The organism is Paenimyroides ceti (genome assembly GCF_030409925.1).
In genome coordinates this window covers 1-57,671 of the sequence record NZ_JAUFQU010000001.1, presented here as the reverse complement: position 1 = coordinate 57,671, position 57,671 = coordinate 1, and the positions used below count along the sequence as shown (strand labels likewise).

Below are 57,671 nucleotides of genomic sequence, written 5' to 3'. Positions count from 1 at the left end.
ATTGATGCCCTTGCCATTTTAAAGGAAGCTGTCAATAATCCGAATCTTGATCCTGCTTCTGATCAGGCAAAAGCCGTTTATGTATTTCAAACCTATCTTGATACCATTACCCGTAACAAATTAGGAATTGACCCGATAAAACCTTACTTAGAAAAAATCAATAAGGTCAAAAATGTTCAGGATGTAACAGCTCTGATTAATGAATTGTTACCGGAAGGCGGTATTGGTTTCTTTGGAATGTACATCTATGCAGATGCTATGGATTCCAATAAAAATGTAATCAACCTGAGTCCGGGTAGTATCGGACTTCCTGACAGAGATTACTATGTTTCTGATGATGCAGACTCCAAAGAGAAAAAACAAAAATATGAAGTACATGTAGCCAGAATGCTACAACTGATTGGTGAAACACCGGAACAGGCAAAAAAAGATGCTGCCAAAGTAGTAAGCATTGAAACAGCCATGGCAACCCCACGCTTAGATCGTGTAGAACGCAGAGACCGTAGAAAAACCTACAATCCGATGACTGTTTCTGAACTGCAAAAACTGACACCATTAGTAAACTGGAATGCCTATTTTAAAAGCGCCGGTTTAGAAAATGTAGATCAGGTAGTTGTTTCTATGCCTAAATATATGGAAGCATTAAATACCATATTAAAAACAACTCCTATAGAGGACATCAAGGCTTATATGAGATGGACTTTAATCAATAAGTCTACCGGAGTATTGACAACAGAAATTGATGAAGCAAACTGGGATTTCTATAGCAAAACGTTAACAGGTGCTGTAAAACAACGTCCTATTGAAGAACGTGCTTTACAGGTTGTAAACGGCACAGTTGGAGAAGCTCTAGGTAAATTATATGTGGAGAAAAAATTCCCTGCTGAAGCGAAAGAAAAAGCAAAAGAAATGATTGATTATGTGTTTTTGGCTTTTGAAAACCGTATCAATAATCTTCCATGGATGACGCCAGCTACTAAAAAAGGAGCGATTGAAAAATTAAAGAAATCTACTGTTAAAATAGGATATCCTGATAAATGGAAAGATTATTCTGGTCTGACCATCAAATCACAAAAAGATGGAGGTACTTATTTTGAAAACATGAAAAACGTATCCCGTTGGGGATTCAATGAAAATATTGAGGAGTATGGAAAACCGGTAGACAAAACCAAATGGGGAATGTCTCCGCAAACCGTAAATGCTTATTTCAACCCTACCAACAATGAAATTGTTTTCCCTGCAGCGATACTTCAGCCACCTTTCTATGATTATAAAGCTGATGAAGCAGTAAACTTTGGTGGAATCGGAGCTGTAATTGGTCATGAAATTTCTCACGGATTTGATGATTCCGGTTCACGTTATAATGCCGATGGTAATTTAGTAAACTGGTGGACAGATGATGATTTGAAACAATTCACCGGTCTGGGTGGTGCATTGGCAGATCAATACTCAGCTTTAGAACCACTACCAAACACTTTTGTTGACGGAAAATTTACTTTGGGTGAAAATATAGGTGATTTAGGGGGTGTAAATGCAGCTTATGACGGGTTACAATTGTATATGAAAGACAAAGGACGCCCTGACTTGATTGACGGATTCACACCGGAACAACGTTTCTTTATCTCATGGGGAACCATTTGGAGAACGAAATCCCGTGATGAAGCTATCAGAAATCAGGTAAAAACAGATCCGCATGCTCCGGGCATGTACCGTGCGTACGTTCCGTTACAGAATGTTGACACATGGTATCAGGCTTTTGACATCAAAAAAGGAGATAAATTATATCTGGCTCCTGAAAAACGAGTAAAAATCTGGTAAAATTTTAAAGCCTTAACGGAAAAAGTTAAGGCTTTTTCATTTCCCTACCCAAAACATTTCTACATTTGTACAATAGTAAAACTATCAGAAATATGAATAGAAAAATAACTGCGATGGTTCTGGCAACTGCCTTGTTGGGATTATCATCTTGCGACAAAAAAGAAAAGGCAGATACTGAAAAGCACGGACTACACTTAGAACATATGGATACTACAGTAAAACCAGGTGATGATTTCTTTCGTTATGTCAACGGACTGTGGTATGATAAAACCGAAATTCCAGCAGATAAATCTACCTGGGGGAGTTTTGATGAACTTGCTCAAAATACGGATCTTGATGTACTGAACATCCTAAAAGAAGCAGCGAAGAGCAATAAATATGGTGATCTGACAGATGAAGGAAAAGCCATTAATGTTTTCAAAACGTATCTTGATACGGTAACCCGTAATAAATTGGGAATTGATCCTATCAAACCGTTTATTGAAAAAAATAATGCTGTAAATGATCTTACGACGCTAAACCAATGGATTCAGGAATCTATTTTTAACGGTGGTATCGGATTATTCGGTATGTATGTAATGGCAGATGCGATGGACTCTAATAAAAACGTTGTGTACATTGATGCCGGGACAACAGGATTACCGGACAGAGATTATTATCTGGCAAAAGATACAGACTCTAAAGAGAAACTGGAACTTTACAGAAAACATATCGCACGGATGCTGAAGTTTATCGGGCAGGACGAAGCAACGGCAAAAGCATCTGCTGACAAAATTATTGCTTTTGAAACTAAAATGGCTGAAGCGGAATTGGACCGTGTAGCATTAAGAGACGAAAGAAATACCTACAACCCAATGTCGGTTGCAGATCTTCAGAAATTGACGCCTTCAATTCAGTGGAAAGAATACTTTAAAAAAGCAGGTCTTTCTGATTTAGACAATGTAATTGTAAGTCAGCCAAAGTATATGAAAACGTTGGATGTTTTATTAAAAACAACTTCTTTTGACGACCTTAAATTATATCTTAACTGGACGCTTTTAAATGGTTCTGCAAGTCAGTTAAGTACTGAAATCGATAAAGCAAACTGGGATTTCTATGGCAAAACGCTTTCAGGTGCTACTCAACAGCGACCTATTGAAGAACGCGCTTTACAGGTTGTAAATGGTACAGTTGGTGAAGCTTTAGGAAAATTGTATGTAGAAAAACGTTTCCCTAAAGAAGCGAAACAACAGGCAAAGGAAATGATTGACAACATCATTCAGGCTTATGAAAACCGCATTAAAAAATTACCATGGATGGCACCGGCTACAAGACAGGGAGCTATTGACAAGTTGCATAAACTTACCATTAAAATTGGCTACCCTGATAAATGGGAAGATTTTTCAAAGCTCAACATTATCAGCAAAGAAAAAGGAGGTAACTACTTTAACAATATGATGGGTATTAACCGTTGGCAGATAACTAAAAACATTGAAGAATTTGGAAAACCGGTAGATAAAACCAAATGGGGCATGCCACCACAAATGGTAAACGCCTATTACAATCCAATGTATAATGAAATTGTATTCCCGGCCGCTATTCTACAACCTCCGTTTTATGACTATAAAGCAGATCAGGCAGTAAACTATGGTGGAATCGGAGCCGTAATCGGACATGAAATTTCTCATGGTTTTGATGATTCCGGAGCGCGTTTTAATGCTGAAGGAAATCTGGTAGACTGGTGGACAAAAACCGATCTGGAACAATTTACTACACTCGGAAAATCACTTTCAAAACAATACAGTGCTTTACAGCCATTTGAGGGTATCTATGTTGACGGAGACTTTACATTAGGGGAAAATATCGGAGATCTTGGTGGTATTACCGCAGCTTATGACGGATTGCAATTATATCTGGCAAAACATCCGACTACAGAAAAAATTGACGGATTTACACCGGAACAACGTTTCTTTATTTCATGGGCAACCATCTGGAGAACAAAATCGCGTGACGAATACGTAAAAAAACAGGTAAAAACAGATCCGCATGCTCCTGCGATTTACAGATCATACGTTCCTTTACAGAATCTGGATGCATGGTATGAAGCATTCAATATCAAAGAAGGAGACAAATTATTTATAAAACCGGAACAACGCGTAAAAATCTGGTAATCATAAAAAAATCCCGAACTATTGATTCGGGATTTTTTATAATATATACATTACAAATCATTAAAAAAGCTGTTAGTTTTCTAACAGCTTTTTTAATGATTTATTTCTTTAAATTTTCAAGCATTTCTTTTGTCATAGACTCCAGATCAAAATCATGTTTCCATCCCCAATCTTCTCTTGCCTTTTGATCATCAATGCTCGCTGGCCATGAGTCAGCAATTGACTGCCTGAAATCAGGAACATAATCAATCGTAAAGCCCGGTTGTACCTTTTCAATAGATGCTGCAATTTCTCTTGGTGTAAAACTCATTGCAGACAAATTGTAAGACGATCGTATTTTTATCTGCTCTTCAGGTGCCTGCATGATACCAATTGTTGCTTTAATCGCATCATCCATATACATCATCGGCAGAGCCGTATTTTCTGACAGAAAACAGGTATATTTATTTTCTTCTACGGCTTTATAATAAATATCTACCGCATAATCTGTAGTACCTCCACCTGGTAATGTTTTCCATGAAATTAATCCCGGATATCGGATACTTCTTACATCAACTCCATATTTATTGAAATAATATTCGCACCAGCGTTCGCCTGTCTGCTTCGAAATTCCGTATACAGTTGATGGCTCCATAACGGTATATTGCGGGGTATTGTCTCTTGGAGTAGTAGGTCCGAAAACGGCAATACTTGAAGGCCAGAACACTTTTTTGATTTTATTTTCTTTAGCTAAATTCAACACATGAAATAAAGAATTCATATTCAAATCCCACGCAAAAGCAGGATTTTTTTCCGCTGTTGCCGATAACAAAGCAGCCATAAGGTATACTTCTTCTATTTCGTATTTTTCAACTACAGCAGCAACAGCATCAAAATTCATAGCATCTAAAACTTCAAATGGTCCGCTTTTAAAAACATCCTGATCTCCTTTTCGAATATCAGAAGCAACTACATTATCCGTTCCGTAAATTTCCCGAAGTTTTGCGGTAAGCTCAGAACCAATCTGCCCGCAAGCTCCTATAATTAAAATTCTCGTATGCATTTGTTTGTTTTTTTGAACTACAAATATACTTAATTAGAAAAGTATTAAAAATTTAGTTTATAAATTAATTTCATCCGATTTACTTTCGTTTTAATTAGGATAAAATAGAAATAACATTTGTAAATTTGTATCCTCAATTTAGTATTCTATGAAAGCCGTCTATTTATTTCTAACGTTTTGTTTTTTAATAGTTTCTTGTGAAAAAAAGACTGCTGACCCTTCAGCTTCACAGACCGTAAACAGTAAAAAAAACGACTCTGTTTTTAAATCGATTGATAAAAAATGGCTGTTTACTAAAACAGAAATAACTCCTGAAACGGCAAAAATTTTGACGGACTGGGAAGAATGGAATGACTTTGAAAGAGAAATTATTTCTAAACCCGTCACTTCGCTTAATGCTTTCAGAAAGAAGGCAGCCCAACTGGCAATGACAGGAATCACCTTATCTAACAATATTCCAGAAACATTTAAAACACCAGCTGTTGAAAGCCGTATTGCCCTGCTACAAACCAATTTAAACTCATTGGATATGTATATGGAACTCGATGTGATTCAACAAAAAAAGGTAGAAGAATTATTAGCAGAAATCAATAAAAATTATCTGTCAATTGGAAATCAGTTTGACGAGATCTTACTTAGAAAAGCAATTCCAAAAGAACAGGGTGAAGATCAGCTGATCCAATCCTTTGATACCGTAAAAAGAGCTTCCAGAAACGCAATTCCTACAGAATAACCCGAATGAAATCATCTATTAAATCACTATACGAAAAAGGATCTGCAACAAAAAGAATTCAGGATTCAATTAATACCAAAGGAACTAAAATTGCCGTTCGCGGTTTTATCGGGTCTTCTCTATCTTTCCAGTTATCAGCTTTGTTCAAACAAAATGACGTTCCTTTTTTACTCATCTTCAATGATAAAGAAGAAGCGGCTTATTATTTAAATGATCTTGAAAACATCATAAGTAAGGAAGATGTCCTTTTCTATCCCGGCTCTTATCGCAGACCTTATCAGATTGAGGAAACAGATAACGCCAATGTATTACTTAGGGCAGAGGTGCTTAACAGAATAAATTCAAGAAAAAAACCCGCTGTTATTGTCTCTTATACAGATGCCTTATTCGAAAAAGTGGTTACCCGAAAAGAACTGGATAAAAACACTCTTAAAATCAACTTAGGTGACCAGATGACCATTGACTTTGTAAATGAGGTTTTATTTGAGTATAATTTTAAAAGAGTAGATTTTGTTTCTGAACCCGGTGAATTTTCAGTCAGAGGAGGTATCATTGACGTATTTTCATTCTCGAATGACAATCCGTACCGCATTGAATTTTTTGGAAATGAAATTGACAGCATCCGCACATTTGACGTAGAAACACAGCTTTCTATTGAAACCAATAAAAAGATAACCATCATACCTAATGTAGAAAACAAATTTTTACAGGAAAGCCGAGAATCTTTTCTGAATTACATTTCAGAGAATACCCTATTGATAATTCAGAATCCCACTTACTTAAAGGAAAAATTAGACCGTCTTTTTGTCAAAGCGGAAGAAGCTTTTAACCAATTGGGAGAGAATGTGCGTCATGCAAGTCCTGAACAGATGTTTGTAAATGGAAAAAGCTTTTTTGATGCTCTGGAAAAATTCAGCTGCATCGGTTTAAGCAATTCTCAGGATATTTCTTACAGCAAAAACCTTGAGGTTCATGTAAGGCCACAACCTTCTTTCAATAAACAATTTGACTTATTGATCGAAAATCTCAACGAAAATACTCAAAACGGTATTTCTAATTACCTGTATTGTTCCAACGATACTCAGGCGAAACGTTTTCACGAAATATTTGAAAGTTTTAAAGATGATAACACTCAAAAAGTAGCACAATACGAAACCATTGTCATGCCTTTGTTTCAGGGGTTTGTCGATGAAGAACTTCAGATTGCCTGTTATACTGATCACCAGATTTTTGAACGTTATCACAAATTCAACATTAAAAACGGCTATACCAAAAAGCAGTCTATTACTCTCAAAGAATTAACCACTCTTTCTGTAGGAGATTATGTAACCCATATAGATCACGGAATTGGCAAATTTGGCGGTTTACAGAAGATACAGGTAGAAGGTAAAACACAGGAAGCCATCAAACTCGTGTATGCAGATAATGATATTGTATATGTAAGTATCCATTCTTTACATAAAATATCTAAATACAACGGGAAAGACGGAACTCCTCCTAAAATATACAAACTGGGTTCTAATGCATGGAAAGCATTAAAACAAAAAACCAAAGCCCGTGTAAAACACATTGCCTTTAATCTGATACAACTTTATGCAAAACGCCGTCTGGAAAAAGGTTTCGCATCAGCTCCGGACAGCTATTTACAGGCTGAGCTTGAAAGCAGCTTTATCTATGAAGACACTCCTGATCAGATGAAAGCAACTATTGATGTAAAAGCAGACATGGAAAGCGATCGTCCTATGGATCGTTTGGTATGTGGAGATGTCGGTTTCGGTAAAACAGAAGTGGCCATCAGAGCAGCTTTTAAAGCTGTAGATAACGGAAAACAGGTGGCTGTACTGGTACCAACAACCATTCTTGCGTTTCAGCATTACCGTACATTTTCTGAAAGGCTCAAAGAAATGCCAGTGAAAGTAAGCTATCTGAACCGTTTCAAAACTGCCAAGCAAAAGTCCGAAACACTCAAAGAACTTCAAGAAGGTAAAGTAGATATCATCATCGGAACCCATCAGCTGGTAAGTAAAAATGTAGTTTTTAAAGATCTGGGGTTATTGGTCATTGATGAAGAGCAAAAATTTGGTGTCGCAGTTAAAGACAAGCTTAAAACCATTTCCCAAAATGTAGATACACTTACGCTTACCGCTACTCCTATACCGAGAACATTACAGTTTTCATTAATGGCTGCAAGAGATTTATCCGTAATTACAACTCCACCGCCCAACAGGTATCCCATTGAAACTAACGTGGTTGGCTTTAATGAAGAAGTCATAAGAGATGCTATTTCTTATGAAATTGAAAGAGGCGGACAGGTGTATTTCATACACAACAGAATTGAAAATATTAAGGAGGTTGCCGGGATGATCCAACGCCTTGTTCCGAATGCAAAAGTTGGAGTCGGACACGGACAACTTGATGGTAAAAAACTGGAAGATCTGTTGCTCTCCTTTATGGAAGGTGATTTTGATGTACTTGTAGCAACAACTATTATTGAGAGTGGTCTTGACGTGCCAAACGCCAACACTATTTTCATTAATAATGCCAATAACTTTGGTTTATCCGATTTACATCAGATGAGAGGTCGCGTAGGACGAAGCAATAAAAAAGCTTTTTGTTATTTCATCTGTCCACCGTACTCAGCAATGACAGAAGACGCCCGCAAACGGATTCAGGCACTGGAACAATTCAGCGATCTGGGCAGCGGATTCAATATTGCTATGAAAGACCTTGAAATCAGAGGTGCCGGTGATTTGTTAGGCGGAGAGCAAAGTGGCTTTATCAATGAGATCGGTTTTGAAACGTATCAAAAAATCATGAATGAAGCTATTGATGAACTTAAAGAAAATGAATTTAAGGACTTATATGAAGAAGACAATCATATAGAAAATAAGGTCTATGTAAAAGATATTGTCATTGAATCTGATTTTGAAATTCTTTTTCCGGACGAATATATTAACAATGTTTCTGAACGTTTAACGTTATATAATGAACTGAGCACGCTGAAAAACGAAAGCGATCTCAAACAATATGAACAGAAACTCATTGACCGATTCGGGGCATTGCCAAAGCAGGCAAAAAATCTTTTAGACAGCGTTCGTATTAAATGGATTGCCAGCTCTATCGGAATTGAAAAGCTATTGCTTAAACAGGGAAAAATGATTGGTTACTTTATTTCTGACCAGCAATCTGATTTTTATCAGTCCAACCGATTTAAAAAAGTATTGTTATTTATACAGGCGTATGCGAATCTGGCAACGTTAAAGGAAAAAGAAACGAAAAACGGACTGCGTCTGCTCCTAACATTTGATCAGGTAAAAAGTATTTCTAAAGCTTTGGATTTATTAACTAAATTAGACGAACTATAATGAAAAAAACGATACTTACAGCTCTGTTTTATTTGATTTTCTCTCATGCTTTCTGTCAAACAGATTCTTTGCAACAAAAAGAAAACACATTGTTCCGGGTTGATTTAGAAAAGATAAAAGAAAATCTTTCAGAAAATGAAGATGTCATCTCGGAAGCAAGCTATAAAGGCGGAATGAATAATTTTTATAATTATTTTACCAAAAACTTCAATTTCAACAATGTTACTTTAGAAGATATTCCAAAGGCAGAGCAAAAATCCACTACTTATATGCTCTATCTGATGTTTACAATTGATAAGGAGGGTAAACCGGTTGATTTCAAACCTGTAAATACAACGGTCGAAAACAGTTTCTATAAAGAAAGTGTTCGTGTGATTACTTCCTCAAGGTGGATACCTGCAAAAACGCTCTCAGGACCCGTAAAAAGAATTTTCACGATACCTGTCAGAGTCTATATTGAAGATTTAAAATAAAAAAAGACCTTTTTACAAGGTCTTTTTTCTATATTTCAAATAGTTCTCTAATAAAAATGTAGTAGAACAATCATGGCCTTTTATATGTTTATTTTGAATTTCTTCCCTAATTGATTCTGCCAGTTTTTTACCATACTCTACTCCAAACTGATCAAAACTATAAATATTCCATAAATACCCCTGAACAAATGTTTTGTGTTCATAAATTGCCAGAAGCTTTCCTAAGCTTTCTGGTGTAAGCTTTTCTATCAAAAAGGTATTGGAAGGCCTATTTCCTAAAAAGCCTTTATATACAGCGTTTACATCATCTTCCTGAGGTTGTTCTGCATAGTTCCCTACTTTTCCATTCAGTAGAGCTTCGCTTTGAGCAAAAAAGTTAGCCATAAGCAAGTCATGCATATCTGATTCATTAAATGGATTGATAAAGCCGATAAAATCAACAGGAATTATTTTGGTTCCCTGATGAAAAAGCTGAAAAAAGGCATGTTGGGAATTTGTACCTATTTCCCCCCATACAATAGTTCCTGTCTGATAGTTTACGGGATTTTGAGCTCTGTCAATATTCTTTCCATTGCTTTCCATCGTCACCTGTTGCAGGTAAGCCGGAAAATCTGTCAGTTTATTTGCATATGGAATAACAACTTCCGTTTCAAAACCAAAAAAATTATTATACCAAATACTCAGTAAGGCCAGTACAACTGGTATATTCTTATCAAAAGATTCCTGTTTAAAATGTTCATCCATTGATTCAGCTCCTTTAAGTAAGTCCTCAAAATGAGCATAACCTACTGATAAAGCAATACTGATACCTACCGCACTCCACAACGAAAAACGGCCGCCAACAAAATCCCACATAGGAAAAATGTTCTGCTCCTGAATGCCAAAAGCCTGCGCTTCATTGTTATTGGTAGAAACGGCAATAATATGTTTAGAGACATCCTGTTTATGTGCGATAAGCCAGTTTTTAAAAAGAATCGCATTCTCAATAGTTTCTTTTGTTGTAAATGATTTAGAAACGACAATAACAAGAGTTGTTTCAGGATTGAGCTTTTTTAACAATTCATCGATCGCATCAAAATCAATATTAGAAACAAAATGAGTTTTGAGATGATTGCGGTAATTGCCCAGGGCTTCTACCACCATTTTCGGCCCCAGATCTGAGCCTCCGATACCAACATTTACAATATCTGTAAAAGGTTTGTCTGAAGTAGATCTGTATTCGCCTTTGATCACTTTATCAGAAAACATTTTGATTCTGAAAAGAGTTTCCTTTATTTCTTCGGTAACAGCTGACTTATTTTTTGTATCTCTTAAAGCAGTATGTAATACACTTCTTTTCTCTGTTTCGTTAATCAGTTCGCCATTGAAAAGAGCTTCAATACCTTGTGAGAGCTTCATTTCATTGGCAAAATCCACTAATAACCGAAGAGTAGTATCGTTTATCCTGTTTTTAGAAAAATCAACGATAAAATCTTTCCAACGAATGTGGAACTTTTTAATGCGATCTTTGTCTTCATTGAACAATTCCTGCATTTTCACGTACTGCATCTCAAAGAAATGATTTCTCAAATGCTCCCAGGAAACAGTTCCTGACGGATTATCTTTTACGAACATAATTAATGTTGGAATTTTTCACTTAATTCGGCATCCATCGCCTCTTTTATTGGTTTTATTTTTGCCAGATAAGCAGGCAACTGGGCTTTGCTCATTGACTGTGACGTTGGAAGGTTTTGTCTTAACGGATCTACCTGTACTCCGTTTTTCCAAAAGCGATAACATACATGTGGTCCCGTAGCTAATCCGGTACTTCCTACCTTACCGATTGTCTGACCTTGTGTGACGCGTTGTCCACGCTTTACCAATATCTTGCTCATATGCAAATATTGTGTTGTATAGGTACCATCATGTTTTACTTTTACATAATTTCCGTTTCCGGATGAATACCCTGTCTCTATCACTGTTCCTGCTGCAGTAGTCATAATCGGTGTTCCGTGAGGTGCCGCATAATCAGTTCCGTTATGTGCTTTCCATCTTTTCTGAACCGGATGAAAACGACTGTTCGTAAATTTAGAGGTAATGTGAAAATACTTCAAAGGAGCTTTTAAAAACATTGTTTTCATCTGCTTACCATTCTCATCGAAAAACTCCACATTTTTTTGATTTTCTGATCCGTATGGAAACCCATACACATCTTTATCTTTGTATTCAAAATAAGCCCCTAATATTTCTTCGGTTCCAATATAAATCGAGTCATTGATGTATTTTTCCCTTACTGATAAGGCAAATTTATCTCCTTTTTTGAATTTAAAAAAGTCAATCGACCAAGCAAAGTATTTTGATAGCTTGGAAGTCAGCCCAGCATCCAATCCTTCTCTGGCGAGAGAACTGGATAAAGATCCGTCAATTGAGCCGGCAACAGTTTTTACTTTGTAAGTTATCGGGTAGTTTACGGTATACGCTCTTGTTGAATCTCTGAAATCGATAACATTAAATCCCATTTTATTGGGTTCATAAATCAACACTTCCAGTTTAGGGGGGTCTGTTTTACTCTTTAATAATGTTAATGTATTACCAGCTCTGATATTACGTATATCAAACGAATCCCGCACTTTTTCAACAATCTGACTTATTTCGGTAGCATCAAAATTGTGACGCGCTAAAATTAAACTAATATTATCTCCTCTTTTTATAGTATCCCGTTCAACTCTGTATTCATTTAACTGAAAGCCAAAAGCAACTTCTGTATTGATTTCAGTACTGTCATTTTCGATTACAAACTCTTCTTCATTATCCCCTTTCTTTCCTGAACAGGAAATGATGGTAACTACCAAAAGCAGAAAGCATATATATTTTAATTGCTGCATATTATAAAGCTCCTTTACCCCAATTTTTCAACTCTTCTTCACTCCATAATTCAGGAAAGAATATTCTTCGCTGGTATTCCGGCAACATATATTTTTTCCAATCACTTCCTCCGGTTGCTTCCTGCGGTCCGTGTTCGCTTTCTATATATTTTTTAGCTGCTTTAAAATGACCGATAACCCATGTAATATTTACTGTCTTATCGTAGTGACGCATCGCATCAATTAATTCTTTATTCTGTCGATCTTCTATAGGTAACTCCTTGAATTTCTGCCATAGATTAATTTCATTATACTCTTGCATGAAATCAATAAATTCCTTTTTATACTTCTTTTCAAACTCATTGATCAGATACGATTTTTTTCCCGTTTTATAATCTTTTCCGGCTGCCTGCCAATATAAATGCTCAAAAGCATGTTCAAAAGACGTATTTCTGTCAATCGTTTCTCTATAACGCGCATCAATAAGATTGATAAGGTCTGTAGAAGCAAATTCGATCAAACGGTACTGGGCACTCTGAAAACCACTCGCAGGAGTGAGCGTATTTCTAAATTTCAAATACTGCTCAGGTTCCATTCCGTCTCTCATAATATCAAACGAGGTCGTAAGCATATTAAAATAGCGGCTGATACGGTTGAGTCGTTCAGTAAAAAATATAGTTGTAAGTTTTGGCGCATGACACACCTGATTCATCTCCCACAAGATCATTTTAAACAATAACTCGTTTACCTGATGGTACATGATAAACACCATTTCATCTGGCAATACAGAACGCTGAATCTGTAAACCAAGCAAAGCATCTGTCTGTATATAATCCCAATAGGTAATAGGCTTCTGCCACAACAGACCTTCCAGATGGGTATCTAATTTCTGATCAATATTTTTGAATTTCTGATCTAAGGCTTCTAATTTATTTTTCTGTTGTCCTGTTATCTTCATTTAGTTCCTAACTTTTGCTTCAGGCCACTGTATTTAACCAACTCTGCTTTAAGAGAACCTACCGCTAAACTCGCCTGAACTTTCAGAGGAATTTTGTTTGCATCGTCTGAAATCCATACAGTTAAACTCTCTTGTTCTTTAAAAACACGTCCTGATTGTACTAATGGTCTAAATTTTAATGTATTTATTTTACCAAAATTAGTTTTAATTTCTTCTTTACCAATAAATTTTAGTTTAAATTTATATATTTCATCATCAAAAAACATGTCTATTTCGATTGATTCTCCATTTTTGAGTTTGTCTATTTTTGGATGATTTCTCAAATAGTAGAAAGAAGAAACAATGTCCTGTACATTGGTAGTAACATTGAAAGTGTTGTTTATTTTTCCTTTATAATCTTTTACCAATACCGTTTTTGAAGAATGATCAAAAAATCCCTCCTGATTTTTTGTATAGCCTCCTTCATCTATCTTCCGTATATAACGATAGGGAACACCCGTTTTTTTATCAAAATAACTTTGATAATCATCATATACTTTAAAAAATGTTTTTGTAATACCGGTTGTATAACCGACTCCTTTAGCATGATAAACCGATTTTCCGTTATAAGTAGTACTTTTCAAATCTAAAGTGGCAACTCCGGCATTGATTATACCATAAGAAATCTTAAATTTAAAATGTTCACCTTCCTTATATGCTGTTTGTGAAAACACATTTAGTGTTATAAAAAACAGCACTATTTGCAGATACTTTTTCATATTTATTTTTTTGTGTTAAGATAAAAAAAGCAATAATTATTCCAAAGAAAAAAGAAAACAAAAAGCCCAGTTAAACAAATAACTGAGCTTTTATGCTATTAACCAACCAAAAAACTATAAATTATGAAAAATTTATTTTACAAAATACGGATTACGACGCCCTGTATTTTGTGGGTGCAAATATAGTGATTATTAAACACTAAATAACACCACTAATTACATTAACACAACTTTAACTTTTAATTGGTTTATTCACTATTTACAATGTACCTCTTTTCTCTTGTTCTCTTTCAATCGATTCAAAAAGCGCTTTAAAGTTACCAGCTCCAAAACCTCTTGCTCCCATACGTTGAATAATCTCGAAAAATACGGTTGGACGATCTTCAACCGGCTTGGTAAAAATCTGCAACAGATAACCTTCTTCATCTGCATCAATCATAATTCCAAGTTTTTGAAGTTCGTTAATATCCTCTTTAAACTTTGACATATGATCTTTTAAACGCTCAGGAATAGCATCATAGTAAGCTTGTGGTGGCGTACTTAAAAACTCTACTCCTCTTGCTTTCATTTGTGACACTGTTGAAAGAATATCATCTGTAGCTACAGCAATATGCTGAATTCCTTCGCCTTCATAGAAGTCTAAATATTCTTCAATCTGAGAACGTTTTTTACCTTCTGCAGGCTCATTGATAGGGAATTTAATACGACCGTTTCCATTAGACATTACTTTAGACATCAAAGCCGAATATTCTGTATTGATCTGTTTATCATCAAACGAAAGGAAATTTACGAATCCCATTACTTCTTCGTACCATTTTACCCAGTTATTCATCTGATTCCAACCAACATTACCTACCATGTGGTCAATATACTTCAAGCCAACAGGTTCTGGTTTATAGTCCGATTCCCATACCTTATATCCCGGTAAAAATACACCGTTGTAATTTTTGCGTTCTACAAACATATGTACTGTTTCACCATAAGTGTAAATTCCGGCACGGACAACTTCACCAAACTCGTCTTTTTCAACAGTTGGCTCCATAAAAGACTTTGCTCCTCTTTTAATCGTCTCTTCATAGGCAGAGCGTGCATCTTCAACCCAAAGCGCTGCTACTTTTACTCCATCTCCATGTTTTTTCACATGCTCACCAATAGGAGATTCACTATTTAAGGCTGTAGTCAATACAATTCGGATTTTGTCCTGTTTCAATACATAAGACGCTCTGTCTCTGATACCGGTTTCCAATCCTGCATACGCCAATGACTGAAAACCGAATGCAGTTTTGTAAAAGTGCGCTGCCTGTTTTGCATTTCCTACATAAAACTCAACATAATCTGTACCCAATAAAGGCAAGAAATCCTGAGCTCCTTCAAATATTTTCTCTAATCCGAATTCTACTGATTTTAAATTATTGTCCATTTTAATTTTTTTAAATTTTGTTGTTTTGTTGTACTATGATGAGCAGCTTAATCCAGCCATGACTGATAATACTTCTCATCAGCAATTTTCATTGCTTCTTCTGTAACCATTAAAGGCTTAAAGGTGTCCACCATTACAGCTAATTCTTGTGTGTCTTTAGCCCCAATACTTCTCTCTACAGCTCCCGGGTGTGGTCCGTGCGGAATACCAGCCGGATGCAGTGATATATGTCCTGGTCCTATATCATTTCTACTCATAAAATCACCGTCTACATAGTAAAGTACCTCATCTGAGTCAATATTACTGTGATTGTAGGGAGCCGGGATAGATTCCGGATGATAATCATATAGTCGCGGAACAAATGAACAGACAACAAAGGCATCTGTTTCAAAAGTTTGATGTACTGGTGGCGGTTGATGGATTCTTCCTGTAATCGGTTCGAAATCATGAATTGAAAAAGCATACGGATAGTTATAACCATCATAACCAATCACATCAAAAGGATGTGTTGCATATACCATATCAAAGATTTCATCCTGTTTTTTAACTTTTATTAAAAACTCACCTTTTTCATCATACGTTTCCAGTTTTTCCGGACGGCGGATGTCTCTCTCACAAAACGGAGAATGCTCTAACAATTGTCCGAACCAGTTTCTGTAACGTTTAGGGGTATAAATAGGTCTTCTCGATTCCACAATAAACAAACGATTATCTTCCGAATCAAAGTCTATCTTATAGATAATACCTCTTGGTATGAGAATATAATCACCGTATTTGAAATCAAGATTTCCTAACATTGTACGAACGACTCCTGTACCTCTGTGGATGAAGATCAATTCGTCAGCGTCGGTATTTTTATAAAAATATTCCTGTGTCTTACCGCTTGGAGCAGCCAAAACAATAGTACAATCACTATTGGTCAGTACCGCTTTTCTGCTTTCAAGATAATCAGCAACCGGATCTACCTGAAATCCGCGAAAACGGTATGACTGAATGTTATTTGCTTTTGCAATTTTAGGAGCTACACTATAAGAACCCTTGATTTCCTTTACCTGTGTAGGACGATGTTCATGATACATGTTAGTAGACATTCCATCAAATCCTATAGTTCCGAACAATTGTTCGTAATAGAGATCTCCGTTTGGTTTACGAAATATAGTATGTCTTTTCGGAGGGATATTTCCCAATTTATGATACATTGGCATAACGCTATTCTTTTAGTTTGTTTATAAAATACCTAATAAGCAGGTGCTTCTCATTCAGGATTTCTCTTGATGAGATATTTAAGATGTGATAAAAGTCCGTTCCAATTTTTCATATCTAACAAAAATATCTATTTTTTTTTCGACTAACAATAGATACCTGTTAATTTTAGAAGTTTTTGGGAATTAAAACCAAAAACCAACACTAAACCATGTGTAATGGTTTCTGGTATCGGGAGACCAGCTATGCTTAATTTCTATAGGTCCGATAATTGCCTGATATCCGTAACCGATGGCATAACCATTGAATTTTGGTTTTGAAATCCAGTCAGAGTATTGAAAAATATTGTTGCCTATCTGTGCATAATTAGCCGCTATGTTGAGATGATGTTTATTAAAAACCTCATAGTCCACTCTAAAAAGCACTTTTACATAGGAATCATCAAATACACTCAAAAAATCATATCCATAAAATTGTTTAACATTATAAACGGACTGAAAACCATATCCTCCAAAAAAGTACTGTAGAAAACTGGAAGATTCACTACCGATAGTAGCACCAATTTCTGCTTTTGCTTCAACACTAACTTTATCAAAAAAAGTTCTCACAGTTCCTAATTCTGCATTGATCTGTGAGAAATTCTTAAAATTTCCTGTATAATCTGATGAATGAAAGTAGTTTTTATATTCTGCATTAAATATTACACCTTTACGCGGAAAATATTTGTTATCATACGTGTCAAATACAATATTTCCGTAAGCAGATAAATAATGGCTTTTATCTATCCACGGCATATCAAAAATCAGATTTTTAATATCGACCTGATTGAATTTATGCTCCAATCCTACCGCGACAAGAAACTGATCTCTGTAAAATGTTTGAAAATAAAGACGGTTAGTAACATCTACAAGATCTAAACTCAGACTGTTAGGCAAAGTAGGCAGTTCTATAAAGTTGCTTGTGATCGGACGATTGATATTACGCGAAATCTTGTTGAGCTTAGACTGAAAACCAACGCTCCATCGATAACCATTATCTACATAATAATTTAAATTATAACGAAACTGATCACCAACTCCCAAATCAAGCGAAATAACATCATTTTTAAACAAGAGCTTTTTTTGAGTAACATTGACTAAAGCAGCACTTTTATAGAGGTTATCAAAGTGTAACCCAAATTTAAGATAGCGCTGGGTTTTTGCTTCTTTCAGGTTTAATTTCAAGACATCTCCGCCGTCTTCTTCAGCAAAACTGTATACAATACTGCTAAAGTTCTGGGTACCATTCATATTATTAATTCCTGTAGAGAAGTTATCAAATGTTAAGGTCGTATTTGGTGTAAACTTTAGCTTTCCATATACATAACTCGAAGTAAAGTTTTCCATTTCATTAATTTCTACCCTTGATATACACAGATCCCCTTTGTATTTTTCTCTGAAACTCGGAGGGTTGTTGATGTATTCCGGACTTCCCATTTTTTTGAACTCCTCAGTAAACGGAGCTGCTGCTTCGATTCCTTTTTTTATAATATCACTTCCTTCTCTAAAGGAAATCACAGAATATCCTTTGATATCGGGTTTTATGTATATATCTGTTTCCCGAATTTTACGACTCATATCCTGAACCATTGAAAAGTTCGAGATCTGCAATAAAATATCTGATGCTCCTCTGATATCTTCTCTGTTTTTTAGCCCATCCTGAACATCAACTCCAATAACAATCTCTGCTCCCATTTTGCGCAGTTCATCTATCGGATAGTTATTGGCCACCCCACCATCAATAAGCAATTTACCGTCTATTTCTACCGGGGAGTACAAGGAAGGAAATGCACCACTTGCCAATATACTTTGAGGTAGTATACCCTTATCCAGAATAACCTGCTTACCGGATTCTATATCTGTAGCAATACATAAAAACGGAATAGCCAGTTTATTGAAATCTCTTTCATGCCTTACATGCAGTAACAGCCCTGAAAGTAAATTATAATTATACATTCCTTTTGATAACGCAGCAGGCATTCCTATTTTAAAATCATCAAAAGGAAGCTGAAGCGCATATATTTCATCATTTCTTTTTTCATAAAATGATTTCGATATTCTCGGAATATAATCCTGCAATAAGGCTTCAGTATCTACATTTTTAAAGATTGAATCAAGTTCACTGGCGGTATATCCTGAGGCGTATAAGCCTCCAATGATGGCCCCCATACTTGTACCCGCTATATAATCTACTTTTACGCCGTTTTCTTCAAGTACTTTTAAAACTCCAATGTGCGCCAGCCCTTTCGCACCTCCGCCACTTAACACTACCCCTACTTTTTTTCGCTGATTTTCCTGTGCTTTTGCTACACTAAAACTCATTATCACGCATAAAAGAAAGGTAAGTGTTTTCATGTTTATTTATTTTTAAAGTATTCTACTACTTTTAATGTTTTCGATTTACCGATTACTTTTTCTATTTCTGTTTGCGGAGCCAGCTGTAATCTTTTTACAGATTTGAACTCAGCCAGTAATTTTTCCATTGTTTTATCACCTATTCCGGGAATCTGAGTAATGGTAGACTGGATGGCATTTTTACTGCGCTTATCTCTGTGAAAGGTAATACCAAATCTATGAGCCTCATTTCGCAGGTGTTGGATTATTTTTAATGTTTCTGATTTTTTATCAAGATATAACGGAACGGAATCACCCGGATAAAACAATTCTTCCAGACGTTTGGCAATACCTATTATGGCAATTTTACCCCTTAATCCTAAATCATCTAAACTTTTTAACGCAGAAGATAACTGTCCTTTACCCCCATCAATAATAATCAATTGTGGCAATGGCTGCTCTTCATCCAACAGCCTTTTATATCTTCTGTACACCACTTCTTCCATAGAAGCAAAATCATTTGGACCTTCTACCGTTTTTATATTAAAATGACGATAATCCTTTTTACTCGGCTTTCCGTCTTTAAATACAACACAGGCTGCTACCGGGTTTGTTCCCTGAATATTGGAATTATCAAAACATTCAATATGTCTGGGTTCAACTGACAAACGCAAATCCTTTTTCATTTGTGCCATAATCCGGTTCGTATGTCTGTCCGGATCTACAATTTTAATCTGTTTCAGCTGATCCAGTCGGTAATATTTTGCGTTTCTTTCTGATAAATCAAGCAATTGCTTTTTATCGCCCAACTTAGGAACTGTAATTGTAAATTCCGTTCCTAAATCTACCTCAAAAGGTACAATAATTTCCTTAGATAATAAATTAAATCTTTCCCGAAGTTCCACTATTGCCAATTGCAACAGATCGACATCTGCTTCATCTAACTTTTTCTTTAATTCAAGTGTATGAGAGCGAATGATCGCTCCGTGAGCAATCTGAAGAAAATTGACATACGCCATGCTTTCATCAGAAACAATAGAAAAGACATCTATATTCGTAATGCGCGGATTGACAACAGTTGATTTGGACTGATAGTTTTCAAGAATATCTATCTTCTCTTTAACTTTCTGAGCTTCCTCAAATTTCATATCCTGAGCAAAATGTGTCATTAATGCTTTAAACTCTTTAACATTTTCTTTAAAGTTCCCCCTTAAAATATTTTTTATTGCCTTGATCTTATTTTCATAAGAAGGAAGGAGTTCCAATTCTTCACACGGTCCTTCACAATTGCCAATATGATATTCCAGACATACCTTATATTTTCCTTTTCGTATATTTTCAAGGCTAAGATCATACGTACATGTTCGCAACGGATATAGTTCCTTTATTAGGTCTAATAGAATATGTGCTGTTTTTACACTCGTATAAGGACCGAAATAATCTGATCCGTCCTTAATCATACGCCGCGTTAAAAATACTCTGGGAAAAGGCTCGTTTTTAACACAAATCCAGGGATAGGTTTTGTCATCTTTGAGCAAAACATTGTACCTCGGCTGCAATCTTTTTATAAGGTTATTCTCTAATAGAAGCGCCTCGCTTTCGTTTGGCACTACAATGTGCTTTATCGCAACAATTTTACGAACCAGCACATTGGTTTTCCCATAATCATGTACCTTATTAAAATATGAATTGACTCTTTTCCGAAGATTTTTTGCTTTTCCAACATACAGGATTTTGCCGTCTTTATCAAAAAACTGATAAACACCGGGTTGGTCAGGCAAGGTCTTTATTTGTAACTCTATCTGCGAAAATTGCGTCATTTTTTGTTCTTTAATACAACAAAGTTAGTTTTTATATAGCAATAAAAGATATCCGTTTCTTTGTTTTGATGAATATTTTATAAATTTAAAAACTCAATTAAAAAAGATGTTTGAATTTAAAGATTTTACTTTACTCAATAAAACAGTAATTCCGGGTGAAACCAAAATCATCGAATTACAAATCGCAACTTTACACACGATGACGGAATTAAAAATCCCTGTTATCGTTTCGCGTTCTATTCATCCTGGACCAACGGTATTATTCAGCGCTGGACTGCATGGAGACGAACTGATCGGAGTAGAAATTGTAAGACAGCTGATTACTAAGAAAATCAATGAACCCAATATAGGTACTATTATCTGCATTCCGCTGATCAATGTTTTTGGTTTTGTAAACCAATCGCGGGAATTTCCTGACGGTCGGGATCTGAACCGGGTATTTCCGGGTAGTGCTAACGGTTCTCTCGCCAGTCGGTTTGCATATCGCCTGATCAAAGACATATTACCATTGGTAGATTATGTCATTGACTTTCATGCCGGTGGAAAAGCGCGTTTCAATGCTCCGCAGATTCGCATCGAATTTGAAAATGAAGCACTTGAAAAAATGGCCAAAGCATTTGACCCACCGTTTGTATTGTATTCGAAGAATATTGAAGGTTCTTTTAGAAATGCCTGTGATGAACTGGGCATTCAATACATTCTTTTTGAAGGAGGAAAATCACTGGATATCAATGCTGAAGTCGTACAAGAAGGTATTGAAGGATCGATGCGTTTTCTCTCCAGCCTAAACATGCTGAACAAAAAGTTTGAAGTTCCGTTATCGAATCACAATACGATTTTTATAGAAAGCTCTTCGTGGATCAGAGCACAGTATTCCGGATTGTTTCGCAGCGATGTAAGGTATGGGGATTATGTCATAGAAGGACAAATTTTAGGAAAAATCACAGATCCATACGGTGCTGTTGAAGAAAAAGTTATTGCTCCGAATTCCGGCTATATCATCAATGAAAATCAGGGACCAATTGTTTTTCAGGGAGATGCTATCTACCACATTTCAACACAATTAATCAGTAAAAATGAATAAAGCCGATTTACGAAAAAAATACAGAGAACTGCGTCTGCAATTGCCTCAAGAAACAATTGAAGAAGAAAGCTTACTCATCGCCAATAATAGTCTCAGACTACCCGTTTGGGACAAAACAAATTACCACATTTTTCTACCCATTACAGAAAACAAGGAAATCAACACAGAATATCTAATGCATATCTTACAGGGGAAAGATAAAAATATTATAATTTCTTCTACAGATTTTGAAACCCGCAGTATGCATCACTTCTTACTTACGGACAATACCGTAATCAAAAAAAATGCATGGAACATTCCGGAACCGGTTGGTGGTATTTCGGTTTTACCTGATGCCATTGAAGTTGTTTTTATCCCGTTACTGGCATTTGATGAAAAAGGAAACCGAATCGGTTATGGAAAAGGATTTTACGATCAGTTTTTATCGGAATGTCCCAAAGAAGTCATTAAAATAGGTCTTTCCTTATTTGAAGCAGTTTCTCATATAAATGATGTTTTTGAGACAGATATTCCTTTAGATTACTGTATCACACCAAAGCAAACGTATACCTTTTGATTTATTAACGTAGATTAAGACACCGCTTTTAGAATTGTTGTATTTTTGAAAAAAATTTGATTATGCAATTATTAGAAGCACTAAACTGGAGATACGCAACAAAGAAAATGGATGATTCTTATGTTGTTCCGCAAGAATTAGTAAATGAAATCATAGAAGCTGCTTATCTGGCACCTACTTCATCTGGCTTACAGCCCTTTCAGGTTTTTTCAATCAGTAACAAAGAATTGAGAGAAAAAATACAACCTATTGCATACGGTCAGTCTCAGATTACAGATGGTTCTCATGTACTTGTGTTTGCAGCATGGGATAAATATACAGATGAACGAATTGATGCCATTTTTGATCATATGAATACAGAAAGAGGACTTCCTCTGGAAACTACTGATGAATATAAAGCAGGGCTAAAAGCTCAACTATATGCCATGAGTGAAGAACAGCAAGCTGCACATGCTGCAAAACAGGCATATATCGGATTTGGTATAGCGATTACTGCTGCTGCAATGCTAAAGGTAGATGCGACTCCTATGGAAGGCTTCGTTAATGCAGACTTAGACAAATTATTAGGATTAGAGGAAAAAGGCCTAAAGTCTACAACAATTCTTACGTTAGGAAAAAGAGACGCAGAAGGAGACTGGCTTGTGAATATGAAAAAAGTAAGACATCCTAAGAATACATTTCTTACGGAGATTAAATAATTCTGGCTTGATATTTGAATATTATTCGTAAAATTCTATTTGTCATGAAGAAAATATGTATGCTATTATTTACAGCTGCTTTGCTGTACAGCTGCGGAAGTTTTAATCAAAAAAACAGCAACAAACCCGGAGGCAGAGAGAATCCTGCACAGAACAATAACAATAGAGACCGAAATAACGGAACACGTGAAAGTTCTTCAAGATCGGTAAACAAATCTGACAGTAGTAACAACTCTGGAAACAGATCGAGTGATACGAATCAAAGAAACAATTCGAACAAAAGATAAAAAGCAGCTCATAAGAGCTGCTTTTTATCTTTTACTGTTCTTTGAGATAGGCTTTCTGAACAGCCACGCTAAACTCTTCATTTAATTTCTGATAGGCTTTCGAAAATTCTTCTCCTTTGACAATTTCCGGAAGGCTGATCTCGTTTGTTTCTTCAAAATGTTTAATGGTAGATTTAAAATCATCATGGGTATAGTATTGTGCAAATAATGCCGCTGATTTTTCTTTAAACGTTGTAAAAGCAGTATCAAATTCTTCAGAGAAACGCTTTTTTCCCTCATCAGATAAACTTTCAAGAACACCCGTTTTTACAGCTTCTATTTTAGCTGTAAAGCCCGTAATTTCATTAAACCTAACAATGTCTTTTTTAAAAGCAGCATCCTGTGCAAAACCGATATATCCGTATAACGAAAGTATAAAAACCATTATTATATTTTTCATCCTATTCTGAATTTAAACATTATGACGAGGTTAAAGATACTAATCTCTGATGAACAGAAATCTGATTTATGATAAATTTTACTTTTTGACAATACCATTATTTACCATTTCTTTCACCCTATAATGGAGTACATGGAGATTAAAAAAATACTTTGTAACAAAAAAGCCCGGAAACCTAATATAGGGTTCCGGGCTTCATAAAAAACTATTTTATTAATATCCGAAGATTTCTTTAAGCGTCAGGGTTTTTACCTCTCCTATTTTTTTCAGGTCTTCCGGTTTTATGGCATCTGTTTTTGCCAGAACACAATAAACATAAGGTTTGTTTTTCATTTCCTTATCATGGAATACTTTCAAGTCAGGATAGTTTAAAGTAGGCACTTTGTCATATACTTCTTTTCTGATGTCTGTTTTATTTCCTAATTTTTCAGCAGACAAATAGCTCATCAATATTGATGCATTCGTGATGCGCTCACTTGCAAGAGATTTCAGCAAGCTTTCTTTGGCTGTCTGTAATGCTTTATTAGATTCTGGTAAATCATTTAAAAGCTCATTCATACCTTCTACGGCATCATTAAATTTATCTGCCTGTGTACCTACATAAGCACCTACAGAATTCAAATCTTCTTTTTTAGATGCCTGTCCAAAATACGCATACGTTGAATATGCCAACGCCTTAGATTCGCGAATGGTCTGGAATACAATACTTCCCATACCTCCTCCAAAATAGCTGTTGAATAAAGAAGCTACCGGTGCATTTTTAACATTGTATTTATCTGAGTTTCTAAACCAGAAAACTTCTGCCTGTTTCATATCAAAGTCAGCAAATAAAACTTTATTCTTCACGGTAGGCTCTTCTTTAAATACTTTTGCCTTTGGAATTGCAACATACTTAGCATTTTTAGCTTTAAGAGGGGTTAATTCCTTTGCCAATTGATCTACAGATTTTGGTCCGTAATACAATACGCGGTGTTTTGTCAAAGTCAGATCATGGATTATTTTTACCAAATCACTTGCTTTAACAGCGTCCAGCTCAGCATCAGTAAGAACATCATTAAACGGATTTTTTGCTCCGTATTTTGCGTATGCTCTTAATCCACTCATAATCACATTTTTATTTTCCTTCGCATTTGCACGTGATTGCTTGATTCCCTCTTTATAAGAAGCCAACGCCTCTTCATCAGCAACTGCATTTTTAAGCAAATCCTGTATTAAACTTACTGTTGCTGCAAAGTTTTCATTAAGTCCGGAAATAGAAATATAAGTTTCTTCATTGGAAGAAGATACATTGAATGAAGAAGCCAATTTATAGAATTCTTTACTGAAATCTTCACTCGATTTTTGTTTGGTTCCAATATACTCAAGATAGTCGACTGCTAAAGGAAGTAATTTATTGTTCCATTTACCGGTATTGTACTGGTAATACATACTGAACAACTCATTTTCCTTATTCTTTACAGCAAGGATTTCGGTATCATTAGAAACCGTCTTCTGAAGATCTTTACTATAATCTACCCAAACCGGTTTGATTTCGTTTTCAGGCATTTCATTAACCTTTTTAAGAAAATCTGACTGATCTTCACGGTTTACAGAAACAGCTGTAATAGGTGGTTTCTCAACTTTAACAACATCTTTATCTTCTCCTTTGCGCTTGTAAACAGCTACGTAATTATCGTTGTTCAAATATTTGTTCGCAAAATCAACAATATCTTTCTTGGAAATTTGGGTAAGGCGATCGTTATAGCTTAATTCATTCGCCCAGTCAAGTTCGGAAGTAAAAGATTCCATCAGCACATTTGCTCTTGAACTGTAGCTCTCGTTGGTTGCGATTTCATCTTTTTTATTATTATTGATAATGGAAACAATCAAATCATCCGGGAAATCTCCTTTTTTCAATTTATCAATTTGTCCTAAAATCAATTTTTTAACTTCATCCAAAGATTGTCCCTGAGTAGGGTTTCCTTGTAAAATCAACATAGAGTAATCTTTTAATACATACGGAAATGCATATGCTCCTAATAGCTTTTGAGATTTTACCAGATTTAAATCAATCATACCTGCCGAACCGTTAGTAAGAATATTTCCTAACAGCGTAAGCATCTGTGCATCTTTTGTACCTGCTCCGGGAAAACGGAATCCAAGCATAATGCTTTCGGCACTTGGTCCGTATACTTCTTTTACAATTGGTTTTGTAATTGGTTTCTCAGGATCGAATTTATACTCAGGAATGGCTTTAGACTTCATATAGCTGAATGCAGCATCGATCTTTTTAACCGTTTCTGTAGGGTCAAAATCACCTGACATAATTACCCCCATATTATTTGGAACATAATAGGTTGTAAAATATTCTCTGATTGCTTTTAGTGATGGGTTTTTCAAGTGTTCGATAGTACCGATAGTAGTTTGTTTTCCATAATTATTATTAGGAAACATAGCCGCAAACATGGTTTCAAAAGCCTTACGTCCATCATTGTCAAGACCTCTGTTTTTCTCCTCATACACAGCTTCCAATTCCGTATGAAATAAACGAAGAATCGGATTTCTGAAACGCTCGCTCTGTACTGCCAGAAACTTATCCATAACATTGCTTGGAATGTTTTCTACATATACCGTTTGCTCAAAAGAAGTAAAAGCATTGGTTCCTTCTGCTCCCATACTGCTCATAAGCTTGTCGTACTCATTGGCAATGGCATACTTTGCTGCCTCTCCGGATACACGGTCTATCTCTTTATAGATTTCCTTACGCTTGTTTTCATCAGTAGTTGAATTATATCTTTCGTATAAAGCATCTATCTGATCTAATAACGGTTTTTCTTTTGTCCAGTCTTTTGAACCGAATTTATCTGTTCCTTTAAACAGCATATGTTCCAAATAGTGAGCTAAACCGGTGTGGGTTTCCGGATCCGTCTTACTACCTGCTTTAGTAGCAATGTAGGTCTGAATACGCGGCTCTTTGTTAGAAGGACTCAATATAACTGTCAATCCGTTTTTGAGAGTATAAAAACGTGAGTTTGTGGGGTCATTGGTCACATATTTATAAGTATATCCTCCTTCAGAAGCCTCCTTCCACTCATGTGTTCTCATCTGAGCAAAAGCAGTATTCATTGAAATAAAGAAGATAAAAGCAACTGTGACAGCGGATTTTAAAAATCTTTTCATCTTAATATCTGATTTTTTATTCAGACCAAATATAAGAAGTTTAGCTCATAATTTTGAATTGTTTACAGAAAGTAGTCTTTAATTTTCATTTTATACTAAAACAATTCTTCATTCATTAGAAAACTATTATGCAAAACGTTTTTGCACCAGTTTCACTTCCTCAAGAAACAAAGGTTTTATTTTTGTTTTTACAATCAGAAACAACAAGCTGTTTACAGTAGAAATAAGGGTTATAATTATCAATCCTGATGATGTCATTGCCGGAGAATCCTCAAAAAAACCAAAGAGACTGTTACTTAAATAAAAGCCTAAAAACAAAGGCGTCCAACATACAACACGCGAAACGCCTGTAATCAGCCATTTTTTATCTGTTTCTATTTTTTTAAGCTTTTTAACAAACATCAGATTATCTATCATACAATAAACAAGCAATGCTACCATAAAAAACGTATACCCTAAATAAGCAACTGTAAAATTTGCTCCTATTAGAGCATATACATTATAAAAGAAGAACAACAAACCAGTGGTTAGGATGATTTTGGGAAAGTTGAAAAAATTCTTAAATTCATTCCAGATCAATTTATAGTAATAACGACTCAATTCACTTTGCTTATCTGCTACAAGATCCGTAAACCCGAAAATACCGAATTTTTTAAACTCTATTTTCAAAGCTTCATCAAAAGTCAGATTGGGTTGTGTCAGCCATTGTTCTTCAATACCATTTGCTAAGTGGTCTACAAGTTCTACCTGAACATCATAGTATTCAACAAAATGTTTCCGCGTAAATTCAAAAAGTAATTCTACTTGTTGCTCGTTAATTTTTTTCATCTTTTCAGTTATTTGTTTCTTGCCAATTAAAACCCTCCATAAATACTTACAAACTATAAAGAAAGTATATTATGACACAGCATATTTATCTGATACATCCGAAAATCAGTAGATTCTAATCTTTTATAGATCCACACCAAAATCAGGGCGTACAATCGTTTGCATATTGCGTATAAAATTTTCAAGCTCTTCCATACGTGAAACCGTTTCCTTTTCACCGCTTTCCGTCAATCTGTAATATTTACGGATTCTTCCATCCACTTTCTCCATTTCCACATCAAGATGACCTTCAGCCTCCAGTTTATGTAAGGCAGGGTATAATGCTCCTTCGGTAATATTCATCTCTCCCCCTGTAATCTCTTTTACTTTTTGTGTGATTTCGTAACCGTACATTTTTCCTTTTTGCTCTAGAAGTTTCATAATAATAGTACTCAAACTCCCTTTATAGAGTTGCTGTTGCTTTTTCATCGATAAACAATTTAGGTATAGCAAATATACATAAAATACTTATACATCCAAATTCTATGCATAAAGATTTCATAAAGGTGACAGATGTCATAAAGGAAGTTTTTATATTTTTTCTACATTTGCAGAAATTAATATTATATATGTCTAAATTCAATCTTTTAAAAGTTAAGGATATCCGTAAGGAAACCAGTCAGGCTGTTTCCATAGCATTTGAAGTTCCTGAACCATTAAAAGCTTCGTATCAATTTATTGCCGGGCAATATTTGAACATCAAATATATGCATGAGGGAAAAGAAATCAGAAGAGCTTATTCTATCTGTTCTTCTCCCAACAGTAAAGAATTACGAATTGCTGTAAAAGGAATCGATGGCGGTGTATTTTCTACTTTTGCAACTCAAAACCTGAAGATTGGAGATTCATTGGAAGTAGGCGTACCGGAAGGGAAATTCATTTTTGAACCTCAGCCTCATGTCCGAAATAATTATGCTGCTTTTGCGGCTGGTAGCGGTATCACTCCCGTAATATCAATTGCTCAATCGGTTCTGGAAAACGAACCGGAAAGTACTTTTGTTCTGGTTTATGGAAATAAAAGACCGGAAGACACTATCTTTTACAGTCAGCTTCACGAATTACAACAAAAATATATAGGCCGATTTTATGTATACTATACCTTTACTAAAGTTCATCCGGAAGGAACTCTTTTCGGTCGTATTGAAAAATCTACTATCAATTTTGTTATTAATAACAAACACAAAGGAACTGATTTCAAAGCCTTTTACGTTTGTGGTCCTGAAGACATGATCGCTCTGGTGGGTAATGTATTAAGAGAAAACAATGTACCTGAAGATGCTGTTCTGTTTGAATTGTTCACTCCTTCTAACGATGGAAATGAAATCATAAAAACCGAAGGTACTGCTACAATAACCGTATTGGTCGATGATGTGGAAACTACTTTTGAAATCTCAAAACAAACTGATATTTTGGATGCAGCACTCAAACAAGGCATTGATGCGCCATACTCCTGTCAAGGTGGTATTTGCAGTTCATGTATGTGCCGTGTAGTGAAAGGTACTGTAGAAATGAAGACAAACCATATTCTTACTGACAATGAAATCGCTGAAGGTCTGATCTTATCATGTCAGGCGTATGTTACTTCAGATGAAATATATGTCGATTATGATGATGTTTAAAAAAAGACTGCTTATAGCAGTCTTTTTTATTTCTTATCATGACTCTGAGCATCTGCTCCTCCATTCCATAAAGTAAGTATATCGGTAGCTACAGCAGCTCCACTTCCGGCAGCTATTGAAAGCTGACTTCTGTGCCCGGCAATGCTACCTGCCGCATATATTCCCTGCGTCACCAGATGATCTTCATTAACCAACTGAATCCTCTTCTTCTCAGCAATTGATTTTTTATGTGGAATCACATACTGCATAAGACCCTCAATGTTAAAGGCATTTCCATAATTGGTAGCGATAACGATGATTTTTGAAGCGTAGCTGTTTTTATTAGTATATACCATAAAATGATCAGACACCTTTTCTATTTTCATCACCTTTTCATCTGCTATCTGTTCTACATGAGGATATGTTTCTGACAAATCTCTGAGAGAACTTTGCAGTAAATCACTTCCCAATGTTCCTGGCTTTACACCATACACATTATTAAAAAGGGCATCTTGTAAATGTGAGGCTTTTTGGTGAGCAATAATTCCTATTCTTTTATTTTGGGCATATATTTTTTTATGTGCTGATCCAAGAATCAGAGCACAAGAAACTCCTGCAACACCACCTCCGACAATTAAAACATCAAACATGAATTATTTTGATTTTTCGTCAATTGATTTAGACATATTGAAAATAAGTAATATGCAAATCGCACACAAAAGTGCTACAATACATATTAAAGCAACGACACTGTCTCCTTTAAAAAGATTGTCGAAGTCTAATTTTAGAACATTAACAACAATCAAAGCAATAGCTATAGTGATGATAATGTAAGTAACATATTTCATTATAAAAACTTTTGAAGGAACTAAATTACTAATTAAAAAACTAAACGAACAAGCCTTTAACATTCGTTGCAAATAATTTAACAGCAATCGCTAATAAGATTACTCCGAATACTTTCCTGATGACACCAAGACCGTTTGACCCGATAATCCGTTCTATTTTTCCGGATAATTTCAACACAATATACACCAAAATAATATTAAGTAAAATAGCCAGTACAATATTGATCGTATGAAATTCTGCCCGTAACGATAAAATGGTCGTCATAGTACCGGCTCCTGCAATCAGCGGAAAAGCCAATGGAACGATAGATGCCGTATTCGGTTCTTCATCTCTGTAAAGACGGATGCCCAATATCATTTCTAATGCTAAAAAAAAAGCACAAAAGCACCCGCTACAGCAAACGAATTGACATCAATACCAATCAGTGATAAAATAGATTCCCCCACAAACAGAAAAGAAATCATGATAGCCGCTGCCACAATAGATGCCTTTTCAGACTGAATATGTCCGACTCTGGTTCTGAGATCTACCACTACCTGCTGTAATAATTTCTTTAAAATTAATTTCCATAGCTATACTTTAAAGAGTTTTTTCATATCTGACACTTTTACAAAGTTATTCGATAAAATTTAATATTCCTCTCAATACAAATGATTTATGATGGTAAATTTCAATGCTATTTTTAAAGTTTGTAACTTTGCAGGTTCAATTTAAAATAAACAACAAAATGTTTCAAATAGGAAATGCAATCGTATCTGACGAAGTCATTGAAAAAGAATTTGTTTGCAATTTAACAGCCTGTAAAGGGCAATGTTGTATTGATGGTGATGCAGGAGCCCCGCTTGATGAGAACGAGACAGAGATTTTGGATGAAATTTATGAAACAATAAAGCCTTATCTGAGAGCAGAAGGCATTAAAGCAATTGAAGATCAGGGAAAATGGGTTATCGGATCAGATGGTGAATATGAAACTCCTTTGATCAACGGCGGCGAATGTGCTTATGTTATTTTTGACGGTAATACAGCATTATGCGCGATAGAACAAGCGTACAATGAAGGATTAGTGAGCTGGAAAAAACCTATTTCATGTCATTTATACCCAATAAGAATAAAAGAGTATTCGCAATTCTCTGCCGTAAATTATAATAAATGGCACATTTGTGATGATGCCTGTACGCTTGGAAAAGAGCTCGAAGTTCCTGTTTACCGGTTTCTAAAAGAGCCGTTGATCAGAAAATATGGAGAAGACTGGTACAAAGAACTCTCGCTGGTAGCAGACGAATGGCAGAAGCACTCATCTAAGAAATAGCTTTTTATTGGCGTAATCGATGATCGCATGACTTCTCATCAGAATATCGGCACCGATAATTCCATGAACCGGTTTTACTTTATACTGATCTAAAGCGGCATTTACATGCGAGAGATCAAATATAATAATGGGGGTATTATCCGTTTTCCAGCGGCCGATAGACAAGGAATTATTGTTGGCAATTTTAGTTGCCATATTAATTGCCCCAGCTCCAGAAGCTGTTGTTTGAGAAGAAGTTGCCAAAAGATTAAAATGCTCAATAACAGAAAAATCAACACAACTGGTAGAAGCACCAGTATCTAAAATAAAATCGCCCAAAACTCCGTTTAAGCGAACTTTTATTAGCAGATGCTGCGTTTTTGAGATTTTGAAATTGATTTTTTTATAGCCTTTATCTTTTAATATAAAGTGTAATTCATTGTTTATATCGTTCATCCTAAAAATAAATAAAACCTAAAATACAAAAACAAATGCTTTTAATTGATACACACACTCACTTATATAGTGAAGAATTTTCACAAGACAGAGAGGAGATGATTCAACGGGCAATTCATGCAAATGTAAAGCATCTTTTTGTACCAGCCATTGATTCTGGCTATACAAAAGAAATGTATAAAGTAGAAGAGCAATTTCCAGACCATGTACACCTCATGATGGGATTACATCCCTGCTATGTAAAACCGAACACTTATTTACAGGAATTAGAATTTGTAGAACATGAGCTACAAAGAAGACCCTTTTTTGCTGTAGGTGAGATTGGTGTAGATATGTACTGGGATCAATCAACAAAGGAGATACAACAAGAAGCATTTCAAAAACAGATACAGTTGGCAAAAAAGCATCAGCTTCCCATAAACATTCACTGTAGGGATGCATTTGATGAAGTGTTTGAGGTACTCGAAAAAGAAAAAGCACCAAACCTATACGGTATATTCCATTGCTTTTCCGGAGATATCGATCAGGCAAAAAAAGCACTCTCCTACAATTTAAAACTCGGAATTGGTGGTGTAGTGACGTTTAAAAACGGAAAAATAGACCAATTTCTGAAAGAAATTCCAATCGAAGAAATTGTACTGGAAACAGACGCACCTTATCTCGCACCTGTTCCGTATCGTGGAAAAAGAAATGAAAGCAGCTATCTCACCTTAGTAGCAGATAAACTATCTGAAATTTATGGTTTATCTTTACACGAAGTAGCAGATATCACTACAAAAAACGCAAAAAGTGTCTTTAATTTCGAATAAAGCCTGTGAATTATAAAAAATAGTTGTTCATTTGCATCAATTAAATTAATGAAGATAATGTCAAAATTTGATTCAATACGCTTTTACGACGATTCAGAAGTCAATGAAGTTGTCATGAAAGTTGCATCCCACCCGATGCTGAAAGCGTTGGTTACCTATACTTTTCCCGATAAAACAGACGAAGAAATTCTTGCTATATATAAGAATATTCACTCAATAAGAGACTTTCAGAGAGAGATTATTTATCAAACCATGCAACGTGTTTTGAGAGATACCTCAGCAGGTCTCACCACTACCGGATTTGAAAAACTGGACAACAATACCGCTTATCTTTTTATATCAAATCACAGAGACATTTTATTAGACACAAGCTTACTGAATGTCAAGCTTCTGGAACATGACAAAATTATGACAGCCTCAGCTATAGGCGATAATCTTGTACAAAAAGCATTTACACTCATTCTGGCACATCTTAACAGGAATTTTTTGGTAAAAAGAAATCTTTCTCCAAGAGAATTACTGATGAACTCAAAACTTATGTCTGAGTACATTTATCATCTGTTGTCAGAAGAAAACCGCTCGGTTTGGATTGCTCAGCGCGAAGGAAGAACAAAAGACGGAAACGATGCTACGCATCCGGGAGTATTAAAAATGATCAGTATGGCATCAGATGAAAAAGATCTGATGGATTATTTTAAAAAAATCAAAATTGTACCGATTTCCATTTCATACGAATACGATCCTACTGACAAACTTAAAATGCCGCAATTGATGGCACAAATGAATCAGGAGGTATATATAAAAGAAAAAAACGAAGATTTCAATAATCTTATGAGTGGCGTTCTTGGTCAGAAAAAGGGCATTCATATTCATATAGGAGATTGTCTTGATCAAGAATTGGATGAGATAAAAGCAACGTATGACAACAGCAACAAACAGATTCAGGCAGTAGCCAAGGCTATAGACCATCAAATTATTGCCAATTATAAATTGTGGCCTACCAATTATATCGCTTATGACTTATTGAATAAAACCAATGCGTATGAAACATTTTATACAGAAAAAGAAAAACAGCTTTTCCTGAAACGTCTTGAATTGCGCATTGATAAAGAAAATACGGCTTTGGTCAATAGCTTTTTAGCCATGTATGCCAATCCGGTTGTTAACAAAGCAAACTTAGGCAATGAATAAGAAACCCTCTATCCTGCTAATCTATACCGGTGGAACCATAGGAATGGTAAAAGATTACCAAACCGGAGCTCTGAAAGCTTTTAATTTCAATCAGCTTTTGGAACGTATTCCGGAATTGCATCTTTTAGATTGTAGCATAGAAACGTTTTCTTTTGAAAATCCTATTGATTCTTCTGATATGAATCCGGCACATTGGGTACAAATGGCAGAAGTAATCGAAAATAATTATAAAAATTTTGACGGCTTTGTCGTTCTGCACGGTTCAGATACCATGTCATACTCCGCCTCAGCGCTGAGCTTTATGCTGGAAAACATTCAGAAACCCGTAATTTTGACCGGTTCACAGCTACCAATCGGCGATCTGCGTACAGATGCAAAAGAAAATCTCATAACAGCAATTCAGCTTGCGGCTCTGACAGAAAATAAAGTCCCGGTTATTCAGGAAGTGGGTTTATATTTTGAATACAAACTCTACAGAGGTAACAGAACCTCAAAAATCAGTGCTGAGCACTTCAATGCATTTACATCACCTAATCTCCCGCATATTGCAGAGTCAGGAGTACATTTAACCGTCAACCATACCTTATTACACCACTCTTCAGCAGATCACATTTTTCATATACACAAAAAAATGTCTTCAAATGTGGCCATAATAAAACTTTTCCCTGGGCTTACCGTACAGGCTCTCAATGCTTTCTTAGCGATTCCGGGGTTAGAAGGTCTTATTTTAGAAACTTTTGGAGCGGGTAATGCTCCATCCGGTTCCTGGTTTATCGATCCCTTACAAAAGGCAATTACTGCAGGACTGAAGGTAATTAATGTTACCCAATGTTCAGGAGGGAGTGTCAACATGGGCCAATACGAAACCAGTACTGCTTTAAAAGAAATCGGAGTAATTTCAGGAAAAGATATTACCACAGAAGCGGCTATAACCAAACTCATGTATTTATTGGGCAAACAGATTCCTACTGCTGATTTCAAAAAACAATTTGAAACCCCTATTTGCGGAGAAATGTCTTATTAATTTTCTATTTCACCTTCTTTTACACTTTTTTTTCAGATTAATTTTCTATAACTATCTACATAAATCTTTATATTTGATAGACCAGAGAATGCTTTGTTATGAAAAAAAATTTGCTACTCCTCTTTTTGTGCTTTATTGTCCTGAGCGGAAAAGCACAAGAATTTTCTTCTTCTTTAGATGAAGTAGCCCCTGTGGACACTCAAAACATTATTAAAATAAATATGATGGCTTTTGCAGCCCGAAATGTTTCTTTACAATATGAAAGAGCTATCGGGAACAAGACTACATTGGCAGCTAATGTGAATTTTATGACGCGTGGTAAGCTTCCTTTCTTATCTCAGTTTGAAAGCATTATAGATGATGACTTTACTTATCAATATGCCAAAACATTTAAAGTCTCAGGATTTCTTTTTACACCTGAAGTACGTTTCTATCTGGGGCAATCGGCTTTCAGAGGTTTTTACATTGCTCCGTTTGTTCGATATTCTACTTATAAAGGAGATATTAACCTTGAAATAGAAGTTGAACAGGGAAGAACAGATTCTTTTCCTATTTCAGGTCGTTTGAATGCTTTCTCAGGTGGTTTTTCACTCGGAGCCCAATGGAGGCTTTCAGAACATTTTTATCTGGACTGGATGATTATGGGACCTCATTTTGGGTTTTCGAACGGAAAATTTTCCGGAAGTAAAGATTTATCAGAATATGAAATTGAAGAGTATAAAGGCGAACTGAGTAATTTCGATATTCCTATGCTCAAAGTGGAATATGTGGTGAACGATAAAGGTGCCACAGCCCGTTTCAAAGGTCCATGGGCAGGTATCCGAACAGGATTTTCTCTTGGATACCGCTTTTAAACAAATCTATATATTATTCTTTACTAACGTCATTGACTTAAACACTCTCATTTGTCGTTTCTATAAAATCCACTTCTTCTGTAAAATATAAAAATATACCGTAAATTGCATACGATTTATTCAGATATGGGAAGAAGAAACGAAACCAACCGACTGGCTCATAAAAAGAAAGTCGATCAGAAAAAAACCAAAGAACAACAGACAGAGCGCATTCGAAAAGAAAAGTTGCAAACCATCTATAACAAACTCAATAACGACAAAGAATCAGGAAAACAGGAATAAGATGAGAATCCTTCATACAGCAGACTGGCATCTGGGCAAAAGACTCGATTATTTTTCCCGTTTTGAAGAACAGGTTGCTGTGCTCAATGAGATCTGCACTATCGCTGACCGGGAAAAAGCAGATGTGGTATTGGTTGCTGGCGATCTCTATGATAATTTCAACCCTCCCACTGAAGCAATAGAACTTTTATATAAAACCTTAAAAAGGTTGACCAACAACGGAAAAAGACCTGTTATAGCGATAGCCGGTAATCATGATTCTCCGGATAGAATTGATTCTCCAGATGTATTGGCACGCGAAAACGGAATTCTTTTCGCTGGTAAACCTACACTCGAATTTTCAGCTTTTACAGTAGAAAACAACTTTGCTGTTACCAAAGGTGAAAAAGGTTTTTTAGAAATACAATTACCACACTACTCGTATCCCCTGCGTTTACTTATTACTCCTTTCGCCAATGAGCATCGACTTAAAGAATATCTTGGAGAAAACGAACAAATCGGTCTTAACGAGGTTTTATCTAAAAATTGGCAGGAGTTAGCAGATAAATATTGCGACGAAAAAGGAGTCAACCTGCTTACTACTCATTTATATATGAACAAACGGGGAGGTCCTGTATTGGAAGAACCAGAAGGTGAAAAACCATTGCGGATTGGTTTTGCCGATATTGTCTACACTGACGCCATTCCCCGACAAATACAATATACTGCTCTGGGCCATCTACACCGCTATCAGGAAATCGGAGGGCATAACGCTCCTGTGGTTTATTCCAGTAGTCCTTTGCAATATTCATTCTCTGAAGCCGATCAGGAAAAAAAGGTCGTTATCATTGAAGCCGTTCCCGGACAAGAGGTGAGCTATTCTCCTATTGCGCTTACACAAGGAAAGCCGCTTATTCGTAAAAAAATGTATGATATCAATACAGCTGTCAGCTGGCTCGAAAACAATCCGGATTGTTTAGTAGAGCTTACATTGGTCACTGATACCTCAATATCTCAAAACGACAAAAAACGTATTGAAAAAGCACATAGTGGTATTATTTATATCATTCCTGAGGTTTTGGGTAACTCTGTACGAATAACGGATAGCGAACTATCGTCCAGAAGAAATAAAAGTATTGATGAAAATTTCATCACATATTATAAAAACAGAAATAATGATCAGTTGCCCTCAGAAGATTTGCTAAAAATATTTAAAGAGGTTTTAGGAAATCAGACTGATAAAGACACTTAATTATGCTTCCAATTTACCTATCTATTGACGGCCTTTATTCCTACAAGACAAAACAGGAAATAGACTTTACCCGACTTACTGAAGCCGGATTATTTGGTATATTCGGAAAAGTAGGTTCCGGAAAATCTTCTATTCTGGAGGCCATGACTTTTGCTCTGTATGGAGACACAAATCGTCTCAACTCAAAAAACAGAGCCTATAATATGATGAATCTCAATACCGATCATCTGAAAATTGTTTTTGAGTTTATAGGAAAAGAAAATAAAAAATACTCTTTTGAAGCCGGATGGAAAAGGAATGGTAAAAATTTTGAAAAAGTTTCTACTATTGAACGCAAAGCCTATGTATATGAAAACGGTATAAAAATTCCTCTTGAAAGTAACGATGCAGAAGCAGTCATCGGCATCAGTTATAAGAACTTCAACCGTACAGTAATTGTTCCTCAGGGTCAGTTTAAAGAGTTTTTAGAGTTAAAAGGAACTGATAGATCCATCATGATGAAAGAGCTTTTTAATCTCGACAGATATGATCTGTATCAAAAAGCTGCCGACCTGAAATCGGTTAACCAATCGGCTGTAGAACAGATACAGGGCTCTTTACAAATACTGACGGATTATACAGAAGAGACTTTTACTGCTCTGACACAAAACTTAGAGCATAAGGAAGCCTCTTTGATCCTTAAAGAAAAAGAATTTACGGTTAAGGAGGAAGAGATCAATAAACTGCATGAGATGAAAAAACTGCAATCTGATCTCATAGAAAGAAGGCAGGAATTAGAACTGATGAAGCAGCAAAAACAAGCCATTACAGATTTAAAACAGCGTGTCATCCTTTTTGAAAAAACAGAAAAAACCTTTAAAAACCTTTTAGAGGCTTTTGAGAAAGAATCAGACAACTTTCAACGTCAGAAAGAAGCATTAAAAGATACAGAAGAGAAACTCAGCAAGAAAAAAGCTCAGACAGAAGATGTTGCATCCGAATTTGAAAAAATTAATGATGAAATTTCAAAAAACGAATATTATAAAATTCTTATAGCTGATCTGGAAAATATGCTTTCGTACAAAAAGCAGTTAGGAGAACTTGACACCATCAATAATCGATTACAAAAGGCTGCTGTCTTTATTGAAAACACCAAAAAAAACCTTGATTCCAAACAGAAAGAACTTACATTAAAAAAAGAAAAAACAGAGTATCTCAAACGACAGAAAGCTGACACAGGTCTTCTGTTTGCGGTTGAAGCCTGGTTTCAAAAAAATAAAACCCTTAATCAGCATCTTGAGCAATCGCTCAAAACAATCGCCGATAAAGAAGTAATGCAAACAGAATTACAGCAATTTTTCATTGAGCACCAGCTAAAACCAGAAACGGCTAAAGAAACTCTGATGCAAAGAAATCTGGAATTGAAAGAACAGATACATCAGACACAGCAACATATCAACCAGCTTAATGTTCAAAAGCAACTGGTACAGTATGCAGATGAACTGCATAATGGAATCCCATGTCCTCTCTGCGGCTCAGAAGATCATCCGCATATTATGAAAAGTAGCGATGTAACAGAACGCTTACAGGAATTTGATTTACAATATGAGAAACTTTCAAAAAATCTGGATCAGTTGATCCAGCTTCAGAATCAATTAGAAATCATTACCGGTAAAACGGAATTGCTGCACCATGACCTGAAAAATGAAAAGGATACAAAAGAAGCTACTCTTGCTTCACTAAAGAAGCATCAGGAAGCTTTTATATGGGATGATTTTGATGCAGAAGACTATACTACATTTCATACTGTAAAAGAAACTTCGCAGAAAATTGAAAAAGAAATTGAGAACCATGAGATAGAACTGAAATCCATAAACAGTGAAGTAGAAAAGCTTCAAGGAGAATTGGAAAAATATACTTCAGCTGTAAAAAATATTGAAAAAGATGCCTCTCAAAAAATAGGTTCTATAGGGCAGCTTAAAGAGGCTTTCAAACAATTGAATACAGAAGATTACCTGAATCTCACTAAAGAAGATATTGTATCCAAGAAGGAAAAAATTACTGAAACCGTACAAACTAATGAAAAGCGTTACACAACGCTGATTGCTTTAAAAGAGAAGGTTCAGACAGATATGATACGCCTTGAATATCAGAAAACCTCTCAGGAGAAAAGTGTTGCTGAGATAGAAAATGCTGTTAGGACCTATTCTACCTCTATCCAACTTTTGTTACATCAAAATAATTTTGAGACCATAGAAGAAGTTCTCGCTATTCTCTCTCTCAATCTTGATACAGAAACCTGTCACAAAGAAATACGTGAATTTGAAGATCGTTTTCACCTGACAGAACACACAGTAGCCCAACTCGAAGAAAAAACCAAAAACCAACAATGGGATGCTTCTTATTATGACGCAGTTTTACTCAACTATCAACAATTGAAAGAGGGAAGAGAAATCTTAATTGGCGAAATAAAATCCGTTAAAGATCAATTAGAAGAACACAAAAAACGCAGTACAGAAAAAAAGAAATTATCAGAACAGCTTGAACAACTCGATTTACGGTCTAAAAACCTTAGTGTTTTAATGAATCTGTTTAAAGGAAGTGGTTTTGTAAATTTTATCTCTACTCAATACCTCGAAGAATTGTGCTGTATCGCCAATCAGCGTTTTGAAAGACTTACGAGAGGACAGCTGACCTTGGTTATTAATGAAGATAACGATTTTGAAGTTGTTGACCATCTGAATTCGGATAGACAGCGTTCCGTAAAAACCTTGTCGGGCGGGCAATTTTTTCAGGCCTCTCTTTGTCTTGCTCTTGCTTTGGCGGAAAACACCCGAAGCCTGAACAAAAATGAGAAAAACTTCTTCTTTATTGATGAAGGTTTTGGAACACAAGACAATGAGTCAGTGAATCTGATCTTTGAAACGCTTAACAATTTGCGCAATGAAAACAGAATTGTAGGTATCATCTCTCATGTTGAGGAACTGCAGGAGCGCATTCCAGCTTCTGTATCCGTTGTAAAAGACTCTGAAAGAGGCAGTTTAATAAAAATAAATTAGTTTTTAAGATAATTTTATCTTAAATTTTGTCAGTTTTGGCACATTATTTGTTTTATAAATGTTAAATCAAATATTAATTTACACATGAAAAAGAATTTATTTTTAATCGGACTTTTATTTTCTGCAGTAAGTTTTGTAAACGCTCAGGAAATTACTACACCTCAATATGCTGAAAAAGTAGGTACTAAACCTATTCAGCAAGGAAACTGGATGATTGGAGGTTCTTTAGGATCTTTAGGTTATTCATTTGAGGGAGAAAACTTTAATATCAACGTAACCCCAAGAGCCGGTTATTTCATTTCTGATGGAATTGCAATTGGTTTAGGAGTAAATGCAGGTTTAGAAACTGTAAAAGACGGTGATAATATCTGGAACTATGGTGTAATGCCATTCGTAAGATATTACTTTCCTGAAGGAGCAAGTTCTACAGGCCGTTTCTTCGGACAGGGTGAAATCGGTATTTCAGGTTCTAACGGAGGAACATCAGACACTTCGTTTGCATTTGGTATAGGTGCAGGTTATGCACATTTTATCTCACAAAACGTAGCATTAGAAGCTATTGCGGGATACAATTACTCAAAATCAAACGCTTCTTCAGCTCAGGCTCAGAATGGTTTAGGTTTTGCAGTAGGTTTCCAAATTTATTTACCAGGCAAAAAATAATCTTTACGATTATCGAATAGGAAAAAGAGGCTTTAGTAGCCTCTTTTTTTATGCGTAACTATTTGAAACTTCACTTTTTGATAAGAATTTTAAAACGTTTAAGTGACATTAGGAATGTATTTTTGAAAAAACTGACAATGAAAAGAAAAGTAGATCTGGTTGTAGTTTCTGATGTTCATTTAGGAACTTATGGTTGTAAAGCGAAGGAATTGTTATGTTATTTAAAATCTATCAAGCCCAAAACCCTTGTCCTTAATGGGGATTTTATCGACATCTGGCAGTTTAAGAAGAGTTATTTTCCCAAAAGTCATCTTCAGGTGATTAAGTATATCCTCAATCTTTCTTTAAACGGATGTAAAGTCATTTATATTACAGGAAATCATGATGAATTTCTCAGAAAATTTTCACCCATGAATTTTGGAAAAATTTTATTGATGGATAAAATAGTGATGGATTTACACGGGAAGAAAGCATGGTTTTTTCATGGCGATGTATTTGACGCCTCTGTACAGCATTCAAAATGGATTGCGAAACTGGGCGGCATTGGATATGATTATCTGATTCGCCTGAACAATTTTTCTAATTGGATTTTATCATTGATGGGAAAGGAAAAATACTCTTTTTCCAAAAAAATCAAAAACAGTGTAAAGAAAGCCGTCAAATTTATTACCAACTTTGAAGAAACTGCTTCTGAACTGGCTATTGAAAATAATTTTGACTATGTCATCTGCGGACATATTCACCAGCCACAAAAAAGAATGGTTGCCAATCATAAGGGAAAATGTATGTATCTGAATTCAGGAGACTGGATTGAAAATCTTACTGCTCTGGAATATCATTATGAAGAATGGAGTATTTATACCTACGATCCTTCCCACTTTACCATTACAGAAGAAGAGGATATTGACCTGAAACAGGAAGAAGAACTTATGAAAATTTATGCACTGCTCAAATGAAAATACTATATGCCCTCCAAGGTACGGGAAACGGGCACATTGCCAGAGCTAATGAACTGATTCCTAAATTCAAACAAGTCGCTGAGGTTGATGTATTCGTATCCGGAAATAATACTCAGCTTCCGTTAGATGGCTTTTACAAGCAAAACAAAGGACTTTCGCTTTTCTATTCCAAAAAGGGCGGACTTGATTATAAGAAAATTGTAGTCAAAAATTCACTGACACAGTTTTCCCGGGCGATTCTAAACTTTCCCATTCAAGAGTATGATCTTATCATTAATGATTATGAGCCTATCACGGCTTATGCCGCAAAATGGCATGGAAAAAAAATCATCGGACTCAGTCATCAGGCAGCTATTTTTTATGAGAATGTCCCAAAACCTCCCGGTAAACATCCGGTAAGTAAGCTGATTTTCAAAAAATATGCCCCAACAGATATTTCATACGGATTTCATTTCCAAAAATACCATGATGATATTTTTTATCCGATTTTAAGACAGCAGATAAAACAGCTGCAAACTGTTACGGGTTCCTATTTCTTAGTGTATTTACCGAGTTTTAATGATGTTGTTTTACAGAAAATTCTTACCCAAATCCCAGAGGTACACTGGTTGATTTTTTCTCCTTTTAAAAAAAATCCTGAACGCTATCTCAATGTCTCCTTTTACCCTATTGATCAGGAACTGTTTTTTAAAAAATTGGCAGCTGCGCAAGGTGTTTTGTGTGGTGCCGGATTTGAATTTCCCGCTGAAGTACTCTATCTGAAAAAAATGTTATATGTGATTCCTATTAAAGGACAGTTTGAGCAATACTGTAATTATGCCGCATTGACAAAAATGGGCGTAAGCGGTTCAGAGGATCTGAACGTTTCGAAGATCAGAAACTGGATTGATTCCCAAAAAATCATAACCGTTGATTTTGAGGATGAATCAGAAAAAATCATAGAAAAGGTATTCATAAATAATCCGCTATAAATCGATTTATTCTTCCAAAAAGACAAAAAAAAGCTGAAACCACTGGTTTCAGCTTTTTTATCAGATCGCTTACAAAGGAATATTGCCGTGTTTGCGTTTTGGTGTGTCAACCACTTTATTTTCAAGCATGGTAAATGCTTTAATAAGCTTGCGTCTTGTATCCTGTGGAAAAATTACCTCATCAATAAAGCCACGCTGCGCAGCTCTGTATGGGTTGGCAAATTTCTCTGCATATTCAGCTTCTTTTTCTGCCAGTTTGGCTACTGAATCTGCTGCTTCCGCAATTTCTTTCTTAAAGATAATTTCTGAAGCTCCTTTTGCTCCCATTACTGCAATCTCTGCTCCAGGCCATGCAAAGTTAAGATCTGCCCCAATGTGTTTGGAATTCATTACATCATAAGCTCCTCCATAAGCTTTTCTTGTAATAACGGTTACTTTAGGCACAGTTGCTTCTGAAAGGGCATATAATAATTTAGCTCCATGTACGATAATTCCGTTCCATTCCTGATCGGTTCCGGGAAGGAAGCCAGGAACATCTACCAATACCAGCAATGGTATATTGAAAGCATCACAAAAACGAACGAATCTGGCTGCTTTAATAGAAGAATTTACATCTAAACATCCGGCAAGAAACATAGGATTATTGGCTACGACTCCTACTGACTTTCCTCCGATACGAGAAAAACCTACAATGATGTTTTCTGCATAGTTTTTATGGATTTCAAAAAAGGAATCTTCATCGATGATATGATTGATTACTTCATGCATATCATACGGTTTATTCGCATTATCCGGAACAACCGTATTGAGTTCTTCTCTGTATTCTTCTACAACCTGATAAGGCAAATCAGCAGGAATTTCAGTATTATTCTGTGGAATATAGCTCAATAGTTTTTTTACATCTTCAAGGCATGCTATATCGTTTGCTGAGGTAGTATGTGCAACTCCTGATTTAGTAGAATGCGTAGAAGCACCTCCTAATTCTTCTGAAGTAACGGTTTCATTGGTTACCGTTTTTACTACATTGGGTCCCGTTACAAACATATAAGACGTATTTTCTACCATCATGGTAAAATCTGTCATTGCAGGAGAATAAACGGCTCCTCCGGCACAAGGTCCCATGATAGCAGATATCTGAGGAATCACACCGGACGCCTGCACATTTCTGTAAAAAATGTCTGCATAACCTCCTAAAGAACGTACTCCTTCCTGGATACGTGCACCACCAGAATCATTTAAACCAATCATCGGAGCTCCCATTTTAAGAGCCATTTCCATTACTTTACATATTTTTTCAGCATGAGTTTCAGACAATGCGCCTCCAAATACTGTGAAATCCTGTGCAAAAGCATATACAAGACGTCCGTTTACATTTCCATAACCGGTAATAACACCATCGCCTAAGTAATGTTCTTTATCCATTCCGAAATCTTTGGTACGATGGGTTACAAAAGCTCCTATTTCTTCAAAAGAGCCTTCGTCAAAGAAATACTCAATGCGTTCGCGCGCCGTAAGTTTCTTTTTTGAATGCTGGGTTTCTATTCTTTTTTCGCCGCCTCCTAATTTAGATTCGGCAATTTTATCTTTTAATATATTGAATTTATTGGATTCCATTTTTACAGTTGGTTTGGTAATCTTACTATTTTCTGGTCTGTTAGATATTGTTTCAATGCGATCAAAGCAGCTATCTCCGCCTCTTTAGCCTGATGTTCTTTAATGATATCCGCGCTGTAATATTTTTTTACAAAATTGGTATCAAAGTTACCTGAAACAAATGCTTCATGCTCAAAAACAAATTTTCCGAAAGGAAGCGTGGTACTTACTCCTTCAACTTTGTAATCTTCAATGGCTTTTAACATCAACTGAATCGCATCTTCTCTGTCTTTTCCATAAGTGATCAGTTTTGAAAGCATCGGATCATAGTATATAGGCACATCCATTCCCTGTTCAAATCCGTTATCAACACGTACACCTTCCCCTTCCGGCAAACGATATACTTCCAGATTACCAACAGACGGTAAGAAGTCGTTCATAGGATCTTCTGCATAAACCCTTAATTCCAGAGCATGTCCTTTGATCTTAAGATCTTCCTGTTGAACGGGTAATTTTTCTCCCCGTGCAACGCGAATCTGTAGTTCTACCAAATCCATTCCTGTAATCATCTCTGTTACCGGGTGCTCTACCTGTAAACGGGTATTCATTTCAAGAAAGTAAAAATTCTTGTTTTCGTCTAACAGGAACTCAACTGTACCCGCTCCAACATAATCACATGATTTGGCTACTTTTACAGCTGCCTCTCCCATTGCTTTTCGAATTTCAGGTGTCAATACTGCGGAAGGAGCTTCTTCTATCACTTTTTGATGACGTCTTTGTACTGAACATTCTCGTTCAAAGAGATAAACAATATTTCCATGGGTATCAGCCATGATCTGAATTTCGATATGTCTTGGTGAACCTACATATTTTTCAATAAAAACAGAACCATCCCCAAAAGCAGAAGTTGCTTCTGAAATGGCTCTCTGCATTTGATTTTCAAATTCTTCTTCCTTTTCAACGATACGCATTCCTTTACCTCCACCACCTGCAGATGCTTTGATAAGAATAGGAAATCCTACCTCTTTGGCTACTGCTTTGGCTTCATCAATATCAGTAATGGCATGATCTAATCCCGGCACCATAGGAATGTCATACGCTTTAACCGTTTCTTTTGCTGCAAGCTTGCTTCCCATAATATGGATGGCATGAGAACGAGGACCTATGAAAGTGATGTTGTTTTTTTCTGCTAATTCGGCAAAATCAGCATTTTCAGAAAGAAAACCATATCCCGGATGAATAGCATCTACCTGTAGCATTTTTGCTACTTCAATGATTTTATCCCCTAAAAGATAAGACTGATTTGACGGTGCTTCACCTATACATACGGCTTCATCAGCAAATTTCACATGAGGAGATTGTCTGTCGGCTACAGAATATACTGCTACCGTTTTTATACCCATTTTTTTTGCGGTTTTCATTACCCGCAGGGCAATTTCTCCGCGATTGGCTACTAATATTTTTTTCATGTTTTACTCAAATTCAATTAATAACTGTCCTTTTTCAACGGCCTGTCCTTTGTTTACTGCAATGGACTTTATGATACCGGAACGAGGGGAATCAAAACTGTTTTCCATCTTCATTGCTTCAAGAATCAGAAGATTTTCACCCTGCTGTACTTCTTGCCCTACTGATACATTGATTTCGAGGATCAATCCCGGCATTGGTGCTTTGATCGCATTGATGAGTTTTGCAGCACCAACTTCAAACCCCATTTCTTTAATAAGCTGATCCAGTTTATCGGCTATTTCCACTTCATACGCAGTATTATTAACTACTACTGTGTATTTCTTTGCATTGAAATCTTTAGAAGGAATCGTTGCTTTGTAAGAGGTATTGTGATGTAAAACATGAAACTCGTCCTTGTAGTTTTTTACGGCATCCAATGTTGCTGCCTGATTTTCAGAAAACTCAAACGTATCTGTCTGATTTACTGAAATCTTGAAAGTATGACTCATTATTGTTATTGTTTTTTTTAAGAATGTAAATTTATTGAAATAATAAATTTTCTCAAAAGATACTATATTAATTTTAAATGGAATAAGAAAAATTTAATTGTTTAAAAGAGCCTTTTTATAAACGTCAAGCGCCCTTTCTCTCGCTTGTCTATGATCTATTATCGGCTCAATATAGCGCTGTGTTCCATATTCCGGAACCCATTTTTTTACATAGTGAAGCTGTTTATCAAACTTTTTTGTCTGCTCTTCCGGATTAAAAATCCTGAAGTACGGAGCTGCATCACAGCCACAACCCGCTGCCCACTGCCAGTTACCATTATTGGCAGACAGATCATAATCCAGTAATTTTTGAGCAAAATAAGCTTCTCCCCAACGCCAGTCAATCAATAAATGTTTGCACAAAAAACTTGCTGTAATCATGCGCACCCGATTGTGCATAAATCCGGTTTCATTGAGTTCTCTCATACCTGCATCTACAATCGGATACCCTGTTTTTCCCTGACACCAGCGTTCAAATTCTGCTTCATCATTTTTCCAGGGAATACGTTCATATTTTTCCTTAAAACAGCGGTGTACTACTTTAGGAAAATGAAAAAGGATTTGCATAAAGAACTCTCGCCAAATAAGTTCATTGAGCCAGATTTCATTATGTTTTAACGCAAATTGAACACATTTTCTGATGGAAATAGTTCCAAACCGCAACGCCACTCCCAGATGTGTGGTATGGTCTAAAGAAGGGTAATCTCTGTAATGATCGTAAGTATCTATTATGTTTTTATCTAGTACAGGTACTGTATATTGAATGGCTGTTTTCTCAAATCCGATTTTATCCAAAGATGGGGGATCAGAAGGCTCTGTTTTGTATAAATGAGAAAGCAGTTTTTCCGATTCATATAAATATAGCGGTTTTTCTTTCAATAATACTTTCCACTTTTTGGAATACGGTGTAAAAACAGTATAAGGTGTTGCATCCGATTTAAGTATTTCATGTTTCTCAAATACTACCTGGTCTTTATATCCTGAGAAAAGAATATTTTTTGACTTTAAAAAAAGAGCGACTTCTTCATCTCTGTGTATCGCCTGGGGTTCATAATCCTGATTGGTGATGACCTCATGAATCGTATAGGTATTTACCAGTTCCTCAAAAACCTGTAAGGGCGTTCCGTAAGCTATATGTAAAACACTTCCATATTCTGAAAACCTTTTGTTTAGTTCTGTAACCGCCTGATGGATATAATCAACGCGAAGATCATAAGAATTCTCTAATCTCTTTAATATTGTTGTATCAAAAATAAAAACAGGTAAAACAGGATGACCTGATTGCAAAGCTTTATAAAAACCATGATTATCATCAATCCGCAAATCGCGTCGGAACCAGAAAACAGTTATTTTTTGTTGTGTGTTACTCATAAGTATCTATTAAATCATATGATTATACCAAAAACCAGATTGCTAAGAAATTTTGAAATCGATATATAGAATTTCGGCTAATGCTATAAAATCAATAAACCAACCGTACGGTTGGTTTATTGATTATTCTAAAACGGAATAATCACCGATGCTTACGTTTGTAAACTTACCATTGAATACAGCATGGTTTCCAATCATGGCATTGTCTAATGCTGCATTTTTGATAACTGCATGCGTTTGTATCAGACTATTTTTTATCGTAGCATTCTCTATTGAACTATGGTTTCCTACCGATACATTTGGACCGATTGTTGCATTTTTGAGTACGACATTTTCACCGATATAACAAGGCGGAATAATCGTAGCATTTTCTATAACAACTGTTTTAGAAACTAATTGCTCCCCGTCTTTATCCAGGAAGTTCAGCATGCGATTATTAGTATCAACCGTTACGTTTTTATTACCACAATCCATCCATTCCTCTACTTTTCCGGGAACAAATTTCAATCCTTTCTGTTTCATATTCTCAAGAGCATCTGTAAGCTGATATTCACCACCTTTAGCAATATCATTATCCAAAAGATACTGGAGTTCCATACGCAGGTTTTCTGCTGATTTGAAATAGTATATACCAATGATTGCCAAATCAGATATAAACTCTTTTGGCTTTTCAACAAAATCTATAATTTCATTCTTTTCGTTGAGCTGCACTACTCCGAATGCAGCAGGATCATCTACTGCTTTTACCCAGATTACACTATCAGCTGTCTGATCAAGTGTAAAATCTGCACGAAATAAAGTATCTGCATAGGCTACTACAACCGGTCCCTGCATACTATCCTTAGCACATAATATAGCATGTGCAGTACCCAAAGCTTCATTTTGATAATAGATCGTTCCTTTTGCTCCTAATTTTTGAGCAATTGCCAGTAAATCTTTTTCAACCTCTTTGCCAAAGCTTTTATGTATGATAAAAGCAATTTCTTCTACAGATTCTTTTAGGACTTTTGTGATGTCTTCTACCAAACGATGTACGATTGGCTTTCCGGCAATTGGGATTAATGGTTTTGGTATTGTTAGAGTATGTGGTCGTAATCTTGACCCACGCCCTGCCATTGGAACTATAATTTTCATTGTTTCGTTTGTTTTGTTTGTTATTTTACGCCTGTGCTTCCGAATCCACCGGCTCCTCTTTCCGTTTCAGTCAACTCAGACACTTCCATCCATTCTGCACGCTCATGTCTGGCAATAATCATCTGAGCGATACGCTCACCATCCTCTATAACAAAAGCTTCATTTGACAGATTGATGAGGATGACTCCAACCTCTCCGCGATAATCTGCATCTATTGTTCCTGGTGAGTTTAAACATGAAATCCCTTTTTTCAAAGCTAAACCGCTACGGGAACGTACCTGTGCTTCATAACCAATTGGTAATTCCAGAAACAGTCCTGTTGGTACCAGTATGCGCTGCATAGGCTGTAAGGTTATGGTTTCAGAAATATTGGCCCGTAAATCCATTCCGGCAGAAGCGATGGTTTCGTAGCTTGGCAATGCATGTCTGGAGTTGTTTATGATTTTTATTTTCATTTTAAAATTCTTTGAATTAGTTTTTGTTCTTTATAAGCAATAAGGGCAATAAACAGCAATAAGAATGTTATTCCTACGATATAGTTTTCTCTAAAATTATAAAAATATATATATGAGAAGAGTACTGAGGAACCCAAATAAAGTCCTATGGCTTTTTTATCATAAGGAATCGGATATGATTTTTGTCCCAATATATACGATACAGTCATCATAAATGCATACGCAATCAATGTAGTGATCGCAGATCCCAAAATACCGAGATATGGGATAAGTATAAAGTTAAACAGAACCGTAACCACAGCTCCTGCTACAGAAATATAAGCTCCTATTTTTGTTTTATCCTGTAATTTGTACCAAACAGACAAGTTGGTATAAATTCCCAACATCAGATTGGCAAGGATAATATACGGAACGATTTCCATCGCAGACCAGAAGTTTTCATTGGTGATATAAAACTGTTTGATGAAATCGGCGAAAACAATGATGACTAACATCATAAGACTCCCACATAACACAAAATATTTGGTAATAGTAGCATATTTTGTAGGGGCATCGTCATTTTTGGCATAACTGAAAAAGAAAGGCTCTATTCCTAACGTATACGCCATACGAAACAACACCATAAATACACCTAATTTATAGCAGGCTCCATAACGGGCTACATCAAATACAGCGGTTTCTTCAGGTAATAACTCTTTTAAAAATACTTTATCAAATGTTTCATTTACTACGAATGCCAACCCGGCAATCATAACCGGAAAACCATAAGTAAGCATATCTTTCCACAATTGAATATTGAAATGAAAACGCAGTTTCAAATAATATTTAGACAATACTATAAGGGTAAATATACTTGCTATAAGATTTGACAGGAACACATAGCCCACTTCAAAATGAGGTCTATACATTGCTTTAAAAAATTCAGAACCGGTTTCTTTAATGATGATCGGCAACAAGTATAAAAAGAAAATGGTCAGCAACGCATTGACTGCAACATTCATTATTCTTATTGCACTGTATTTTACAGGTCTTTGATGTGCTCTCAGTATAGCAAACGGAATTACAACCAATGTATCTAATACTAAAATCCATAAGAGAAAAGTGGTTACAACAGGTTGAATTTCGAAATAATGATCAATCTCATTTTTAAAAGAAAGGCTATCCCTAAAAAAACAAAAGAAACGAGAAACAAGTACCATATAGAATTGTTGATAACTTCCTTTTTATTTTCGCGCTTATTGTAAAATCTGAAAAAGGCCGTTTCCATACCAAATGCGAGAATGACGTTGAAAAACATCATCCAGGAGAAGATTAGGGTATAATTTCCGTAGGCATTGTCCGGCAACCATTGCATGTGCAAAGGTGCCATAATAAAACCGATCATCTTTGGTATCACTGCGGCGATACCATAAATCAATGTTTGTTTAAATAATTTTTTATAGACACTCAATTTTTTTCACTTATTCTTTAAAATACAAGGGATTTAAATAGGATTTTATTTCTTTATAAGAAAACTTTAATTCCGTCGGTCCTTGTGCATACGGAGCAATTTCATAATGATTATATCGCACAATCAATTCGTCTTTGTTGATGATGATGTTTTCTGCCAGATAGAATTTATCATCTTCAAACATATACCCTTTCTCATTAAGAGAAACATTTTCTTCGAGATGGTTCATGGCATAAAACTTTTTCTTTGCAAGGTTTTTAAACCCTTCATAATTTACGAAAAGGTCTTTTTGAGCAACTTCTTTACCCGTAGTCAAGTCATAAAAGACAGAAATAACTCCCTGACTTCCATGAGCACCACCTGTAAAAGTATAGTGATCCATATCTATATTTACCAGCTCTTTTCCAAAGACGGTGTATTTGCTTTCTATTTTTGCCTCCCAGGGTACCGGTTCATTTGGAAATTGTTTTTTGATATCTTCGTAAGAAGTGATGAAGGAGTTTATTGCTTCTTCATATGTCTTAAATCGCTCGTTGTCCTGATCAAATACGACAATTTCTTTTACGATATCAAAAACCTGCTCATTGATTCTTTTAGAAACAGAATCTTTACTTAAAGCATGCGGAATTTTTACGATTACTTCTGTACAAGCCCCTTCTTCACATGGCAAAGTTGACTTTTGTTGGTAAGTAACCATCTCAAAAGCGATTTTTTGCTGCTTTTTGCAGCTGAGTAAAACAACTGAAAAACAGATTAATAGTATTATTTTCTTCATCTAATGCTTTTTTTAATTTTAATACAAAGCTATAATAATTGCGTCAGATTGGAGTATATTTGTATTAGTTTTTTTAAAAGCTCTTATTATGAAATTTAACACTAAAGTTATACATGGAGGACAGCAGCATGATCCTTCTACAGGAGCCGTTATGCCTCCTGTTTATCACACTTCTACATTTGCTCAAAAAAGTCCGGGTGTACATACCGGCTATGAATACAGCCGTGCAGACAATCCTACCCGTACTGCTCTCGAACACGCTCTTGAAAGCATTGAAAACGGAGCGCGTGGACTGGCTTTTTCATCGGGACTGGCAGCTATTGACTGTGTAATGAAATTACTAAAACCCGGAGATGAAGTTATCGCTATGGATGATCTTTACGGAGGCACTTATCGTCTTTTTACCCGTTTTTATGAAGACATGGGGATTCGTTTTCATTTTATCAGCATGAATGATTTGGCTGATTTTGAAGCTAAGATCAATGAAAAAACAAAGTTGGTATGGATTGAAACCCCTACGAATCCGTTGATGAAGCTTGCTGATATTGAAGCCATTGCCAAAATCACTAAGAAACATGGGGTTTTATTCGCTGTTGACAATACATTTGCTACTCCATATTTACAAAAACCTTTGGATCTGGGAGCTGATATTGTGATGCACTCTGCTACCAAATATCTCGGAGGTCACTCTGATGTGATTGCCGGTGCTCTTGTTATCAAAGAAGAAGCATTAGGAAAGCAATTGCATTTTACACAATTTGCCACCGGAGCTACATTAGGTCCACAGGAAAGCTTTTTGGTATTGCGCGGTATTAAAACGCTTCACTTACGAGTAGAACGTCATTGTTTTAACGGACAGAAAGTAGCTGAGTTTTTAGAACAACATCCATTAATTGACAAAGTATTGTATCCGGGATTAGCTTCTCATCCACATCATGAATTAGCTAAAAAACAAATGAAAGGCGGATTCGGAGGAATGGTTTCATTTACTTTTAAATCAGGAGCAAAACAGGATGCTGTTTCTTTCTTAGAAAAGCTTAAAGTATTTACACTTGCAGAATCTTTAGGAGGCGTAGAGTCGCTTGCGAATCATCCGGCTTTGATGACACACGCTTCAATTCCAGCTGAAAAACGTGCTGAAATAGGCGTTACCGACGACATGGTACGTTTGAGTGTAGGAGTTGAAGATATTGAAGATCTCATCAGTGATATCGAACAGGCATTGAATGCCAACTAAAAATAGCTGCCTATCGGCAGCTATTTTTAGTTTGGTCAGTTACTAAGTCGCATTTATAAAGAAATGTATGGGTAAAAAATTGTATCTTACATCCTTTAAATTGAAAAATCATGAAAAAAATAATTCTTACTATAGCATTTATAGCTGTAGCCCATGCAGGCTTTGCACAAAGCGATGCTTTTAAAAAAGATCTTAAGAAATTAATTGAAGTTTCAGGAGGTGGTCTGGAACAACAGATGAAGCTTATGGAAGGTCAGCTGGCTCCATATGTTTCTAAAGAAAAATTACCCGCCATCATGAAAGATATTACGGCAGAGATGGATAAATTAAACGAAAAAATAGTAGCTATTTATGCGAAACATTATACACCCGAAGATGTAAAAGAATTATTAGCTTTCTATAACTCCCCTCTTGGAAAAAAGCTAACAAGTAAGACTCAGGAGATTACTCCGGAGGCCTTAAACGCAAGTACAGAATTTCAGACATCCATCCAGGGTATTGTTTTAAAACATATGCAATAAAAAAATCCGCTATTCAGCGGATTTTTTATTTTATGCTTCACAACTCTGGCAGGTAACCAGATTGGCAACAAATTCTTTAGAAACACTCTGACTACGTTGGTAGTATAATGTTTTCACTCCAAGCTTCCACGCTTCTATCAATAGAGTATTTACTTCTTTGATAGGAATATTGGAAGGTATATTAATGTTCAGACTTTGTGCCTGATCAATGTATTTCTGACGAAGAGATGCCTGTAATATAATTTCGTACTGGCTTATTTCTTTGAATGTTTTGAATACATCTTTTTCTTCTTTAGTCAATTCATCCATGTGTTGTACACTACCGTGGTTCAACATGATGCTTCTCCATGTTTCTTCGTTGTCAATACCTTTTTCAATCAGCAATGCTTTAAGGTATTTATTTTTACGCATGAAGTTTCCTTTTGCCAGACCTGCTTTGTAATAGTTACTGCTATATGGTTCTATTCCGGGAGATGTTTGCCCTAAAATAGCCGAAGAAGATGTTGTAGGAGCTATAGCCATCAAAGTCGTATTTCTTCTTCCGTACCCTTTTAATACTTCCGGTTCTCCATAAATCTTTGCAAGATCCTGAGATGCTTTTAATGATTTTTCCTGAAGTTCTTTAAAGATTTTATTGGTCAGCATTTTTGCATCTAAACTTTCAAATGGAATTCTGTTCTTTTGCAGATAAGAATGCCATCCCATAACTCCCAATCCTAATGCACGGTGGTTTTTGGCAAATTTGTTGGCAGATGCCAGATAATAATTCCCTTCCGTTTTTGCGATGAATTCAGACATTACCGCATCCAGAAAATAGGTTGCCAGTTTTACAGCCTCTGTATCTTTCCATTCGTCATAGAGTTCTAAATTCATAGAAGATAAACAACAAACAAACGATTCGTCTTCTGATGAAGGCAGTGCTATTTCTGAACAAAGGTTACTTGAAGAAATCTTCATTTCTTTGTCAATATATACTTCCGGTTTGTTTCTGTTGACGTTGTCGGTAAAAAATAAATAAGGCAATCCTTTTTGCTGACGACTTTCTAAAACTCTTGCCCAGACTTCTCTCTTCTCACGATCTCCTTCAATCATATCCTGCATCCAGTAATCCGGGATACAAACTCCGTAAAATAAGTTTTGGATCGGGTTTCCGATGTCTTTGATCTGTAAAAATTCTTTAATATCCTGATGGTCTATGTCCAGATAAGTAGCAAATGCTCCTCTACGTACACCTCCCTGTGAAATGGTATCCATTGCCGTATCAAACAATTTCATAAAGCTTACCGCTCCACTACTCTTTCCGTTATCGGTTACTGCACTACCACGCTCTCTTAACTCTCCAAAATAACCCGAAGTACCACCTCCGATCTTGGTTTGCATGATTACTTCTCCAAGTTTATGCGTAATACTTTCAATATTATCTGGCACATATACATTGAAACAAGAGATTGGCAATCCTCTTTCTGTACCCATATTAGCCCAGATAGGAGAACTCAAACTCATCCATCCCTTTTCTATCATTTCAATAAAGGCTTCCGCTAACTCCGGTTTATATAAACGTTGAGCAGCAGCAGTTGCGATACGCTCAATTGCTTTTTGAGTCGTCTCTCCTTTTAATAAATATCCTCTATTTAAAATTTGCTCACTTTCTTCATTGAGCCACCATAATCTTTCTGTGGTTTCCATAGCTAATTAAAATAAATCGTCTGCTGTAATACTTTTGTCATGTTTTGTATAATCTACCGGTCTTTTTGCAAAGAAATCGTCCAAACTGTTTGCAAAGATTTCTTCTTCAAACCAGACCATCGGACTGTAATCATGCTCGCTTACATTGTATATTTTTTTCAATCCGATTTGTTGTAATGAAGTATCCAAACGATATTTCATAAAGTTGATCAGATTTTCTTTTGAGATGGTATCTAAACCTCCATTTTCAAAAATCCAGTCGAGTATTTCGCTTTCAATGTTTATGGAATGTTTTACAATTTCATTAATTTCTTCTACAGTTGCTTCATCAAAATAAGCAGGAAATTCTTCTTTGATTTTGTTGATGATATAGATCCCTGCGTTAGCGTGAATCTGTTCATCTACTGAAGTCCATGCAATGATATTGCTTACGTTTTTCATTGCTCCTTTGAAACGTGTAAATGACAATATGATGGCGAACTGACTGAACAAAGAAACATTTTCAATAAGAATCGTGAATAAAATCAAGGATTGCATATAGTTTTTCTTATCATCAGCCTTGGAATGTTGTAAAGCGTTTGAAAGATACTGGATTCTCTTATTGATCACAGGAATTTCTACTACTTTCTCAAACTCATTGTTATATCCCAATACTTCTAACAAACGGGAATACGCTTCTGAGTGACGAAACTCACATTCCGCAAAAGTACTTCCCAAACCATTGAATTCCGGTTTTGGCAAATGGTTGTATAAATTACCCCAGAATGATTTCACGTTTACCTCAATCTGAGCAATTGCCAACAAACTTCTTTTTACAATCTCACGTTCATTTAAGGTAAGATGCGAATGAAAATCCTGAATATCTGCAGTAAAATCTACCTCAGAATGCACCCAAAAAGATTTATTAATAGCATTTGTAAAATCCAAAATTTCAGGATATTCAAATGGTTTGTAATTTATACGTTTGTCAAAAATACTCATATCGAAAGCTTTTATTTTGTTAATGGTAATACTGTCTTATTTTTGAATTCCTCTAAAGAACTGCCGAATCTCTTCACAAGGCTTATTGCTGCTGAAGAATAACGGCAATATTGGAAAGATAAATATGAAAAACACTCATAAACAAGCATTTAAAAACTGTTATATTTCCCTCTAAAAGATTTTTAAAGATACTTATTAATCTTTCCATTCATAAAAAAACCTCCAAAATGTTATCCACAATTTGTACTCAAAATGTTCAAAAGATTTTTATTATTTTGAATAAATATTCGATTATTTACGTTATCTACCTATATTTGTCTAACATAAAAATAGATATGAAATTTTCTTATTCCTTATTCCTGTTATTCTTTTCAACTGTTTTGTTCGCACAGAATGAGGCCTGGAAAGGATATTTTTCGTACAATACGATAAGAGCTATTTCTGCCTCAGAATCAAAAACCTATTTTGCTACGGAAAATGCTCTCTTTTCTGTAAACGAAAATGTTTCAGAAAAAGACATATATAACACCATTAACGGATTTCAACTCAACGACATTACCAATCTTATCTATAGTGAAACTTATAAAAAGCTTGTTGCAACCAGCTTATCAGGCAGAATTGTCATTGTAGATGAAGCAACCGGTACTATTTCAAATCTGAACGATATCTATAACAAGCAATCGTTATCAGGAGCTGAAAAACAGATTAACAATATTGCTATAGCAGCCGGGTATGCCTATTTGGCAACCGGGTATGGAATTACCGCAATCCGGCTAAATGACAATAATTTTGGTGATTCTTATTATATAGGAGATAACGGTGCTTCTGTAAAAGTAACAAGTGTTGCAGTTATCGGCAACCGGATTTACGCTAATATCGAAGGTGTCGGCATCAAGTCTGCTTCTTTAAACACTAATTTGATTGATTATACCAACTGGACATTTTATAATACAGAAAACTGGCTGGATATTATTAATTTTCAGGATCAGCTTGTAGGCGTAAAAGAAGATCTTAGCATTCACAGAATTAATGCGACCGAAACAGTATCTTTCGGACAGGTGTTTGAAAATTTTATCCGTTTGTCGGTATTCAAAAATAATCTAACAGCTACTTCTACTTATAACTCCCTTAGTTATGATCAAAATTTTAACACCGTTTTTACCTATGGAACGTCAGCAAATGCAAAGGATTTATAATGCTTCTCTTTTGAAAA

52 protein-coding genes and 1 pseudogene (1 of these 53 running past the window's edge) are annotated in these 57,671 nt (G+C 35.8%); 25 read left to right on the top strand and 28 right to left on the bottom strand.

Annotation, left to right across the window (positions count from 1 at the left end; all coding sequences use genetic code 11):
• A protein-coding gene (locus QW060_RS00265; RefSeq protein WP_290361737.1) for a M13 family metallopeptidase crosses the window boundary here: on the top strand, window positions 1-1,818 show its 3' portion. It extends 240 nt beyond the left edge of the window; only the last 1,818 of its 2,058 coding nucleotides appear in the window; its start codon lies beyond the left edge, outside the window; it ends in the stop codon at window positions 1,816-1,818.
• Window positions 1,819-1,910: 92 nt separating this feature from the next.
• Window positions 1,911-3,968 (top strand): M13 family metallopeptidase, encoded by a 2,058-nt coding sequence (locus QW060_RS00260; protein ID WP_290361736.1) that lies wholly within the window; start codon window positions 1,911-1,913, stop codon window positions 3,966-3,968.
• Window positions 3,969-4,068: 100 nt separating this feature from the next.
• On the opposite strand, the gene QW060_RS00255 is transcribed toward QW060_RS00260, so the two are convergent.
• Complete coding sequence (locus tag QW060_RS00255) at window positions 4,069-5,010, bottom strand: L-threonine 3-dehydrogenase (RefSeq protein WP_290361735.1); 942 nt, start codon at window positions 5,008-5,010, stop codon at window positions 4,069-4,071.
• Window positions 5,011-5,158: 148 nt separating this feature from the next.
• On the opposite strand from QW060_RS00255, the gene QW060_RS00250 reads away from it, so the two are divergent.
• The 3 genes from QW060_RS00250 to QW060_RS00240 are packed head-to-tail and all read left to right on the top strand — an operon-like array spanning window position 5,159 to window position 9,581.
• A complete protein-coding gene (locus tag QW060_RS00250) occupies window positions 5,159-5,743 on the top strand; it encodes a hypothetical protein (protein WP_290361734.1) in 585 nt (194 codons plus the stop codon).
• Between the two features lie 5 nt (window positions 5,744-5,748).
• Window positions 5,749-9,108: a transcription-repair coupling factor gene (gene mfd, locus QW060_RS00245; protein ID WP_290361733.1), complete on the top strand. Its 3,360-nt coding sequence runs from the start codon at window positions 5,749-5,751 to the stop codon at window positions 9,106-9,108.
• Entirely contained in the window at window positions 9,108-9,581 is a 474-nt protein-coding gene (locus QW060_RS00240; protein ID WP_290361732.1) for an energy transducer TonB, read from the top strand. The genes mfd and QW060_RS00240 overlap by 1 nt, the downstream gene beginning before the upstream one ends.
• 12 nt (window positions 9,582-9,593) lie before the next feature.
• Here the strand turns inward: QW060_RS00240 and pgi are convergent, their stop codons facing one another.
• The 8 genes from pgi to uvrC form a co-directional block, all read right to left on the bottom strand.
• The gene (gene pgi / locus QW060_RS00235; protein WP_290361731.1) at window positions 9,594-11,195 is read right to left on the bottom strand and encodes a glucose-6-phosphate isomerase; all 1,602 of its coding nucleotides are present in this window, start codon (window positions 11,193-11,195) and stop codon (window positions 9,594-9,596) included.
• Between the two features lie 2 nt (window positions 11,196-11,197).
• Window positions 11,198-12,445, bottom strand: coding sequence for a M23 family metallopeptidase (locus QW060_RS00230; protein WP_290361730.1), 1,248 nt, complete (start codon window positions 12,443-12,445; stop codon window positions 11,198-11,200).
• Between the two features lies 1 nt (window position 12,446).
• Window positions 12,447-13,382, bottom strand: coding sequence for a tryptophan 2,3-dioxygenase family protein (locus QW060_RS00225; RefSeq protein ID WP_290361729.1), 936 nt, complete (start codon window positions 13,380-13,382; stop codon window positions 12,447-12,449).
• A complete protein-coding gene (locus QW060_RS00220; RefSeq protein ID WP_290361728.1) occupies window positions 13,379-14,140 on the bottom strand; it encodes a DUF3108 domain-containing protein in 762 nt (253 codons plus the stop codon). Before QW060_RS00220 ends, QW060_RS00225 begins: the two co-directional genes overlap by 4 nt.
• Before the next feature lie 259 nt (window positions 14,141-14,399).
• Window positions 14,400-15,560: a 4-hydroxyphenylpyruvate dioxygenase gene (hppD, locus tag QW060_RS00215; RefSeq protein WP_290361727.1), complete on the bottom strand. Its 1,161-nt coding sequence runs from the start codon at window positions 15,558-15,560 to the stop codon at window positions 14,400-14,402.
• 47 nt (window positions 15,561-15,607) lie between these two features.
• The gene (locus QW060_RS00210) at window positions 15,608-16,765 is read right to left on the bottom strand and encodes a homogentisate 1,2-dioxygenase (RefSeq protein WP_290361726.1); all 1,158 of its coding nucleotides are present in this window, start codon (window positions 16,763-16,765) and stop codon (window positions 15,608-15,610) included.
• A gap of 183 nt (window positions 16,766-16,948) precedes the next feature.
• Window positions 16,949-19,156, bottom strand: a complete 2,208-nt coding sequence (locus QW060_RS00205; RefSeq protein ID WP_290361725.1) for a patatin-like phospholipase family protein — start codon at window positions 19,154-19,156, stop codon at window positions 16,949-16,951.
• Between the two features lie 2 nt (window positions 19,157-19,158).
• The gene (gene uvrC, locus QW060_RS00200) at window positions 19,159-20,955 is read right to left on the bottom strand and encodes an excinuclease ABC subunit UvrC (RefSeq protein WP_290361724.1); all 1,797 of its coding nucleotides are present in this window, start codon (window positions 20,953-20,955) and stop codon (window positions 19,159-19,161) included.
• A gap of 106 nt (window positions 20,956-21,061) precedes the next feature.
• Here uvrC and QW060_RS00195 point away from each other — a divergent pair, with 106 nt between their 5' ends.
• From QW060_RS00195 to QW060_RS00180, 4 genes are all read left to right on the top strand, one after another.
• Complete coding sequence (locus QW060_RS00195) at window positions 21,062-22,039, top strand: succinylglutamate desuccinylase/aspartoacylase family protein (RefSeq protein WP_290361723.1); 978 nt, start codon at window positions 21,062-21,064, stop codon at window positions 22,037-22,039.
• The gene (locus QW060_RS00190) at window positions 22,032-22,595 is read left to right on the top strand and encodes a 5-formyltetrahydrofolate cyclo-ligase (RefSeq protein ID WP_290361722.1); all 564 of its coding nucleotides are present in this window, start codon (window positions 22,032-22,034) and stop codon (window positions 22,593-22,595) included. The genes QW060_RS00195 and QW060_RS00190 overlap by 8 nt, the downstream gene beginning before the upstream one ends.
• A gap of 62 nt (window positions 22,596-22,657) precedes the next feature.
• The gene (locus QW060_RS00185) at window positions 22,658-23,293 is read left to right on the top strand and encodes a nitroreductase family protein (protein ID WP_290361721.1); all 636 of its coding nucleotides are present in this window, start codon (window positions 22,658-22,660) and stop codon (window positions 23,291-23,293) included.
• Between the two features lie 44 nt (window positions 23,294-23,337).
• On the top strand, window positions 23,338-23,580 hold the full coding sequence (locus tag QW060_RS00180; RefSeq protein ID WP_290361720.1) for a hypothetical protein: 243 nt from the start codon (window positions 23,338-23,340) through the stop codon (window positions 23,578-23,580).
• Between the two features lie 31 nt (window positions 23,581-23,611).
• Here the strand turns inward: QW060_RS00180 and QW060_RS00175 are convergent, their stop codons facing one another.
• The 4 genes from QW060_RS00175 to QW060_RS00160 all read right to left on the bottom strand — a co-directional run bounded on the left by QW060_RS00175 (window position 23,612) and on the right by QW060_RS00160 (window position 28,474).
• Window positions 23,612-24,019, bottom strand: coding sequence for a hypothetical protein (locus QW060_RS00175; protein ID WP_290361719.1), 408 nt, complete (start codon window positions 24,017-24,019; stop codon window positions 23,612-23,614).
• Window positions 24,020-24,232: 213 nt separating this feature from the next.
• Entirely contained in the window at window positions 24,233-27,178 is a 2,946-nt protein-coding gene (locus QW060_RS00170) for a M16 family metallopeptidase (protein WP_290361718.1), read from the bottom strand.
• Between the two features lie 126 nt (window positions 27,179-27,304).
• On the bottom strand, window positions 27,305-28,006 hold the full coding sequence (locus QW060_RS00165) for a hypothetical protein (RefSeq protein WP_290361717.1): 702 nt from the start codon (window positions 28,004-28,006) through the stop codon (window positions 27,305-27,307).
• Between the two features lie 123 nt (window positions 28,007-28,129).
• Window positions 28,130-28,474, bottom strand: coding sequence for a PadR family transcriptional regulator (locus tag QW060_RS00160; protein WP_290361716.1), 345 nt, complete (start codon window positions 28,472-28,474; stop codon window positions 28,130-28,132).
• A 140-nt stretch (window positions 28,475-28,614) separates the two neighbouring features.
• On the opposite strand from QW060_RS00160, the gene QW060_RS00155 reads away from it, so the two are divergent.
• The gene (locus QW060_RS00155) at window positions 28,615-29,664 is read left to right on the top strand and encodes a 2Fe-2S iron-sulfur cluster-binding protein (RefSeq protein ID WP_290364650.1); all 1,050 of its coding nucleotides are present in this window, start codon (window positions 28,615-28,617) and stop codon (window positions 29,662-29,664) included.
• Window positions 29,665-29,690: 26 nt separating this feature from the next.
• Here the strand turns inward: QW060_RS00155 and QW060_RS00150 are convergent, their stop codons facing one another.
• Window positions 29,691-30,293, bottom strand: a complete 603-nt coding sequence (locus QW060_RS00150) for an FAD-dependent oxidoreductase (protein WP_290361715.1) — start codon at window positions 30,291-30,293, stop codon at window positions 29,691-29,693.
• Between the two features lie 52 nt (window positions 30,294-30,345).
• Between QW060_RS00150 and QW060_RS28010 the strand changes: the two genes are divergently transcribed.
• Entirely contained in the window at window positions 30,346-30,477 is a 132-nt protein-coding gene (locus tag QW060_RS28010; protein ID WP_317623155.1) for a hypothetical protein, read from the top strand.
• 54 nt (window positions 30,478-30,531) lie between these two features.
• On the opposite strand, the pseudogene QW060_RS00140 reads toward QW060_RS28010, so the two are convergent.
• Window positions 30,532-31,052, bottom strand: a pseudogene (locus tag QW060_RS00140) (MarC family protein).
• Between the two features lie 167 nt (window positions 31,053-31,219).
• On the opposite strand from QW060_RS00140, the gene QW060_RS00135 reads away from it, so the two are divergent.
• Window positions 31,220-31,801 carry a DUF3109 family protein gene (locus QW060_RS00135; protein ID WP_290361713.1) on the top strand — a complete coding sequence of 194 codons (582 nt, stop codon included), beginning with the start codon at window positions 31,220-31,222 and terminating at the stop codon, window positions 31,799-31,801.
• Here the strand turns inward: QW060_RS00135 and QW060_RS00130 are convergent.
• Window positions 31,787-32,236, bottom strand: coding sequence for a retropepsin-like aspartic protease (locus QW060_RS00130; RefSeq protein WP_290361712.1), 450 nt, complete (start codon window positions 32,234-32,236; stop codon window positions 31,787-31,789). The two genes, QW060_RS00135 and QW060_RS00130, sit on opposite strands and share 15 nt — an antisense overlap.
• 35 nt (window positions 32,237-32,271) lie before the next feature.
• On the opposite strand from QW060_RS00130, the gene QW060_RS00125 reads away from it, so the two are divergent.
• The 10 genes from QW060_RS00125 to QW060_RS00080 all read left to right on the top strand — a co-directional run bounded on the left by QW060_RS00125 (window position 32,272) and on the right by QW060_RS00080 (window position 43,258).
• Window positions 32,272-33,045, top strand: a complete 774-nt coding sequence (locus QW060_RS00125; protein WP_290361711.1) for a TatD family hydrolase — start codon at window positions 32,272-32,274, stop codon at window positions 33,043-33,045.
• 57 nt (window positions 33,046-33,102) lie between these two features.
• Window positions 33,103-34,236 (top strand): 1-acyl-sn-glycerol-3-phosphate acyltransferase, encoded by a 1,134-nt coding sequence (locus tag QW060_RS00120; protein WP_290364649.1) that lies wholly within the window; start codon window positions 33,103-33,105, stop codon window positions 34,234-34,236.
• The gene (locus QW060_RS00115; RefSeq protein ID WP_290361710.1) at window positions 34,229-35,260 is read left to right on the top strand and encodes an asparaginase; all 1,032 of its coding nucleotides are present in this window, start codon (window positions 34,229-34,231) and stop codon (window positions 35,258-35,260) included. Before QW060_RS00120 ends, QW060_RS00115 begins: the two co-directional genes overlap by 8 nt.
• Window positions 35,261-35,370: 110 nt before the next feature.
• Window positions 35,371-36,114 (top strand): DUF3575 domain-containing protein, encoded by a 744-nt coding sequence (locus tag QW060_RS00110; protein WP_290361709.1) that lies wholly within the window; start codon window positions 35,371-35,373, stop codon window positions 36,112-36,114.
• A 105-nt stretch (window positions 36,115-36,219) separates the two neighbouring features.
• The gene (locus tag QW060_RS00105; protein WP_290361708.1) at window positions 36,220-36,396 is read left to right on the top strand and encodes a hypothetical protein; all 177 of its coding nucleotides are present in this window, start codon (window positions 36,220-36,222) and stop codon (window positions 36,394-36,396) included.
• Between the two features lies 1 nt (window position 36,397).
• A complete protein-coding gene (locus QW060_RS00100; protein ID WP_290361707.1) occupies window positions 36,398-37,627 on the top strand; it encodes a metallophosphoesterase family protein in 1,230 nt (409 codons plus the stop codon).
• A gap of 2 nt (window positions 37,628-37,629) precedes the next feature.
• The gene (locus tag QW060_RS00095; RefSeq protein WP_290361706.1) at window positions 37,630-40,665 is read left to right on the top strand and encodes an AAA family ATPase; all 3,036 of its coding nucleotides are present in this window, start codon (window positions 37,630-37,632) and stop codon (window positions 40,663-40,665) included.
• Window positions 40,666-40,749: 84 nt separating this feature from the next.
• Window positions 40,750-41,328, top strand: coding sequence for an outer membrane beta-barrel protein (locus tag QW060_RS00090; RefSeq protein ID WP_290361705.1), 579 nt, complete (start codon window positions 40,750-40,752; stop codon window positions 41,326-41,328).
• 137 nt (window positions 41,329-41,465) lie between these two features.
• Complete coding sequence (locus QW060_RS00085; protein ID WP_290361704.1) at window positions 41,466-42,284, top strand: UDP-2,3-diacylglucosamine diphosphatase; 819 nt, start codon at window positions 41,466-41,468, stop codon at window positions 42,282-42,284.
• Window positions 42,281-43,258, top strand: a complete 978-nt coding sequence (locus tag QW060_RS00080; protein ID WP_290361703.1) for a glycosyltransferase family protein — start codon at window positions 42,281-42,283, stop codon at window positions 43,256-43,258. Before QW060_RS00085 ends, QW060_RS00080 begins: the two co-directional genes overlap by 4 nt.
• 69 nt (window positions 43,259-43,327) lie before the next feature.
• On the opposite strand, the gene QW060_RS00075 is transcribed toward QW060_RS00080, so the two are convergent.
• From QW060_RS00075 to QW060_RS00035, 9 genes are all read right to left on the bottom strand, one after another.
• Window positions 43,328-44,872, bottom strand: a complete 1,545-nt coding sequence (locus QW060_RS00075; RefSeq protein WP_290361702.1) for an acyl-CoA carboxylase subunit beta — start codon at window positions 44,870-44,872, stop codon at window positions 43,328-43,330.
• Between the two features lie 2 nt (window positions 44,873-44,874).
• On the bottom strand, window positions 44,875-46,320 hold the full coding sequence (gene accC, locus QW060_RS00070; protein ID WP_290361701.1) for an acetyl-CoA carboxylase biotin carboxylase subunit: 1,446 nt from the start codon (window positions 46,318-46,320) through the stop codon (window positions 44,875-44,877).
• Window positions 46,321-46,323: 3 nt separating this feature from the next.
• Window positions 46,324-46,809, bottom strand: coding sequence for an acetyl-CoA carboxylase biotin carboxyl carrier protein subunit (locus QW060_RS00065; RefSeq protein ID WP_290361700.1), 486 nt, complete (start codon window positions 46,807-46,809; stop codon window positions 46,324-46,326).
• 93 nt (window positions 46,810-46,902) lie between these two features.
• Complete coding sequence (locus QW060_RS00060) at window positions 46,903-48,219, bottom strand: cryptochrome/photolyase family protein (protein ID WP_290361699.1); 1,317 nt, start codon at window positions 48,217-48,219, stop codon at window positions 46,903-46,905.
• Between the two features lie 123 nt (window positions 48,220-48,342).
• Complete coding sequence (locus tag QW060_RS00055) at window positions 48,343-49,353, bottom strand: sugar phosphate nucleotidyltransferase (protein WP_290361698.1); 1,011 nt, start codon at window positions 49,351-49,353, stop codon at window positions 48,343-48,345.
• A gap of 20 nt (window positions 49,354-49,373) precedes the next feature.
• Entirely contained in the window at window positions 49,374-49,808 is a 435-nt protein-coding gene (dut, locus tag QW060_RS00050) for a dUTP diphosphatase (protein ID WP_290361697.1), read from the bottom strand.
• The gene (locus QW060_RS00045) at window positions 49,805-51,007 is read right to left on the bottom strand and encodes an MATE family efflux transporter (protein ID WP_290361696.1); all 1,203 of its coding nucleotides are present in this window, start codon (window positions 51,005-51,007) and stop codon (window positions 49,805-49,807) included. The genes dut and QW060_RS00045 overlap by 4 nt, the downstream gene beginning before the upstream one ends.
• A complete protein-coding gene (locus tag QW060_RS00040) occupies window positions 50,914-51,258 on the bottom strand; it encodes a lipopolysaccharide biosynthesis protein (protein ID WP_290361695.1) in 345 nt (114 codons plus the stop codon). Before QW060_RS00040 ends, QW060_RS00045 begins: the two co-directional genes overlap by 94 nt.
• A gap of 10 nt (window positions 51,259-51,268) precedes the next feature.
• On the bottom strand, window positions 51,269-52,033 hold the full coding sequence (locus tag QW060_RS00035; RefSeq protein WP_290361694.1) for a DUF3298 and DUF4163 domain-containing protein: 765 nt from the start codon (window positions 52,031-52,033) through the stop codon (window positions 51,269-51,271).
• Window positions 52,034-52,121: 88 nt separating this feature from the next.
• Here QW060_RS00035 and QW060_RS00030 point away from each other — a divergent pair, with 88 nt between their 5' ends.
• Complete coding sequence (locus QW060_RS00030; RefSeq protein ID WP_290361693.1) at window positions 52,122-53,270, top strand: cystathionine gamma-synthase; 1,149 nt, start codon at window positions 52,122-52,124, stop codon at window positions 53,268-53,270.
• A 110-nt stretch (window positions 53,271-53,380) separates the two neighbouring features.
• Window positions 53,381-53,791, top strand: coding sequence for a DUF2059 domain-containing protein (locus QW060_RS00025; RefSeq protein ID WP_290361692.1), 411 nt, complete (start codon window positions 53,381-53,383; stop codon window positions 53,789-53,791).
• Window positions 53,792-53,821: 30 nt separating this feature from the next.
• Here the strand turns inward: QW060_RS00025 and QW060_RS00020 are convergent, their stop codons facing one another.
• Genes QW060_RS00020 through QW060_RS00010 form a run of 3 tightly spaced genes read right to left on the bottom strand, consistent with a single transcriptional unit; the run spans window position 53,822 to window position 56,607 of the window.
• Entirely contained in the window at window positions 53,822-55,477 is a 1,656-nt protein-coding gene (locus QW060_RS00020) for a ribonucleoside-diphosphate reductase subunit alpha (RefSeq protein ID WP_290361691.1), read from the bottom strand.
• Window positions 55,478-55,483: 6 nt separating this feature from the next.
• Window positions 55,484-56,458, bottom strand: a complete 975-nt coding sequence (locus QW060_RS00015) for a ribonucleotide-diphosphate reductase subunit beta (protein WP_290361690.1) — start codon at window positions 56,456-56,458, stop codon at window positions 55,484-55,486.
• An 11-nt stretch (window positions 56,459-56,469) separates the two neighbouring features.
• Window positions 56,470-56,607, bottom strand: coding sequence for a hypothetical protein (locus QW060_RS00010; protein ID WP_290361689.1), 138 nt, complete (start codon window positions 56,605-56,607; stop codon window positions 56,470-56,472).
• Window positions 56,608-56,685: 78 nt separating this feature from the next.
• Here QW060_RS00010 and QW060_RS00005 point away from each other — a divergent pair, with 78 nt between their 5' ends.
• Window positions 56,686-57,654, top strand: a complete 969-nt coding sequence (locus tag QW060_RS00005) for a PorZ beta-propeller-like domain-containing protein (RefSeq protein ID WP_290361688.1) — start codon at window positions 56,686-56,688, stop codon at window positions 57,652-57,654.
• Window positions 57,655-57,671: the final 17 nt, after the last annotated feature.

Bases quoted from the DNA above. Each gene is read 5' to 3' on its own strand.
- QW060_RS00260 (WP_290361736.1), top strand. From the start codon at position 1,911: ATGAATAGAAAAATAACTGCGATGGTTCTGGCAACTGCCTTGTTGGGA.
- QW060_RS00255 (WP_290361735.1), bottom strand. From the start codon at position 5,010: ATGCATACGAGAATTTTAATTATAGGAGCTTGCGGGCAGATTGGTTCT.
- QW060_RS00250 (WP_290361734.1), top strand. From the start codon at position 5,159: ATGAAAGCCGTCTATTTATTTCTAACGTTTTGTTTTTTAATAGTTTCT.
- mfd (WP_290361733.1), top strand. From the start codon at position 5,749: ATGAAATCATCTATTAAATCACTATACGAAAAAGGATCTGCAACAAAA.
- QW060_RS00240 (WP_290361732.1), top strand. From the start codon at position 9,108: ATGAAAAAAACGATACTTACAGCTCTGTTTTATTTGATTTTCTCTCAT.
- pgi (WP_290361731.1), bottom strand. From the start codon at position 11,195: ATGTTCGTAAAAGATAATCCGTCAGGAACTGTTTCCTGGGAGCATTTG.
- QW060_RS00230 (WP_290361730.1), bottom strand. From the start codon at position 12,445: ATGCAGCAATTAAAATATATATGCTTTCTGCTTTTGGTAGTTACCATC.
- QW060_RS00225 (WP_290361729.1), bottom strand. From the start codon at position 13,382: ATGAAGATAACAGGACAACAGAAAAATAAATTAGAAGCCTTAGATCAG.
- QW060_RS00220 (WP_290361728.1), bottom strand. From the start codon at position 14,140: ATGAAAAAGTATCTGCAAATAGTGCTGTTTTTTATAACACTAAATGTG.
- hppD (WP_290361727.1), bottom strand. From the start codon at position 15,560: ATGGACAATAATTTAAAATCAGTAGAATTCGGATTAGAGAAAATATTT.
- QW060_RS00210 (WP_290361726.1), bottom strand. From the start codon at position 16,765: ATGCCAATGTATCATAAATTGGGAAATATCCCTCCGAAAAGACATACT.
- QW060_RS00205 (WP_290361725.1), bottom strand. From the start codon at position 19,156: ATGAAAACACTTACCTTTCTTTTATGCGTGATAATGAGTTTTAGTGTA.
- uvrC (WP_290361724.1), bottom strand. From the start codon at position 20,955: ATGACGCAATTTTCGCAGATAGAGTTACAAATAAAGACCTTGCCTGAC.
- QW060_RS00195 (WP_290361723.1), top strand. From the start codon at position 21,062: ATGTTTGAATTTAAAGATTTTACTTTACTCAATAAAACAGTAATTCCG.
- QW060_RS00190 (WP_290361722.1), top strand. From the start codon at position 22,032: ATGAATAAAGCCGATTTACGAAAAAAATACAGAGAACTGCGTCTGCAA.
- QW060_RS00185 (WP_290361721.1), top strand. From the start codon at position 22,658: ATGCAATTATTAGAAGCACTAAACTGGAGATACGCAACAAAGAAAATG.
- QW060_RS00180 (WP_290361720.1), top strand. From the start codon at position 23,338: ATGAAGAAAATATGTATGCTATTATTTACAGCTGCTTTGCTGTACAGC.
- QW060_RS00175 (WP_290361719.1), bottom strand. From the start codon at position 24,019: ATGAAAAATATAATAATGGTTTTTATACTTTCGTTATACGGATATATC.
- QW060_RS00170 (WP_290361718.1), bottom strand. From the start codon at position 27,178: ATGAAAAGATTTTTAAAATCCGCTGTCACAGTTGCTTTTATCTTCTTT.
- QW060_RS00165 (WP_290361717.1), bottom strand. From the start codon at position 28,006: ATGAAAAAAATTAACGAGCAACAAGTAGAATTACTTTTTGAATTTACG.
- QW060_RS00160 (WP_290361716.1), bottom strand. From the start codon at position 28,474: ATGAAAAAGCAACAGCAACTCTATAAAGGGAGTTTGAGTACTATTATT.
- QW060_RS00155 (WP_290364650.1), top strand. From the start codon at position 28,615: ATGTCTAAATTCAATCTTTTAAAAGTTAAGGATATCCGTAAGGAAACC.
- QW060_RS00150 (WP_290361715.1), bottom strand. From the start codon at position 30,293: ATGTTTGATGTTTTAATTGTCGGAGGTGGTGTTGCAGGAGTTTCTTGT.
- QW060_RS28010 (WP_317623155.1), top strand. From the start codon at position 30,346: ATGCAAATCGCACACAAAAGTGCTACAATACATATTAAAGCAACGACA.
- QW060_RS00135 (WP_290361713.1), top strand. From the start codon at position 31,220: ATGTTTCAAATAGGAAATGCAATCGTATCTGACGAAGTCATTGAAAAA.
- QW060_RS00130 (WP_290361712.1), bottom strand. From the start codon at position 32,236: ATGAACGATATAAACAATGAATTACACTTTATATTAAAAGATAAAGGC.
- QW060_RS00125 (WP_290361711.1), top strand. From the start codon at position 32,272: ATGCTTTTAATTGATACACACACTCACTTATATAGTGAAGAATTTTCA.
- QW060_RS00120 (WP_290364649.1), top strand. From the start codon at position 33,103: ATGTCAAAATTTGATTCAATACGCTTTTACGACGATTCAGAAGTCAAT.
- QW060_RS00115 (WP_290361710.1), top strand. From the start codon at position 34,229: ATGAATAAGAAACCCTCTATCCTGCTAATCTATACCGGTGGAACCATA.
- QW060_RS00100 (WP_290361707.1), top strand. From the start codon at position 36,398: ATGAGAATCCTTCATACAGCAGACTGGCATCTGGGCAAAAGACTCGAT.
- QW060_RS00095 (WP_290361706.1), top strand. From the start codon at position 37,630: ATGCTTCCAATTTACCTATCTATTGACGGCCTTTATTCCTACAAGACA.
- QW060_RS00090 (WP_290361705.1), top strand. From the start codon at position 40,750: ATGAAAAAGAATTTATTTTTAATCGGACTTTTATTTTCTGCAGTAAGT.
- QW060_RS00085 (WP_290361704.1), top strand. From the start codon at position 41,466: ATGAAAAGAAAAGTAGATCTGGTTGTAGTTTCTGATGTTCATTTAGGA.
- QW060_RS00080 (WP_290361703.1), top strand. From the start codon at position 42,281: ATGAAAATACTATATGCCCTCCAAGGTACGGGAAACGGGCACATTGCC.
- QW060_RS00075 (WP_290361702.1), bottom strand. From the start codon at position 44,872: ATGGAATCCAATAAATTCAATATATTAAAAGATAAAATTGCCGAATCT.
- accC (WP_290361701.1), bottom strand. From the start codon at position 46,320: ATGAAAAAAATATTAGTAGCCAATCGCGGAGAAATTGCCCTGCGGGTA.
- QW060_RS00065 (WP_290361700.1), bottom strand. From the start codon at position 46,809: ATGAGTCATACTTTCAAGATTTCAGTAAATCAGACAGATACGTTTGAG.
- QW060_RS00060 (WP_290361699.1), bottom strand. From the start codon at position 48,219: ATGAGTAACACACAACAAAAAATAACTGTTTTCTGGTTCCGACGCGAT.
- QW060_RS00055 (WP_290361698.1), bottom strand. From the start codon at position 49,353: ATGAAAATTATAGTTCCAATGGCAGGGCGTGGGTCAAGATTACGACCA.
- dut (WP_290361697.1), bottom strand. From the start codon at position 49,808: ATGAAAATAAAAATCATAAACAACTCCAGACATGCATTGCCAAGCTAC.
- QW060_RS00045 (WP_290361696.1), bottom strand. From the start codon at position 51,007: ATGGTACTTGTTTCTCGTTTCTTTTGTTTTTTTAGGGATAGCCTTTCT.
- QW060_RS00035 (WP_290361694.1), bottom strand. From the start codon at position 52,033: ATGAAGAAAATAATACTATTAATCTGTTTTTCAGTTGTTTTACTCAGC.
- QW060_RS00030 (WP_290361693.1), top strand. From the start codon at position 52,122: ATGAAATTTAACACTAAAGTTATACATGGAGGACAGCAGCATGATCCT.
- QW060_RS00025 (WP_290361692.1), top strand. From the start codon at position 53,381: ATGAAAAAAATAATTCTTACTATAGCATTTATAGCTGTAGCCCATGCA.
- QW060_RS00020 (WP_290361691.1), bottom strand. From the start codon at position 55,477: ATGGAAACCACAGAAAGATTATGGTGGCTCAATGAAGAAAGTGAGCAA.
- QW060_RS00015 (WP_290361690.1), bottom strand. From the start codon at position 56,458: ATGAGTATTTTTGACAAACGTATAAATTACAAACCATTTGAATATCCT.
- QW060_RS00010 (WP_290361689.1), bottom strand. From the start codon at position 56,607: ATGCTTGTTTATGAGTGTTTTTCATATTTATCTTTCCAATATTGCCGT.
- QW060_RS00005 (WP_290361688.1), top strand. From the start codon at position 56,686: ATGTTATCCACAATTTGTACTCAAAATGTTCAAAAGATTTTTATTATT.